The organism is Bacillus sp. SA1-12, from assembly GCF_000981385.1.
Taxonomy (GTDB): Bacteria; Bacillota; Bacilli; order Bacillales; family Bacillaceae; genus Metabacillus.
The window spans coordinates 114,000-154,918 of the sequence record NZ_LATZ01000007.1; the positions used below are offsets into that span (position 1 = coordinate 114,000).

General features: G+C 38.2%; 40 protein-coding genes, 1 tRNA gene, 1 other RNA gene and 1 pseudogene (1 of these 43 only partly in view). 38 read left to right on the top strand and 5 right to left on the bottom strand.

Annotated elements, in window-relative coordinates; all coding sequences use genetic code 11:
* From WQ54_RS07035 to WQ54_RS07105, 17 genes and pseudogenes are all read left to right on the top strand, one after another.
* Positions 1 to 162 carry the 3' portion of a helix-turn-helix transcriptional regulator gene (locus WQ54_RS07035; RefSeq protein WP_046514039.1) on the top strand. The gene continues 54 nt to the left of window position 1, outside the view, so 162 of the gene's 216 nt are visible here — the last part of the coding sequence; its start codon lies beyond the left edge, outside the window; the stop codon is at positions 160 to 162.
* Positions 159 to 548, top strand: a complete 390-nt coding sequence (locus tag WQ54_RS07040) for a hypothetical protein (RefSeq protein ID WP_046514042.1) — start codon at positions 159 to 161, stop codon at positions 546 to 548. Before WQ54_RS07035 ends, WQ54_RS07040 begins: the two co-directional genes overlap by 4 nt.
* Before the next feature lie 44 nt (positions 549 to 592).
* A pseudogene (locus WQ54_RS34225) lies at positions 593 to 986 on the top strand (hypothetical protein).
* Positions 987 to 1,043: 57 nt separating this feature from the next.
* Positions 1,044 to 1,454 (top strand): nuclear transport factor 2 family protein, encoded by a 411-nt coding sequence (locus tag WQ54_RS07045; RefSeq protein WP_046514045.1) that lies wholly within the window; start codon positions 1,044 to 1,046, stop codon positions 1,452 to 1,454.
* 418 nt (positions 1,455 to 1,872) lie between these two features.
* The gene (locus WQ54_RS07050) at positions 1,873 to 3,198 is read left to right on the top strand and encodes an MFS transporter (RefSeq protein WP_046514047.1); all 1,326 of its coding nucleotides are present in this window, start codon (positions 1,873 to 1,875) and stop codon (positions 3,196 to 3,198) included.
* A 167-nt stretch (positions 3,199 to 3,365) separates the two neighbouring features.
* Entirely contained in the window at positions 3,366 to 3,500 is a 135-nt protein-coding gene (locus WQ54_RS07055; RefSeq protein ID WP_046514050.1) for a GapA-binding peptide SR1P, read from the top strand.
* Between the two features lie 381 nt (positions 3,501 to 3,881).
* On the top strand, positions 3,882 to 4,592 hold the full coding sequence (locus WQ54_RS07060) for a FadR/GntR family transcriptional regulator (RefSeq protein WP_046514173.1): 711 nt from the start codon (positions 3,882 to 3,884) through the stop codon (positions 4,590 to 4,592).
* Between the two features lie 406 nt (positions 4,593 to 4,998).
* Complete coding sequence (locus WQ54_RS07065) at positions 4,999 to 5,328, top strand: helix-turn-helix transcriptional regulator (protein WP_046514052.1); 330 nt, start codon at positions 4,999 to 5,001, stop codon at positions 5,326 to 5,328.
* Positions 5,329 to 5,429: 101 nt separating this feature from the next.
* Positions 5,430 to 5,960 (top strand): SRPBCC domain-containing protein, encoded by a 531-nt coding sequence (locus WQ54_RS07070; protein ID WP_197089559.1) that lies wholly within the window; start codon positions 5,430 to 5,432, stop codon positions 5,958 to 5,960.
* Positions 5,961 to 6,153: 193 nt separating this feature from the next.
* The gene (locus WQ54_RS07075) at positions 6,154 to 7,605 is read left to right on the top strand and encodes a lipopolysaccharide assembly protein LapB (protein ID WP_046514054.1); all 1,452 of its coding nucleotides are present in this window, start codon (positions 6,154 to 6,156) and stop codon (positions 7,603 to 7,605) included.
* Between the two features lie 13 nt (positions 7,606 to 7,618).
* The gene (locus WQ54_RS35220; protein ID WP_269431554.1) at positions 7,619 to 7,747 is read left to right on the top strand and encodes a hypothetical protein; all 129 of its coding nucleotides are present in this window, start codon (positions 7,619 to 7,621) and stop codon (positions 7,745 to 7,747) included.
* A 375-nt stretch (positions 7,748 to 8,122) separates the two neighbouring features.
* Entirely contained in the window at positions 8,123 to 9,073 is a 951-nt protein-coding gene (trxB, locus tag WQ54_RS07080) for a thioredoxin-disulfide reductase (RefSeq protein ID WP_046514057.1), read from the top strand.
* A gap of 506 nt (positions 9,074 to 9,579) precedes the next feature.
* Entirely contained in the window at positions 9,580 to 10,038 is a 459-nt protein-coding gene (locus tag WQ54_RS07085; protein ID WP_046514059.1) for an 8-oxo-dGTP diphosphatase, read from the top strand.
* A gap of 73 nt (positions 10,039 to 10,111) precedes the next feature.
* A complete protein-coding gene (gene rapZ, locus WQ54_RS07090) occupies positions 10,112 to 11,020 on the top strand; it encodes an RNase adapter RapZ (RefSeq protein WP_046514062.1) in 909 nt (302 codons plus the stop codon).
* A gap of 3 nt (positions 11,021 to 11,023) precedes the next feature.
* Positions 11,024 to 11,992, top strand: coding sequence for a YvcK family protein (gene yvcK, locus WQ54_RS07095; RefSeq protein WP_046514065.1), 969 nt, complete (start codon positions 11,024 to 11,026; stop codon positions 11,990 to 11,992).
* A gap of 29 nt (positions 11,993 to 12,021) precedes the next feature.
* Positions 12,022 to 12,972, top strand: coding sequence for a DNA-binding protein WhiA (gene whiA, locus WQ54_RS07100; RefSeq protein ID WP_046514068.1), 951 nt, complete (start codon positions 12,022 to 12,024; stop codon positions 12,970 to 12,972).
* 28 nt (positions 12,973 to 13,000) lie between these two features.
* Complete coding sequence (locus tag WQ54_RS07105; protein WP_046514071.1) at positions 13,001 to 13,258, top strand: HPr family phosphocarrier protein; 258 nt, start codon at positions 13,001 to 13,003, stop codon at positions 13,256 to 13,258.
* Positions 13,259 to 13,804: 546 nt separating this feature from the next.
* Here the strand turns inward: WQ54_RS07105 and clpP are convergent.
* Complete coding sequence (gene clpP / locus WQ54_RS07110) at positions 13,805 to 14,401, bottom strand: ATP-dependent Clp endopeptidase proteolytic subunit ClpP (RefSeq protein WP_046514074.1); 597 nt, start codon at positions 14,399 to 14,401, stop codon at positions 13,805 to 13,807.
* Between the two features lie 364 nt (positions 14,402 to 14,765).
* Between clpP and WQ54_RS07115 the strand changes: the two genes are divergently transcribed.
* A tRNA-Arg gene (locus WQ54_RS07115) sits at positions 14,766 to 14,841 on the top strand.
* A gap of 37 nt (positions 14,842 to 14,878) precedes the next feature.
* Here the strand turns inward: WQ54_RS07115 and WQ54_RS07120 are convergent.
* A complete protein-coding gene (locus WQ54_RS07120) occupies positions 14,879 to 15,049 on the bottom strand; it encodes a hypothetical protein (protein ID WP_046514076.1) in 171 nt (56 codons plus the stop codon).
* An 893-nt stretch (positions 15,050 to 15,942) separates the two neighbouring features.
* Here WQ54_RS07120 and rpoN point away from each other — a divergent pair.
* The 13 genes from rpoN (at position 15,943) to ssrA (ending at position 30,516) form a co-directional block, all read left to right on the top strand.
* On the top strand, positions 15,943 to 17,232 hold the full coding sequence (gene rpoN, locus WQ54_RS07125) for an RNA polymerase factor sigma-54 (protein ID WP_046514079.1): 1,290 nt from the start codon (positions 15,943 to 15,945) through the stop codon (positions 17,230 to 17,232).
* A 156-nt stretch (positions 17,233 to 17,388) separates the two neighbouring features.
* Entirely contained in the window at positions 17,389 to 17,622 is a 234-nt protein-coding gene (locus WQ54_RS07130; protein ID WP_046514082.1) for a glutaredoxin family protein, read from the top strand.
* Between the two features lie 143 nt (positions 17,623 to 17,765).
* Positions 17,766 to 18,785, top strand: a complete 1,020-nt coding sequence (locus tag WQ54_RS07135; protein ID WP_046514086.1) for a sugar-binding transcriptional regulator — start codon at positions 17,766 to 17,768, stop codon at positions 18,783 to 18,785.
* A gap of 110 nt (positions 18,786 to 18,895) precedes the next feature.
* On the top strand, positions 18,896 to 19,903 hold the full coding sequence (gene gap, locus WQ54_RS07140) for a type I glyceraldehyde-3-phosphate dehydrogenase (RefSeq protein ID WP_046514089.1): 1,008 nt from the start codon (positions 18,896 to 18,898) through the stop codon (positions 19,901 to 19,903).
* 271 nt (positions 19,904 to 20,174) lie between these two features.
* Positions 20,175 to 21,359: a phosphoglycerate kinase gene (gene pgk / locus WQ54_RS07145; protein WP_046514091.1), complete on the top strand. Its 1,185-nt coding sequence runs from the start codon at positions 20,175 to 20,177 to the stop codon at positions 21,357 to 21,359.
* Positions 21,360 to 21,456: 97 nt separating this feature from the next.
* A complete protein-coding gene (tpiA, locus tag WQ54_RS07150; RefSeq protein WP_046514094.1) occupies positions 21,457 to 22,218 on the top strand; it encodes a triose-phosphate isomerase in 762 nt (253 codons plus the stop codon).
* The gene (gene gpmI, locus WQ54_RS07155; RefSeq protein ID WP_046514097.1) at positions 22,211 to 23,746 is read left to right on the top strand and encodes a 2,3-bisphosphoglycerate-independent phosphoglycerate mutase; all 1,536 of its coding nucleotides are present in this window, start codon (positions 22,211 to 22,213) and stop codon (positions 23,744 to 23,746) included. Before tpiA ends, gpmI begins: the two co-directional genes overlap by 8 nt.
* A gap of 136 nt (positions 23,747 to 23,882) precedes the next feature.
* Positions 23,883 to 25,175, top strand: coding sequence for a phosphopyruvate hydratase (gene eno, locus WQ54_RS07160; protein ID WP_046514100.1), 1,293 nt, complete (start codon positions 23,883 to 23,885; stop codon positions 25,173 to 25,175).
* A 408-nt stretch (positions 25,176 to 25,583) separates the two neighbouring features.
* Positions 25,584 to 25,817, top strand: coding sequence for a preprotein translocase subunit SecG (gene secG, locus WQ54_RS07165; protein ID WP_046514102.1), 234 nt, complete (start codon positions 25,584 to 25,586; stop codon positions 25,815 to 25,817).
* A gap of 318 nt (positions 25,818 to 26,135) precedes the next feature.
* Positions 26,136 to 26,876, top strand: a complete 741-nt coding sequence (locus tag WQ54_RS07170) for a carboxylesterase (RefSeq protein WP_046514105.1) — start codon at positions 26,136 to 26,138, stop codon at positions 26,874 to 26,876.
* Positions 26,877 to 26,891: 15 nt separating this feature from the next.
* Positions 26,892 to 29,228 (top strand): ribonuclease R, encoded by a 2,337-nt coding sequence (gene rnr / locus WQ54_RS07175; RefSeq protein ID WP_046514107.1) that lies wholly within the window; start codon positions 26,892 to 26,894, stop codon positions 29,226 to 29,228.
* Positions 29,229 to 29,568: 340 nt separating this feature from the next.
* Positions 29,569 to 30,036, top strand: coding sequence for an SsrA-binding protein SmpB (gene smpB, locus WQ54_RS07180; protein WP_046514110.1), 468 nt, complete (start codon positions 29,569 to 29,571; stop codon positions 30,034 to 30,036).
* Positions 30,037 to 30,176: 140 nt separating this feature from the next.
* Positions 30,177 to 30,516, top strand: a transfer-messenger RNA (tmRNA) gene (gene ssrA / locus WQ54_RS32470).
* A gap of 465 nt (positions 30,517 to 30,981) precedes the next feature.
* On the opposite strand, the gene WQ54_RS07185 is transcribed toward ssrA, so the two are convergent.
* Together WQ54_RS07185 and WQ54_RS07190 are read right to left on the bottom strand one after the other, a co-directional pair.
* Entirely contained in the window at positions 30,982 to 31,305 is a 324-nt protein-coding gene (locus WQ54_RS07185) for an LAGLIDADG family homing endonuclease (RefSeq protein ID WP_046514112.1), read from the bottom strand.
* A 192-nt stretch (positions 31,306 to 31,497) separates the two neighbouring features.
* Positions 31,498 to 31,920 (bottom strand): GNAT family N-acetyltransferase, encoded by a 423-nt coding sequence (locus WQ54_RS07190; protein ID WP_046514114.1) that lies wholly within the window; start codon positions 31,918 to 31,920, stop codon positions 31,498 to 31,500.
* 252 nt (positions 31,921 to 32,172) lie between these two features.
* Between WQ54_RS07190 and WQ54_RS07195 the strand changes: the two genes are divergently transcribed.
* On the top strand, positions 32,173 to 33,036 hold the full coding sequence (locus WQ54_RS07195) for a GNAT family N-acetyltransferase (protein ID WP_231597465.1): 864 nt from the start codon (positions 32,173 to 32,175) through the stop codon (positions 33,034 to 33,036).
* Positions 33,037 to 33,066: 30 nt separating this feature from the next.
* The gene (locus WQ54_RS07200) at positions 33,067 to 33,870 is read left to right on the top strand and encodes an aminoglycoside adenylyltransferase domain-containing protein (RefSeq protein ID WP_046514117.1); all 804 of its coding nucleotides are present in this window, start codon (positions 33,067 to 33,069) and stop codon (positions 33,868 to 33,870) included.
* 107 nt (positions 33,871 to 33,977) lie between these two features.
* Here the strand turns inward: WQ54_RS07200 and WQ54_RS07205 are convergent, their stop codons facing one another.
* Positions 33,978 to 34,259 carry a DUF2188 domain-containing protein gene (locus WQ54_RS07205; protein ID WP_046514119.1) on the bottom strand — a complete coding sequence of 94 codons (282 nt, stop codon included), beginning with the start codon at positions 34,257 to 34,259 and terminating at the stop codon, positions 33,978 to 33,980.
* Positions 34,260 to 34,732: 473 nt separating this feature from the next.
* Between WQ54_RS07205 and WQ54_RS07210 the strand changes: the two genes are divergently transcribed.
* The 5 genes from WQ54_RS07210 (at position 34,733) to WQ54_RS07230 (ending at position 40,757) form a co-directional block, all read left to right on the top strand.
* Entirely contained in the window at positions 34,733 to 35,743 is a 1,011-nt protein-coding gene (locus tag WQ54_RS07210; protein WP_046514122.1) for a LacI family DNA-binding transcriptional regulator, read from the top strand.
* 164 nt (positions 35,744 to 35,907) lie between these two features.
* Positions 35,908 to 37,146 (top strand): ABC transporter substrate-binding protein, encoded by a 1,239-nt coding sequence (locus tag WQ54_RS07215; RefSeq protein WP_046514124.1) that lies wholly within the window; start codon positions 35,908 to 35,910, stop codon positions 37,144 to 37,146.
* A 171-nt stretch (positions 37,147 to 37,317) separates the two neighbouring features.
* A complete protein-coding gene (locus WQ54_RS07220) occupies positions 37,318 to 38,181 on the top strand; it encodes a carbohydrate ABC transporter permease (protein WP_046514127.1) in 864 nt (287 codons plus the stop codon).
* A gap of 2 nt (positions 38,182 to 38,183) precedes the next feature.
* Complete coding sequence (locus WQ54_RS07225; protein ID WP_046514181.1) at positions 38,184 to 39,002, top strand: carbohydrate ABC transporter permease; 819 nt, start codon at positions 38,184 to 38,186, stop codon at positions 39,000 to 39,002.
* A 72-nt stretch (positions 39,003 to 39,074) separates the two neighbouring features.
* On the top strand, positions 39,075 to 40,757 hold the full coding sequence (locus WQ54_RS07230; RefSeq protein ID WP_046514130.1) for an alpha-glucosidase: 1,683 nt from the start codon (positions 39,075 to 39,077) through the stop codon (positions 40,755 to 40,757).
* Positions 40,758 to 40,919 lie beyond the last annotated feature (162 nt).

Consider the following 40,919-nt stretch of genomic DNA (forward strand, 5'->3'; position numbering starts at 1 on the left):
ACACAGGATCATTTAGCTGAACTTATTGAAGTAACGAGACAAACCATTATTGCAATAGAAAAGCAACGATATGAACCGTCCATTGGAACAGCCATTAAATTGGCAGCTGTACTAGGTTGTCCGGTTGAAACATTATTTTGGATTGAAGGAGATGTATTATGATGAATATGAAGTATAAAACATATTTTATTTTTCAGTCGATGATTCCCTTGATATTGTTTGGTGTCTACTTTATAAATTCTAGATCAAATTTAACATTAATCATTGCGATCTTAGCTGTTGTCCGGTTAATTTCTCTAGGGGTTAACATACATAAAGAAAACTTGTGGAACTCCATAAATCGCCAGCATGATCAACGAACTCGTTCAAATGCCTATTTTGCTGGCTATATCTCATTCTGGAGTATGTTGATTTGTTTACTTATTGGAGCTATTCTTATTAAAAACTCAATCATTGTATATGATTATTTACAATTAATTGTTTTTACCTTTATGCTTGGGATCATGATGATGCTGGTTGTAAGAGATTATATGAATTTAAGGGAGTAGAAGGGAACAACCAAAAAAGTAAAGTGGAATAGGGGAATTTATACATGAAGATGCTACGTGTAATTTCGGCATTGCCAATGAGAAATTTACAGGAAAGTATTTCGTGTAAAGCTTGGTCTTACTCTCGGGTACTAGGAGGAAGGTTTTGCTGTTCTGTTTTTTTAAGAGTACCGGCTACTTCATCTTTGGGGAGCCAATGATAAAAGCTGGAGAACGCGAGTAACAAAGAGGAGCCGGTCTGTTCAGGTACCGAATCGTTTATAGCTGGAACAGCCAGCTGCCAAATTGAGGTGGAAGGCGTGATGCACTGTATCAACGTATTTAACCTAGGAATTTTACACCCGAATGCAAAGCTTAGAGACCAATGGTGGGGCTCTAAGCGAATTAGGGTTAACGGATCCTGACAATAACTTGATTGTATTTTATGATGATTTATAAAGTGATCGGGTACAATCATATATTTAATAAAGAATTTCGTTAAAGGAGTATAGCCCCTTGAAAAACACGAAGTCTGAACACAAAGATATTAAGATTGTCTGTCCGGAAGATTGCGGAAATGCCCCTAAAAAAATCGTTCTTAAGGATTTCATCATCGCTTTAGCAAAAAAAGATGTAAGCTTTATCTTTGAAAATCTTTCAGATGATGTTCAATGGAATAAAATTGGTCGTGAAAAAATCCAAGGGAAGGACCAATTTGCCGATTACCTGCAGCATATGAAAGATAGAGCTGTAAGGGAAGTGCAAATTAGCAACATCATCACCCATGGGCGGAACGGAGCTGTTAACGGTACGATTCTTTTAGAAGATAATAGAAGATTGGAATTCTGTGAGGTGTACATGTTCACAAGTGCAGGAAAAAATTCGAAAATAAAAGAAATCACATCGTATGTGATTGAAATAGAATAATGAGAATCTAGAACTTGAGACTTTATGGATAAGCGATTTACTAATGAAAAATCCACAGCATGTTTTTACCATGTTGTTTTTTTTTGAAAAAAATTCAATGCTAGAATGATATTGACAAACTATTATTTAGATTGTATATTAATTTATAAGTTAACTTAGTAGACAAGTAGTTAAGATTAAAAGATGATGAGAAGGACAGTAAACATTTCAATAACTAGATTTTTTAAAATGGAGAGATTAGTTTATCCAGAAAATTTGTTAAAGAAAATGAAAGCGCAAACAGGTTAATGGCTTTAAAAAAGAAATAATGAAGAGTCAGGTAATAGGTAAAAGGTTTTCGAAAATTCAGAAACCAATTTCAAGTGAAATGTAAAGGGTTTCTAGAACGTTTATTAAATGGCAATAAGGAGGAATTACGTTGGATTATATTGCATTAGAGCAGTCCACGACTAAAAAAGTTACATTAAGATTGATTCCATTTCTTTTTCTATGTTTTACAATATCGATATTAGATAGAGTAAATATTGGTTTTGCTGCCCTAAGTATGAATGAGGATTTAGGCTTTTCTAATGCTGTTTATGGGTTTGGAGCAGGGATTTTCTTTCTCGGTTACTTTTTGTTAGAAGTGCCGGGAAGTGCGATGATGACAAAAATTGGGGCAAGGAAATGGATCAGCCGAATCATGGTTACATGGGCAATCATTGCGATCTTGATGGCATTTGTACAAAATCCAATTCAATTTTATGTTGCACGCTTTCTATTAGGTGTTGCTGAGGCAAGCTTTTATCCGTGTATGATTTATTATTTAAGCGGTTTCTATCAAACGAAACATCATGCAAAGGCGATTGCAGGTTTTATGTTAGCGATACCCGGAGCTAATGCTATAGGTGCCCCGCTTTCCACTTTCTTGCTGGAAATTGACTGGTTAGGAATGGCTGGTTGGCAATGGTTATTTATTTTGCAAGCGATTCCAGCTGTAATATTAGGGGTAATCTGTTATTTTTATCTTGATGATAAACTTGAAGATTTAAAATGGTTGACCAAGGAAGAAAAAGAATGGTTAATTAACGTTACAACAAAAGAAAGACTTGAAAAACAACAAGTAAAACATTACACATTCTTTCAGGCTTTAAAGGACCGTGACGTCTTAGTTTTATCTTTAGGCTATTTTTGTTGGATGATGGGTTACTATGGAATAAATATGTTTTTACCAACGATTTCACAAGGTTTATCAGAGACGACATCTCTTAGCACTCAAGGAATGGGATGGATTTTAGGGCTTATGTATGTTTGTGCAATGGTAACCATGATTTTTGTTGGTAATCACTCCGATAAAAAGAATGAAAGACGCTGGCATGTTGCAATCTGTTTAGCAACAAGTGCCATTGCGATGATTATTAGCAGCTATGTATCAAATACAAGCATTGTCTTATCATTTATCTTTTTAACTATTTCATTATGCGGTGCATTTGGAGCATATTCTCCATTTTGGGCTATTCCGCCATCCTTCTTAACGGGAGCTGCAGCAGGAGGAGCGATTGCGCTGATCAACAGTATCGGAAATCTAGGTGGGTTTTTTGGACCATATATAGTGGGGTATATTAAGGATATGACAGGCTCGTTTACGATCAGTATGATTTTCTTAGGTATCAGTATGATTATAAGTTCTAGCATTATCGTTTTCTTTGTAAAACAGACGGGAAAGGCTGTAATACAGAAGGATGTATTTAAGAAGACTAGTTAAGAAAAGCGAAAAGAGTTCCAGCCCTTTCGTTTAAAAAAACGTTGGAACTTCTTTGTTTTAATTCATTGAATTTAATGGATAGAGTTCTTATTAGTACTAAATTAGACAATATTTTCTCACTTAACTTGGTAGACAAGTACGTAAGTGTACAATAAGGAGGTAGACAGATGGGTACATTAATTTGCAAGGATTGTAACTCAACATTTGACTATTTTGAAGACGATAAGGTAACGGTTCTATATTCGAAGTGTGAGTGCTGTGAAAATAAGGGAGAGAATGGCGGGGAAAATGCTTCAAAGTAAAAAACTTTTAGTGCCTAAGCTCAATATGGCTGTCAAATATAGCATTTTTGGCATCAGATGGGAAGAAATTGACATAAATGGCGGTTCACATTTGGCTTAATATGAACTCTTCTTGTTTTAAAGGCAAACCGTATTAGGTTTGCCTTTCTATTATTTTTTAGATAATTTGATTAGACCATTAATTTGTTATATCTCTCACCCTAGCTTCAGATCAGAGATTGGAAGATCAAAAAATTTTTACATGAAAAACAAATATGTTTGTAGCAAGCTTTTGAATTCTAGCAGCTTTTCTAGCCGGTTTATTGCCTTTTTAATTGGAAAAGTTTATAATAAAATGTGTTTTACATAGTTTGGTTTTATAAAGAATAATTGTTGAGAGAAGTGATTATTATCAGCTTTAATCGAGTTTCCAGTAATAAATTATACATACAAATTTATAATCAAATTCTTTCAGAAATCCAGTCAGGTTCCTTTAAGGTTGGCGATAAATTACCTGCAGAAAGAGAGCTTTGCGAACAGTTCGGGGTCAGCCGGGCTCCCGTTAGACAAGCTTTAAGTGCTCTTGAACTGAATGGGGTTATTTATTCGCGTCAAGGGGAAGGGGTATATGTTAAAAATACTCAAGTCACGACTAGCCATTCTCAATCAGCTATAATAATGGATTCAATCTCACCTGAGGATATTGTTGAAGCTAGAATGAATATAGAGCCTTTAATCATTAAATATGCTGCTGTAAGAGCTACTGAAGAAGATATTCAGGAACTTCGCTCGACAATTAAAAAAATGGAAGAGGAAACAAATGCTGGCATCTATGTTCCTGAAACAGATGAAGAACTTCACAGAGGTATCGCTAAGGCTACACATAATGATTTATTTATTAAAATGATGGAAGCTATAAGTAACGCGATGAAACAACAGGAAATGTGGCAATTTATTCGTGATCGTACAGTGACTCGACCAGATTATAGAGAAGTCAATTTTAAAGAACATAAATTGATTATTAAGGCTATAGAAGAACATAATGAGAAAGAAGCTGTGGAAAGAATGACTTCCCACATGCAAAATTTATATGATAGATATTGGAAAGAATAACAGAGATAGCTTTTATGCGTGATTCCCTCGATTCTGAGGCTTTCACTATAATGGTAAAAAAAGATGGAATTTATGGGGATGTGGATACCTTGGTAAATTCCTTTTTATTTTGGTGAAAAATAAGGAACTAAGAAGAATGTAAGAATAGTAATAAAAACTTTTCCTGTTAAGTGTGTATAAATTGTTAGCCTACAAGTGATCAAGATCTTGATTAAGAAATGGAATTTTGTTTTGCTTTCAAAGTGTTAAAGATGAGAATTAAAGGCTTCAATATGAACCAATAAATCATCATTATTTTACTTCTTTAATGCGGTGAATTATGAGCTTATTAATGTAGGTAGAAAATAATCATTTTTATTTTAAATATTCCTTGACTGGAATATTCCGCTTGAGGTATATTAAACACATGGAAAAAATATTGAGTGCTCTTGCCGAAACGAACCGCTTACACATTATGGAACTCTTGCGTGATGGCCCACTTACAGTTGGGGAAATCGCCGATAAACTTCGGCTTCGCCAGCCTCAAGTTTCCAAGCATCTCCGCGTTCTTAGTGAAGCTGACTTAGTCGAGGTACATCCTGTTGCTAATCGGCGAATCTACCAGCTTAAGACACAACCACTCAGAGAGCTTGATATATGGCTGAATTCATTCCGACAATTATGGGATGATCGATTCGATCGATTAGATGACTATCTTCTGCAGCTCCAAAGAAATGAAATGAATGATGACGTATAAATGGTCGTCCTTTGGAGTAGTTGCGGTCCAGTTCCAAACCTTATGGAGGAGGCTGTTTTGTTTTACTTCAATTAAAGAAAAGTAAACTGGGAGGAATGAAAATGTCCATGAACAATGCAACAAACAGTGTGACAAAGAAGGTAGAAGGACAGGATCTTATCATCGAGAGAATCTTCAATGCACCGCGAGATCTTGTTTTTAAAGCATTCTCGGAATCTGAACATTTAGAGAACTGGTGGGGCCCTAAAGGGTGGAAAACAGAAAATCGAACATTTGAGTTTAAGCCCAACGGTGTTTGGCATTATTGCATGACATGCATCGATCCAAATCAAGGTGATTTTTATGGCCAGGAATCCTGGGGCAAAGCTGTTTACCGTGAAATAATTGTACCTGAGAAGATCGTTTATACAGATTGGTTTGCAGATAAAGAAGGAAATATTGCCGAAGGAATGCCGGGGATGCTGATTACCGTAGATTTTGTGGAGCAAGAAGGAAATACAAAGGTTATCACGCGTTCGCAGTTTGAGTCAGAGGCATCACTTCAGAAAGTATTGGAAATGGGTGTAGTCGAAGGCGTTTCGTCACAATATGAATGCCTTGATGAGCATTTAGAAAACCTTCAACAAGGGTAACGGTTCTAACCCCTATAGTAAGAGGCTGATTTCTCAGAGAAAATCGGGATCAGCCTCTTGTATTATTCTAATTTCTAACTCCTTCTCTCCAAAACCAAAATCTCCCCGTCCTCAATCTGCATTCCTACTATTGTTCCCGGCTGATCTTGTGGTATACTTACCTACGGTGAAATGAATGAAATGGAGGATTTCAGTGGGAAAACAATTGAGCAAACAACAACAAAAAGCACAGGTTGTCCCGTTTCTCCAAGATGGACAATATTATTATCATAAAGGCCTAAAGGCATATCGAGAACAAAACCTTCAAAAAGCAAGCAAATATTTGGAAAAGGCAATTGAGTTAGATCCAAAGGACTCTGTTAAGCTATCCCAGCTCGCAACTATTTATACAGATATGGGAAAGTACAGCCAATCAAATGAATTGCTTTCCTATATACTTGATGAAGTTGATAAAGACATGAATGAGTGTCACTACTTTATGGCAAACAATTACGCACATCTTGGATTATTTCAGGAAGCATACAAGTGTGCAACTGAATATGCAAATAAGGAACCATTTGGTGAATTTACAATAGAAAATGAGGATCTCATTGAGCTTCTTACAATGGAAGATGATGATGAAGATCCATTCTTAAAAGATCCTGATGATTTAATTTTAAAACAGGATGCAGCAAAGTCACTCCTCGAAAGCAGCCAATTTGAAGAGGCAATTTTATTGCTTGAAGAAATTGTCGCAGAATACCCTGAATTTTGGTCTGCCCATAATAATTTATCGCTGGCCTATTTTTATGTTGGAGAGGTTGATAAGGCGAAGGAATATTTACAAACAGTCCTGCAGCGCAATCCTGGTAATCTTCATGCCTACTGCAATTTATTAGTTTTTTATTATTATGAACGCCAGGATGATAAAGTGGATGAGCTTGCAAATGTGCTGTCCTCAGTCCATCCGCTGTTATATGAGCACCGCTATAAGCTTGGTGCAACCTTCGCATTAGTTGGGTATTATCCTCTCGCATATAAATGGCTTCGATCCCTCTATAAGCAAGGCTTTGAAGGGGATGATACCTTTTATTATTGGCTGTCCTATGCCGCTTATTTTACCGGTCATATTACGTTTGCAGAGCAAATGTGGGAACGGGTTCTTAAAGAAAATAAGAGCAAGGCCGGGTCTGAGCCGTGGAACCATCAAGGGGAACATAGTGAACAGCGTATGAAAAGTTTGACACTTGAAGAAAGACTATATGCTGTATTCCTTGCTGTGCAAACAAATAATGAAGACCAAATTCTTGGCTATAAAAAAGCGAATGTTCCTCAATCTCAATTGGAAAAGGAATTTATTGAGATGGCATTGTCAAAGGATTATGCTTCCTATGATAACATAGCCTCAATTTATCATATCGCAAATGAATTATTTGTTCATGAAGAGGATGATGAGCTCTTCTTATTTGTTTTTCGTACTCTTGTCAGAGCGTTTAAAAAAGGATATTCATTGAAAAATCGTCCAGGCTGGGCCGCAGCACTGTATTATAACTGGAGACACAAGCAGAACCAATCTGTTAGCCAAACCAATGTTGCAGATATGTATCGAGTTTCAACTTCAACGATTGGGAAATATATAAAATATGTGAGAGAGTTAGCGGATTAAGGAGCTTGGGCTTTTGGTGTTTTTAGAAACGATAAAAATGCTCGGTACTGAGTATAAGCGCTTCGACATCCAGCTGCAGCGCCTAGCTCCTCGAGTCATAAGCCAATTTAGAATTGAAGGAAAAAAACGCCTTCTATTCTAAATCGTCTTATGCTTGTCGGAGCTGTTCGAGGCGCTTCCGCTTTTCTTAAATGTTAAGAAAGATAAAATTTGAACTTAGTGTCGGTTTCTAGCTCCAGGCACCATCGGCTCGAGTCATAAGTCAAATAGGAATTGAAGGTAAAGAACACCTTCTATTCCTATTCGCCTTATGCTTGTCGCCGATAAGCGGGCGCCTTCCGCTTTTAGTTTGAGCAAAAAAATGGCAAGATTCGTTTTAATTTTATAGGATGTTTGTAGGGTAAACTAAAAGAAGACGAAGTACGAATGATGGTGCCGATTTGAAGATGAGTTTGATTGATGTCTTCTTAATATAACAGGTAACTTTAACAAAACAACGTATGAGGAGTGAGCATTCGTGTCTGAAGAAAAAATTTATGACGTAATCATCGCAGGTGCAGGTCCAGCTGGTATGACGGCAGCTGTTTATACATCACGTGCCAACCTTTCTACGCTTATGATTGAGCGCGGGGTGCCAGGGGGACAAATGGCCAATACAGAAGAGGTTGAGAACTATCCAGGATTTGATCATATTTTAGGACCTGAGCTATCAACTAAAATGTTTGATCATGCGAAGAAATTTGGTGCGGAATATGCTTATGGCGACATTCAAGAGATCGTTGATGGTGAAGAGTACAAAATTGTAAAAGCAGGTAAAAAAGAATACAAAGCACGTGCTGTTATTATCACAACGGGTGCAGAATATAAAAAGATTGGCGTGCCAGGTGAAAAAGAACTGGGCGGCCGCGGTGTATCATATTGTGCGGTATGTGATGGTGCATTCTTTAAAGGAAGAGAGCTTTTAGTAGTCGGCGGCGGAGACTCAGCGGTTGAAGAGGGAGTTTATTTAACACGCTTTGCTTCTAAAGTAACGATTGTACATCGCCGTGATGAATTAAGAGCACAAAAAATCCTTCAGCAACGTGCATTTGATAATGAAAAAGTGGAATTCATCTGGAACCATACAGTCAAAGAAATTCATGACCAAGATGGAAAAGTTGGCAGCGTAACCCTTGTGAATACAATTAATGGGGAAGAGAAAGAATTTAAAACAGATGGTGTTTTCATTTACATCGGAATGGTGCCATTATCTAAGCCGTTTAAAAGCCTTGGAATCACAAATGAAAATGGCTATATTGAAACAAATGACCGCATGGAAACAAAGGTACCAGGAATCTTCGCAGCTGGAGATATCCGTGAAAAAATGCTGCGCCAAATTGTCACAGCTACTGGTGATGGAAGTATAGCAGCTCAAAGCGCTCAGCATTATATTGAAGAACTAGCTGAAAAGCTAAAAGCAGTTAAGTAAGAATGATTATGAAGCTTGTTTAACGAATTCGTAATTCTGTTTTAACTTACCTGTAACATGGGTGAAACAATTATAGGTTATTATATAATTAGTAATTGACCCCCTTTTATAAATAGACTTATTTTAGAGCATGGGCGCCCTTTCCCATGCTCCCTTTTTTTGTCCCCAAAGCTGTTTTATTTTTATTTGTCCATGTATTAGTACAGGTTATCTACATAGGTCTCTTTTTTAAAACAATTTTTTTAAAATTAATGAAACTGTTTTATACTTCAAACGTATATACATATAGAAAAACAACTATGATGTGTTTCGTTGTTAAGACACAATTAAAATAGTATAATAAATGAAAGAAAGTGAAGAACGTAACAAATGTTTCTAAAATGAAATGAATGTCAGCCGTTAGAAGGGAATATGAATCACCCAGTCCGTGTGTTTTAGCGGTTTTCTGACAGAAGATAAAAACTCCATTACGTTTTTGATTTCATGTGAAAATTGAGGTGAAGAAGTTGCAGCGAGTGACAAATTGCGTCTTAGTAGAAGAAAACAAAGTACTTCTCCTGCAAAAACCAAAAAGAGGCTGGTGGGTAGCTCCTGGAGGGAAAATGGAGTTAGGTGAGTCAATCAAGGATACAGTCACCCGTGAATACCGTGAAGAAACAGGCATATACATTAAAAATCCTCAGTTGAAGGGAGTATTCACCTTCATCATTCAGGATGGAAAAGAGATCGTTTCTGAATGGATGATGTTTACGTTCCTGGCTACAGATTATCAAGGAACAAATGTCTTGGAATCTGAGGAAGGAACGATTAAGTGGCATGAAAAGGAAGACATTCAGCATTTGCCGATGGCTCCTGGCGACCACCATATATTAGATTATGTCATTAAAGGGACGGGCATGCTATATGGAACCTTTACATATACACCTGATTATCATTTGATTTCCTATCGTTTGGATCCGCAATAATGACCGAGCTTGCGAAGATTTCACTTTATACTAATAAAAGAGCTAGGGTATCAGTAGAGAGGAGGAATAAACGATGACAAATGAAAAAAATGAGCAGCAAACAACTACTCCAAATGATGTACAAATGGTCATCATTACGGGTATGTCAGGTGCGGGTAAAACCGTTGCCATTCAAAGCTTTGAGGACCTGGGATATTTTTGTGTTGATAACTTGCCTCCCACACTGCTGCCTAAATTTTTAGAATTGATGAAGGAATCAGGAGCAAAAATGAATAAGGTTGCTTTAGTCATGGACCTCCGCGGAAGAGAGTTCTTTGATCATCTTTTCCAAGCTCTTGATGATTTAGCGGAAAGCACCTGGCTCACTCCGCAGATCCTTTTTCTTGATGCAAAAGATGCAACACTTGTTACACGATATAAAGAAACGCGACGGTCACACCCATTAGCATCAAAAGGTCTTCCTTTAGAGGGAATTGGATTAGAACGCGATCTTCTTGAGGAGTTAAAAGGCAGGGCACAGCTTATTTATGATACGTCGGACCTGAAGCCAAGAGATCTAAGAGAAAAAATTCTTAAGCAATTTTCATCAAGTGTTGAACATACATTCACCGTGAATGTTACTTCATTTGGTTTTAAATATGGTATCCCAATTGATGCAGACCTTGTATTTGATGTTCGATTCTTGCCTAATCCGCATTATATTGAGCATATGAGGCCAAAAACTGGTTTACAGGAGGAAGTGTCCTCCTATGTGCTGAAATGGAATGAAACACAAAAGTTTTTAGAAAAACTCATTGATTTGCTGACATTTATGCTTCCTTATTATAAGCGGGAAGGGAAAAGCCAGCTTGTTGTTGCGATCGGTTGTACAGGAGGACAGCATCGCTCAGTTACACTTGCCGAATACATTGCAAACTATTATAAGGATGACTATCATACTCAAGTGTCTCACCGGGATATTGAGAAGAGGAAGCATCGTTAATTAATGGGACAGGAACAAATGCAAAAGGTTGTCATCATAGGCGGCGGAACTGGTTTATCCGTTCTTTTGAGGGGATTAAAGCAGTTTCCGCTTGATATAACAGCTATTGTTACAGTCGCTGATGATGGCGGGAGCTCCGGCAGGCTCCGCGATGAATTGAACATCCCACCTCCTGGTGATATTCGCAATGTATTGGCCGCTTTATCCGATGTTGAACCTCTTGTTGAGGAACTTTTTCAGCATCGTTTTAATAAAGGAAATAACTTAATAGGACATTCACTAGGCAACCTCATCCTGGCAGCGATGACAAACATTACAGGTGATTTTGTCCATGCAATAAAAGAAATGAGTACGGTCTTAAATGTACGCGGCAGAGTATTGCCTGCTGCTAATACGAGCGTGATTTTACATGCGGAAATGGAAGATGGCACGTTCGTTTCCGGTGAGTCCAAAATTCCGTTCTCAGGTAAGAAAATTAAACGGGTCTTTTTAAGTCCTGATGATATTGAACCATTGCCTGAAACACTTGATGCGATTCAGGAAGCGGATTTAATCATCATTGGACCGGGAAGTCTGTACACAAGTATTTTACCAAACCTTCTTGTTCCGAAAATAGGGGAAGAGGTTTGCAAGGCGAAGGCTAAAAAGGTATACATTTGCAATGTGATGACACAGGCAGGAGAAACATTAAACTATTCTGCCAGTGATCATGTCAAAGCGTTATATGATCATATGAAGTGCACATTTATGGATACAATTCTTGTTAATAAAGAGGAAATTCCCGATCATATTAAAGCATTATATGAAGAGGAACTTGCCAAGCCAGTCAATTATGACATTGAAAAACTAAAGGCATTGGGACTTCAAGTCATAACAGATAAAATTGTAAGTTATGAAAATAATGTGATTAGGCATGATACGAATAAAGTGGCTAAACTTCTATATGGTATTCTTCAGCAGGAATTAACATAAGTGCATGTCTTAGAATGGGGGTGCAGTGGTTGTCATTTGCATCTGAAACGAAAAAAGAACTAACGAACTTAGAACTAAAGCCTTGTTGTATTAAAGCTGAGCTGTCTGCACTCATTAGAATGAATGGATCCCTTTTCTTTTCTAATCGAACGATTATGGTGGATATTCAAACGGAAAATGCTGCAATCGCAAGGCGTATCTATACGTTATTAAAAAAACAATATGAAGTTTCGGTCGAACTGCTCGTTCGGAAAAAAATGAGATTGAAAAAGAACAATGTTTATATTGTCCGCCTTGTTGAAAAGGCTAGAAGTATTTTAGAGGATTTACAAATCCTAGAGGAAGATTTTTCCTTGATAAGGAGTATATCGCCATCACTTGTGAAGAAAAAGTGTTGCAAGCGCTCTTATATCCGCGGCGCATTTCTTGCAGGCGGTTCCGTAAACAATCCAGAAACTTCCTCTTATCATCTCGAAATTTTCTCGCTATATAAAGAGCACAATGATTCTCTTTGCGAGTTAATGAATACATTTGATTTAAATAGTAAAACGCTAGAAAGAAAAAAAGGCTTTATCACTTATTTAAAAGAAGCTGAAAAAATTACTGAGTTTCTGAATATTATTGGCGCACACCAAGCCTTATTGCGCTTTGAAGATGTAAGAATTGTCCGCGATATGAGAAATTCAGTTAATCGCCTTGTCAATTGCGAAACAGCCAATTTAAACAAAACAATTGGTGCTGCACTAAGACAGGTAGAAAATATTCGATTCATCGACGATAAAATCGGCTTGGATGCACTTCCCGATAAGCTTAGGGAAATCGCCAAGCTGCGCGTCGAGTATCAAGATGTAACCTTAAAAGAACTTGGAGAAATGGTATCAAGCGGAACAATTAGCAAATCTGGTATAAACCATCGCTTACGAAAATTAGACCAAATTGCTGACCAACTTAGATCAGGACAACCGCTATCATTAAAATAAAAATACAAAAAGAGAAGAGGAGATATTTATGGTTGAAAAACAAGTTGAAGTTCACCTGAAAACTGGCTTGCAAGCTCGTCCAGCTGCTTTATTTGTTCAAGAGGCAAACCGTTTTGCATCAGATATCTTTTTAGAAAAAGACGGCAAAAAGGTAAATGCCAAAAGTATCATGGGGCTCATGAGCTTAGCAATCAGCTCAGGCTCTAACATTACCCTAATTGCTGAAGGCAATGACGAGCAAGACGCCGTTGAAACCTTAGCAAAATATGTCCAGCAAGAAGGATAAAGAGGAAAGCACACCGTTTAGGAAATTGGCGGTGTGCTATTTTTATATTTATTTTACAAACAAAAGTTTCCTAATAAAGCTCAAACTGGTAAGTTAACAAGAAAAGAGTTATATACACATTTTTAAAAGATAAAATATGTGGTGGAAGGAAAGGGAAAGTTCTTCATAATGCCTATGAAGCCCCAAACAAGTGGAGGAAGGGGAGGAAAAGACCTTCATAATGCCTATGAGGGACAAAACAGGTAGAGGAAGCAAAGAAAAAGTTCTTCATAATGCCTATGAAGACCAAAACAGGTGGAGGAAGCAAAGATAAAGTCCTTCATAATGCCTATGAAAACCAAAACAGGTAGAGGAAGCAAAGAAAAAGTCCTTCATATTGCCTATGAAGGCCAAAACAGGTGGTGGAAGCAGAGAAAAAGTCCTTCATAATGCCAATGAATGCTAAAACAGGTAGAAGAAGCAAAGAAAAAGTCCTTCACACCCCTCATCAAGGCCCATATCAAATAAAAAGCCCTTCATCAATAAGATGAAGGGCTTCCCTAAAAATTACTTTTCTCCAAGAATATTACGCTCTAACACTTTATCAATTAAACCGTATTCAAGGGCACGCTCTGCAGTCATGAAGTTATCGCGCTCTGTATCGCGTTCGATTACTTCAAGCGGCTGGCCAGTACGGTCAGATAGGATTCTGTTTAATTTATCACGCAAGAATAGGATTCGTTTTGCAGCGATTTCGATTTCAGTTGCTTGACCTTGGGCTCCTCCAAGTGGTTGGTGAATCATAACTTCACTGTTAGGAAGGGCAAAGCGTTTGCCTTTTTCACCAGCAGCAAGCAAGAATGCACCCATAGAAGCTGCCATCCCAATACAAATCGTTGAAACGCTTGGTCTAATATATTGAATTGTGTCATAGATCGCCATACCAGCAGTGATAGATCCGCCTGGTGAGTTAATATAGATGGAAATATCCTTTTCTGGATCTTCTGCTTCTAAGAATAATAGCTGTGATACAATTGAATTTGCGACATTATCATCAATACCGCTGCCAAGCATAATAATACGGTCTTTTAATAGACGAGAATAAATGTCATACGCACGTTCACCACGATTTGTTTGTTCAATAACTGTAGGGATTAAATTCATTCTTCCATTCCTCCTTTAAAAGTAAGAAAGATTGTACTAAAGGAAAATCAGTCTTATGTAATCCTTTAGAACATAATTCTGTAACACCAATTGTATTGCTTTATGTAATTCCATCATACAACTATGGTCAATAAAGGTCAAACAAAAAGACTATAAAAACCTTTTTTAACCATGTTTATCCTATAATATGTACAGCATAATCATAACATGTAATCATGTTTCCCACATTTAAAGCATTTCAAACGAAATATATAATGAAAATCCGGGTTTAGCCATTTAACGAATTTTTTTGTTATTTTACTATAAAAAGACAGTTGAAATTCTCAGCAGTTTCCCGTATAATTTTCCTTACTGACAACATTATGCGCTCGTAGCTCAGTTGGATAGAGCGGTGGTTTCCGGTACCACGTCTGCCGGGGGTTCGAATCCCTCCGAGCGCGTCGTAAATAGCAAGGGTTGAGATTAGCTCAACTCTTGCTATTTTTTATTATGGAAACAATCTTCACAAATAAAGTTTCCTTCATTTTTTAAATAGGCTTTTATTTCAGTCATCCCTTTCCGCTTTGGGTAACGCATTTTTACATAAACAAGATCATCCCCTTCGATTGTCTTGCCGCATGCAGAGTAATTTGGTTCGTCTTTACGCATTTTCTACCACCTCGTACTATATTTAGTTCATTAATAATACGATGATTTTTTTAAAAAGTTTCTATAACCTCATAGATCTTTTACAATCTAACTATAAGGGGGCCGAACGGACGCCTTTTTTTCATGTTTTAAGGGTTTTTGTAGCTTAATGGAACAGATTGTATGATACTAAAATCATGTGATGATAAGTAGAATCAATTTAGTCATTTTTGTTATTTAAGTAATAAACAGATTTTGGAGACACTAATTTGTAAGACACTGCTAAATTGTAAACAGGCAGTCCAAGAGTACCCCTGAAGCTTGAGCCTGCTTGATGTCTTCATTCTCTTTTTGAATATGAGTTTCATTTAAATCGTGCAAAAATTATCAATGCGCTTTAAACCATGTTAAAAATAAATGGACCCTATGACATATTGAGGTGTGTGAACTTGATATACCTGAATTTCTAAAATTTCAACCTGGTGCTTTTCTTTCCATCATGTATTTTAGCTTTCTTCTCCTTTTATACATGCTTTGAGATCAATTAGCTTAAAAGACGAAGAAAAGGAAGAAAGCACGGGGCTGGACCTTAAGGCAGTCCCATTATTTTGTTTTGAGTGGAGTAAAAAACAAATATTATCCTCGTTTTAGCGTTTATTCTTCTAATTTCAGCATTTTTTTATGACAAAAACATAAGCATGTAGTAGGATAACTATTAATGGGCAGTAAGGATGGGGTTAGAAGTGTTAATAGTTAAAGTTAATTGTAAGCGTTTTACTGTTGGTATCTAGGCTCAAATGACTAGGTCTTTTCACAGATTTTCCGGTTCGGATGTCGATTACCAAGGTGATCACGCTTTACGAAGTACGATTTTTCCTAATTTCGAGTAGAATGTAGTATAGGAGGAAGTTAATATGAAAATTGGGTTAATTCAAGAACAAACGTTAAAATTAAAGATGACTCAAGAACTGCAGCAGGCTATTACGCTTTTGCAGTATTCCTCAGCGGATCTCCTTTCATATGTCCAGGAACTCACAATCGAAAATCCCCTTATTGAAGTGAAAGAAACCTATAGCTCACGCTTTCGAAAGCGAAGTGCCAAATCTAATAAACAATCCTTTATCGAGAATACTATTAAAGAGAAAACGAGTTTACGAGACCACTTGCGTAATCAACTGATTGATTTTTCGTTGGATAAGACTGAACGTGCATGTCTTGATTTATTAATTGATGCGCTAGATGCAAATGGGTATTTAAAAGATGACCTTACGGATCTGGCACCTGTCCTTAATGTTCAGGAAGAATTATTAGAAAGCAAGCTGTATTTTCTCCAAAGCTTGGAACCGGCTGGTATTGGGGCCCGTTCACTTCAAGAATGTATTTTATTACAGCTAAGGAGACTGCCCGTCAGGAACACACTTGCTGAAACGATCATTACGGACCATTTTCGCTCGTTTGCAGAAAAATCATGGAAAGAACTTGCGAAGAAGGTTCATGTCTCAATCAGTGACATCCAAGAAATTCAGGATTTGATTAAAAAGCTTGAACCGCGGCCGGGATTAAAGTATGAAAGTGAAGAGGAAGGGTATGTGACACCTGATATTATTGTGAAAAGGGCAAAAAATAAGCTGCAGATTATCTTTAATGATGAACTTCTTCCCCAAGTAATTGTAAGTGAGCCGTTAGATCCATCGAATCCTGTATTGGATTTGGAAACGAAAGACTATTATTCTAAAAAGCTATCACAGGGGAAATGGCTGCAAAGAGCAATCGAACAGCGGAAAGAAACCATGATGAATGTGATGAAGGTTATTGCCCAAAAGCAGAAGGAGTTTTTCGTTCACGGAAAAACGGTCCTTAGGCCGTTAACACTTAAAGATGTAGCAGATGTTTTAGAAATTCATGAATCGACGGTCAGCAGAACGGTCAAGGATAAATTTGTTCAAACCCCACAGGGCCTATTAAGTATGAAATCATTCTTTTCCAATAAGCTTGATGAAGATAGCGGGGAAATTTCAACTGCATCAGTTAAAATGAAACTGCAGGACTTAATTCAATCTGAAGATAAAAAGAAGCCATTATCAGATCAAAAAATTGCAAATGAACTAAAAACCAGGTATGGTATAACTATTTCAAGAAGGACGGTTACAAAATACCGCGAGCAGCTGAATATTCCTACTTCTGCTATAAGAAGGCAGTATTAGAATAGCTGGAAAGGTGAGACCTCTCAAGGTGCACGGTTGAGAAGTCTCCCATACTCAACCTAAAAGCAAGCGACTGAAACAGAAAACCAGCAGAAAAGTTTTACAGAGTTTTCATTTTTAATAGGAGATATAAAATCAGAAGGGCAAGGAGTTAACATGAAAAACGTCATTTTTTACTCAAAAGAAAACTGCTCCTTATGTGATAAGGGTTTGGCAATTTTACAAGACATTCAAAAAGACATCCCCTTTGAGTATGAAATTGTAGACATTTACCAGGATGATCAGCTTTTAGAGCTTTATCAAATTATGATTCCAGTTGTAAAAATTGATAATGAGGTTGTTTCATACGGGATTTTGGAAAAAGATGCTATTAGAAAACGCTTACTTTAAAAAGTCGAGAAACAATTCTTGAAACTGCGATTTTACCCTGTTAAAATAAAATTGTAGCAGGGAGATTTTTTTTTGAGTGAGCGGGACATAATAAGTCATAGCGGGACGATATCAGTCCAACTCGACTCAGAAAGGGATAGCAAATGAAATCATTAATAGAAGTACAAAAAAAATTATTGCCTGACCTTTTAGAGGTTATGCAAAAACGCTATCAAGTTCTGCAATACATTCGATTAATGCAGCCGATTGGACGCAGAAGCCTCTCAACTAGCCTTGGGTTAAGTGAACGAATACTAAGAAGTGAAGTTCAATTTCTAAAAGATCAGAATTTGGTTGATATTCACACTTCAGGTATGAGCTTAACAAAGGAAGGAAAATCTCTTTTGTCTGATCTTGAAGAAATGATGAAGGACGTTTTAGGATTAACTCTTTTGGAAAATAAATTAAAAGAGAAATTTAATCTTAACAGGGTGATCGTCGTTTCTGGAGATAGTGATCAATCCCCATGGGTAAAAAAAGAAATGGGAAGAGCATGTGTTTCATGTATAAAAAAACGATTAGACGGGAAAAATATCGTCGCTGTTACTGGAGGAACCACACTTGCTGCTGTTGCCGAAATGATGACTCCTGACAGTAAAAATCGTGAAATTCTTTTTGTCCCTGCACGAGGCGGGCTGGGAGAGACAGTGGAGAATCAAGCGAACACAATCTGTGCAAAGATGGCTGAACGTGCTAGCGGGAATTACCGGCTTTTGCATGTCCCAGACCAGCTAAGCAAGGAAGCTTACCAATCCATTATTGAGGAACCCTCAATCAAAGAGCTTCTTACGACAATGAAATCCCCAAGTATGGTCATTCATGGAATAGGAGACGCTAAGACAATGGCAGAGCGCCGGAGAACTTCTGAAAAGGATATGCTGAAAATCATAAACGGAAATGCTGTTGCAGAAGCGTTTGGTTATTATTTTGACCAAGAGGGTGAAATTGTACATAAGGTGCAAACGGTTGGGATTCAGCTTGATGACATTGGTGAAGTACCACATGTTATTGCAGTTGCCGGCGGTGCATCTAAAGCAAAGGCGATAAAAGCCTACATGAAACAAGCATTAGATTCTGTTCTTGTTACAGATGAAGGTGCTGCAAATGAGTTAATAAGGGATTAATAATCCCTAATTATATATGTTTTATTCCTTATAAGGGATCAAACAACCAATTTTGTATTTAACGTTCAAAGGTTCTGGCCTTAGAACATAATTAAAGGAGGAAATTTATCATGGCAGTAAAAATCGGTATTAATGGTTTTGGTCGTATTGGTCGTAATGTATTCCGTGCAGCTTTAAAAAATCCTAACGTTGACGTAGTTGCTGTTAACGATTTAACAGATGCTAACATGTTAGCTCATCTTTTAAAATATGATTCTGTTCACGGAAAATTAGATGCTGAGGTTTCTGTTGACGGTAATAACCTTGTTGTTGACGGAGTAACTATCCAAGTTACAGCTGAGCGTGACCCTGCAAAATTATCTTGGGGTGAGCAAGGTGTTGAAATCGTTGTTGAATCTACTGGATTCTTCACAAAACGTGCTGACGCTGCGAAACACTTAGAAGCAGGTGCTAAAAAAGTTATCATTTCTGCTCCGGCAAGCGATGAAGACATTACAATCGTTATGGGCGTTAACGAAGACAAATACGATGCAGCTAGCCACGATGTAATCTCTAACGCTTCTTGTACAACTAACTGTTTAGCTCCATTTGCTAAAGTTTTAAATGATAAATTCGGTATCAATCGCGGAATGATGACTACTATTCACTCATACACAAATGACCAACAAATCTTAGATTTACCACATAAAGACTACCGTCGTGCTCGTGCAGCAGCTGAGAACATGATTCCAACTTCAACTGGTGCAGCTAAAGCGGTATCTCTAGTATTACCTGAATTAAAAGGTAAATTAAACGGTGGAGCAGTTCGTGTTCCAACTCCAAACGTTTCTTTAGTTGACTTAGTTGCTGAGTTAAATAAAGAAGTAACTGTTGAAGAAGTAAATGCAGCTCTTAAAGAAGCAGCAGAAGGCGATCTTCAAGGCGTTCTTGGTTACAGCGAAGAGCCGCTAGTATCTGGCGACTACAATGGTAACACAAACTCTTCTACAATCGATGCATTATCTACAATGGTTATGGAAGGTAAAATGGTAAAAGTTATCTCTTGGTATGATAACGAAACTGGTTACTCTAACCGTGTAGTTGACCTTGCTGATTACATCGCATCTAAAGGTCTTTAATCCTTAAGAAGAAATTCTTGTTTTAAGAATGAACTAAATAAGGGTATAATCATAAACGGGGAAAGGGGTTCATCCCCTTTCCCCTTTCTGTTTTGAGAGTGAGTTTTTGACATTGAAGCTTTTCAAGAAGTTTCGGTGTCCAGCTTCAGTGCCTAGCCTCGAAAGTCTAGCCACCCATGAATTGAAGGCAAAGAACGCCTTCTATTCATGTGCGACTTAATTGCCCGAGGCTGAACAGGCGCTTCAGCATTTCAGATTAGGAGGGCTTTTCATGAACAAGAAGTCAGTAAAAGACATTGATGTTAAAGGGAAAGTCGTCTTTTGTCGTGTTGATTTCAACGTACCGATGAAGGATGGACAAGTTACAGATGACACACGGATCCGCGCTGCTTTGCCAACGATTCAGTATCTTACTGAACAAGGTGCAAAGGTTGTTTTGGCTAGCCATTTAGGCCGTCCAAAAGGACAAGTGGTGGAAGAGCTTCGCTTAAATGCAGTTGCTGAAAGACTACAAGAGCTATTTGGCAAAAATGTTGTCAAAACAGATGAAGCTTACGGTGAAACAGTGAAAGCTGAAATTGCTAAATTAGAAGAAGGCGGCGTTTTATTATTAGAAAATGTGCGCTTCTATCCAGGCGAAGAAAAGAACGATCCAGAATTAGCGAAGGCTTTTGCAGCATTAGCTGATGTTTATGTAAATGACGCATTTGGTGCAGCACACCGTGCCCATGCATCAACTGAAGGTATTGCAAAGCATATACCAGCTGTTGCAGGCTTCTTAATGGAAAAAGAGCTTGAAGTATTAGGAAAAGCTCTATCAAATCCTGATCGTCCATTTACAGCTATTATCGGTGGTGCAAAGGTTAAAGATAAAATCGGTGTTATCCAAAATCTGCTTGATAAAGTGGACAACCTGATTATCGGCGGAGGATTGGCTTATACATTTATTAAAGCATTAGGTCATGATGTCGGTAAGTCACTTTTAGAAGAAGATAAGATTGATTTAGCAAAATCTTTCCTTGATCAAGCGAAAGAAAAAGGCGTTAATTTCTATATGCCGGTTGATGTTGTTGTAGCAGATGATTTCTCAAATGACGCAAATACTCAAGTCGTTTCAATCGACAGCATTCCAAGCGATTGGGAAGGTCTTGATGCAGGTCCGAAAACACGCGAAATTTATGCGGATGTTATTAAAAAATCCAAATTAGTTATTTGGAACGGACCAATGGGTGTATTTGAATTAGATGCGTTTGCTAATGGTACAAGAGCAGTAGCAGAAGCACTTGCTGAAGCAAATGATACATATTCGGTCATTGGAGGAGGAGATTCGGCTGCAGCTGTAGAAAAGTTTGACTTGGCTGATAAAATGAGCCATATATCTACAGGCGGCGGAGCTTCTCTAGAATTTATGGAAGGTAAAGAACTTCCAGGCGTTGTAGCATTGAATGACAAATAATAACATACAAAAATAATGGTGAAATACGTTCAAGATTTGTCGCGACATCTTGATTGCTTTTTTACGCATTTTTGTATGCCATAAGGACGGTGTAAACATGAGAAAACCAATTATCGCAGGTAACTGGAAAATGAATAAGGTTTCCTCTGAAGCAAGAAGCTTTGTTGAGGAAGTAAAAGGTTTAGTACCTAACGCAGAAAAAGTTGACTCAGTAGTTTGTGCTCCAGCTCTATTTTTAGAAAGCCTAGTTAACTTAACTGAAGGCAGTGAGCTAAAAGTAGGTGCACAAAACATGCACTTTGAAGAAAGCGGAGCATTTACTGGAGAAGTTAGCCCAGTAGCACTTAAAGATTTAGGTGTAAGCTACGTGATTCTAGGTCACTCTGAAAGAAGAGAAATGTTTGCTGAAACAGATGAGTCAGTTAACAAAAAGACATTAGCTGCATTCAAGCATCGCTTAACTCCAATTGTTTGCTGCGGTGAAACATTGGAAGAACGTGAAGCTGGCAAAACAAACGATCTTGTTGGAGATCAAGTGAAAAAAGCTTTAGAAGGTTTATCAGAAGACCAAGTAAAACAAACGGTTATTGCATATGAGCCAATCTGGGCAATTGGAACAGGTAAATCTTCATCTGCTCAAGATGCAAACGAAGTTTGTGCTCATATCCGCCAAGTAGTGGCAGAGCAATTCTCACAAGATGCTGCACAAGCGGTTCGTATTCAATATGGCGGCAGCGTTAAGCCTGAGAATATTAAAGAATATATGGCACAATCTGATATCGATGGTGCATTAGTAGGCGGAGCAAGCCTTGAACCACAATCCTTCCTTCAGCTTCTGGAGGCAAGTAACAATGAGTAAAGCACCTGTTGCATTAATTATTCTTGACGGATTTGCTTGCCGTGAAGAAACAAAGGGAAATGCAGTAGCCCAATCTAAAAAGCCAAACTTCGACCGTTTCTGGAACCAATATCCACATTCAACCTTGATTGCTTCGGGTGAGGCTGTCGGTCTTCCAGAAGGGCAAATGGGTAACTCTGAAGTAGGTCATTTAAATATTGGTGCTGGACGTATTGTTTACCAAAGCTTAACACGTGTAAATGTAGCGATTCGTGAAGGGGAATTTGAAAAAAATGAAACGTTCACTGCTGCGCTTAACCATGTAAAGCAAAATGGAACAAATTTGCATCTTTTTGGTCTTTTATCTGACGGCGGAGTTCACAGCCATATTCATCATTTATATGCGCTTTTAAGACTTGCCGCAAAAGAAGGCGTTAAAAATGTGTACATCCATGGCTTCCTTGATGGACGTGATGTTGGTCCGCAAACAGCTAAAACATACTTAAATGAATTGCAAGAAAAATTCACAGAATACGGTGTTGGGGAAATTGCGACATTATCTGGACGCTACTACTCAATGGACCGTGATAAGCGTTGGGACCGTGTTGAAAAATCCTACCGTTCCATGGTATATGGAGAAGGACCAACCTACAGCACACCAATGCAATGTATTGAAGATTCGTATAACAACGGAATCTTTGATGAGTTCGTGCTTCCATCTGTGATCACTAAAGAGGACGGTTCGCCAGTTGCAACGATTAAGGACAACGATGCGGTTATTTTCTATAATTTCCGTCCAGACCGTGCGATTCAAATTTCAAATACCTTCACAAATGAGGATTTTCGTTCATTTGATCGAGGTGAAAAGCATCCAAAGAACTTGCACTTTGTCTGCTTAACACATTTTAGTGAAACAGTTGACGGATATGTTGCATTTAAGCCAACAAACCTAGATAATACAATTGGTGAAGTATTATCGCAAAACAATTTAAAACAGCTTCGCATTGCGGAAACAGAAAAGTATCCTCATGTTACCTTCTTTATGAGCGGCGGACGTGAAGAGAAGTTTCCTGGCGAAGAACGCCTTTTAATTGATTCACCAAAGGTTGCAACTTATGACCTTAAGCCTGAAATGAGTGCATACGAAGTGACGGACGCGTTGCTTGCCGAAATTGAGGCTGACAAATTTGATGCAATCATCTTAAACTTTGCCAACCCGGATATGGTTGGACATTCCGGTATGCTTGAGCCTACCATTAAAGCAATTGAAACAGTTGATGAGTGTTTAGGAAAAGTGGTTGACGCGATCATCGCAAAAGGCGGAAAAGCGATCATCACAGCTGACCATGGAAATTCTGATGAGGTTGTAACCTTAGAAGGCCAGCCAATGACTGCTCATACAACAAATCCAGTTCCGGTTATTATAACTGAAAACGGCATTACTCTCCGCGAAGGCGGAATCTTAGGAGACCTGGCACCAACTATGCTGGACCTTCTAAAAGTCGAAAAACCAGCCGAAATGACAGGCACTTCACTAATTCAAAAATAATTGTTTAAAAAAGGCAATCGGTAATCGCCTATTGCATCAAATCCGGTCTCTTGCCTCGACATCAAAATGAAAATTGGAGTACAGGGCAAGAGTAAAATTCAAACAAAAATTTCTTATTGAAAAGGAGACGAATTAAATGCCATACATTGTAGACGTATATGCACGCGAAGTATTAGACTCACGCGGAAATCCAACAATTGAAGTAGAAGTACACACAGAATCAGGTGCGTTTGGACGCGCAATGGTACCAAGTGGTGCTTCAACTGGTGAATACGAAGCAGTTGAGCTTCGTGATGGTGATAAAGAGCGTTATTTAGGAAAAGGTGTTTTAACAGCTGTTAAAAACGTAAATGAATTAATCGCTCCAGAATTACTAGGTTTCGAAGTAACTGAGCAAGTTGCGATTGACCAAGCTTTAATCGAACTAGATGGAACAGAAAACAAAGGTAAATTAGGTGCGAACGCGATCCTTGGCGTATCCATGGCTGTAGCTCGTGCGGCTGCTGACTACCTTCAAGTACCTTTATACCAATACCTTGGCGGATTCAGTGCGAAAACATTACCAGTACCAATGATGAACATCGTTAACGGTGGTGAGCACGCTGATAACAATGTTGATATTCAAGAATTCATGGTTATGCCTGTAGGTGCTGAAAACTTCCGTGAAGCACTTCGCATGGGAGCAGAAATCTTCCATAGCTTAAAATCAGTTCTTCATGGTAAAGGTCTTAACACTGCTGTAGGTGATGAAGGTGGATTCGCTCCAAACTTAGGTTCAAACGAAGAAGCTCTTCAAACAATTATCGAAGCAATCGAAAAAGCTGGTTACAAACCAGGTGAGCAAGTAATGCTTGCTATGGATGCTGCTTCTTCTGAGTTCTACAACAAAGAAGACGGTAAATACCATCTTTCAGGTGAAGGTGTTGTTAAAACATCTGCTGAAATGGTTGACTGGTATGAAGAAATGTCTTCTAAATACCCAATCATCTCAATCGAAGATGGTTTAGATGAAAACGACTGGGAAGGTCATAAATTATTAACTGAGCGTCTTGGCGGTAAAGTTCAACTTGTTGGTGATGATTTATTCGTTACAAACACGAAGAAGCTAGCTGAAGGTATCGAAAAAGGAATTGGTAACTCAATCCTTATCAAAGTGAACCAAATCGGTACGTTAACTGAAACATTTGAAGCAATCGAAATGGCGAAACGCGCTGGTTACACTGCAGTAATTTCCCATCGTTCTGGTGAAACAGAAGATACTACAATTGCTGACATCGCTGTAGCAACTAACGCTGGCCAAATCAAAACTGGTGCTCCATCACGTACAGACCGTGTAGCAAAATACAACCAGCTTCTTCGCATCGAAGATCAACTTCAAGATGCTGCAAAATATGATGGAATTAAAACATTCTACAACTTAAAGAAATAAGGTATAAACGAAAGAGGAACTGCCCTGAGATAGGGTGGTTCCTCTTTGTATTTATTGAAGTTTTGGGAATTGGCGATGACTCTCTCATACTTTTTTAGAATATCGTCCTTGGTAAGCAGACAGGGAGCCGTTGGTTATAAATTCAATTCACTGATAAAATTGAAAACCCGCTAAAAACCGTTCATATAAAAGGAATTCACCGAAAAAATCGGAAACTCGCTGATAAAGATGCAAATACCGCCGAAAAAATTAGAAACTCTCTAATGTATGTTTCCATTTTGGAAGACCAATAATGGATCTAATTAGTATTTAGTAAAACTAGAACTATGAAAACTCGTATTGTGAAGATCATCCAATTATGGTACAGTTAATGTATCTATTTGTGCGCATATCAGGAGGTGTCATTTCATGCATACAGCATTAATTATCCTACTTGTTTTAGTATCAATCGCGTTAATCACTGTTGTTTTATTACAATCCGGTAAAAGCGCAGGTTTATCAGGTGCAATTTCTGGCGGTGCCGAGCAGCTTTTTGGAAAGCAAAAGGCACGCGGACTTGATTTAATTCTGCACCGAGCAACAATTGTGTTATCCGTTCTATTTTTTATTTTGACAATCTTGGTAGCATATATAGTTGAGTAATGGTAAGCAAAGGGTCTGGATTCAGGCTCTTTTTTTAGTAGGATCAAACAGAACACTACATTCGGGTGTCTGGCCTCAACGCCTGGCTCCTCGAGTCATAATCCAATCCTGGCTGAAAAGAAACGCCATTCCTGCAGGCTTGTCTTATACTTGTCGGAGCTTAGAAAGGCGCTTCCGATTTTCTTCTAAGCAAACAGTTTGGTAATCCATTCAAGGATTGTTTAAATAAAAGAGTCTACCTAAAATGGTCAGTACTATAGCAAAATATTTAGGTTAAACTAACAAAAAGAACTTGTCGTTAAAAAGGAGTTACTAAGAATGAAAATAGTATTACCAAAGCCATTTACTTTTGAAGGCGGAGATAAAGCCGTTTTATTATTACATGGATTTACCGGAAATACCGCAGACGTGCGGATGCTTGCACGTTTCCTAAGTGAAAGAGGGTATACATGTCATGCACCTCAATATAAAGGACATGGCGTTCCTCCTGAGGAGCTTGTTCATACTGGTCCGGATGATTGGTGGCAGGATGTCCAGCGTGGCTATGAGCACTTAAAAAACATGGGTTTTGAAGATATTGCGGTTGGGGGATTATCGCTGGGCGGAGTGTTTTCGCTTAAATTAGGTTACACTGTACCTGTAAAGGGTATTGTCACCATGTGTGCCCCAATGTACATAAAAAGTGAAGAGGTTATGTATCAAGGGATTCTTGACTATGCTAGAAATTATAAGAAGTTTGAGGGAAAAGGACCTGAGGAAATTGAAAAGGAAATGGCGGAGTTTGAGAAGACACCGATGAATACGTTAAAAGCCTTGCAGGATCTTATCGCAGATGTTCGGAACAATGTTGATATGATTTATTCTCCAACATTTGTCGCACAAGCAAGACATGATCACATGATCAACGCAGATAGTGCGAATATTATTTATAACGAGGTAGAAAATGATCACAAGAAAATAAAATGGTATGAGGAGTCAGGTCATGTTATTACGCTGGATAAGGAGCGTGATCAACTGCACGAAGATGTCTACCAATTTTTAGAGAGCCTTAATTGGTAAAAAGGAGGATGTTAGATGGAGCAAGAAATTCAAGTACATATTGATAAGCTGCTTGCTTTCATGAAGGAAGAGGCTTACAAGCCGCTTACAGTTCAAGAGCTTGAAGAAGCCTTTGGAATAGAGGATTCAACTGAATTTAAAGATTTTGTAAAAGCTTTGGTCGCTATGGAGGATCAGGGGCTGATTGTAAGAACACGGAGCAATCGATATGGCTTGCCGGAAAAAATGAATTTAATAAAAGGAAAGCTGATTGGTCATGCAAAGGGTTTTGCATTTGTTGATCCAGAGGATGCAAGCTTAGACGATGTATTCATCCCGCCTACCGAGCTTAAAACAGCGATGCACGGGGATATTGTTTTAGTTCGCGTTAGCCCAAAATCGTCCGGCACAAGGCAGGAAGGTACGATCATACGGATTTTAGACCGAGGTGTGAAAGAGGTCGTCGGAACCTATACAGAAAGCAAAAATTTTGGTTTTGTCATTCCAGACGATAAAAAAATCGCTAACGATATTTTCATTCCGAAAAATGCGTCCAACGGGGCAATTGAGGGCCATAAGGTTGTTGTTAAGCTTACGACTTATCCTGAAGGCCGTATGAGTGCTGAAGGGGAAGTTGTGACGATTTTAGGGCATAAAAATGATCCAGGTGTCGACATTTTATCTGTGATCCATAAGCATGGACTGCCAGGTCCGTTTCCTGAAGAGGCACTTAGACAAGCAAATGATGTGCCTGATTCGATTAACGAAGAGGATATAAAGGACCGTCGTGACCTGCGAAATGAAACCATTGTAACCATTGATGGAGCAGATGCAAAGGACTTAGATGATGCGGTTACCGTGCAAAAACTAGAGAATGGAAACTACAAGCTTGGCGTCCATATTGCTGATGTCAGCCATTATGTAACAGAGCAATCGCCAATTGACCGTGAAGCGTTGGACAGGGGGACAAGTGTCTATCTTGTAGACCGGGTGATTCCGATGATACCGCATCGGCTTTCAAATGGGATCTGTTCTTTAAATCCGAAAGTGGACAGATTAACACTGTCCTGTGAAATGGAAGTGGATGAATCCGGCACTGTCGTGAAGCATGAAATTTTCCAAAGTGTAATTAAAACAACAGAGCGGATGACTTATTCAGATGTGAATAAAATCCTTGAAGACCGTGATGAAAAGCTGATCCAAAAATATAACGAGCTTGTGCCAATGTTCGAGCTGATGGGCGAGCTTGCGCAAATTTTGCGGACAAAACGAATGAACCGCGGCGCGATTGACTTTGATTTTAAAGAAGCAAAAGTACTTGTCGATAAAGAGGGGAACCCGACGGAGGTTGTGCTGCGCGAGCGTTCTGTAGCAGAACGCTTAATTGAGGAGTTCATGCTTCTTGCAAATGAAACGGTAGCTGAGCACTTCCACTGGATGAATGTTCCGTTTATTTATCGTATCCATGAGGATCCAAACGCTGAAAAGCTGCAGCGATTCTTAGAGTTCATTACGAACTTCGGGTATACGGTTAAAGGAAAGTCAAACGAAATTCACCCGCGTGCCCTGCAAAGTATTTTAGAAGAAGTACAGGGGACACCAGAGGAAACGGTTATTTCTACAGTCATGCTTCGCTCCATGAAGCAAGCAAAATATGACCCGGAAAGCCTCGGGCACTTTGGATTAGCAACAGAATATTATACACATTTCACTTCACCAATCCGCCGTTATCCGGATTTGATTGTACACCGACTAATCAGAACCTATTTAATAGAAGGCAAGGTTAATGAAGAAACGCGTACCAAATGGGCAGAAAGCTTGCCAGTTATTGCTGAGCAGTCTTCCAATATGGAGCGCAGAGCGGTTGAAGCAGAGCGTGAAACAGATGAATTGAAAAAGGCTGAATACATGCTTGATAAAATTGGTGAAGAATATGACGGAATTATTAGCTCTGTCACTAACTTTGGAATGTTTGTCGAGCTGCCAAATACAATTGAAGGTCTTGTTCATGTCAGCTATATGACAGATGATTATTACCGCTATGATGAACGTCATTATGCGATGATCGGCGAGCGTACAGGCAATGTTTACCGGATTGGCGATGAAATTACTGTCCGTGTTGTAAATGTCAATAAAGAAGAACGCTCCATTGACTTTGAGATTGTCGGCATGAAGGGAACAAGAAGACGACCGGCCAAGGAAACGCCGAAGATAATATTAACTGGTCAGAGCCGAAAAAAATCAGACAAGAAGAATGACCAAGGCAAACGAGATGGTGACGAGGAATGGTCAACACGTCCGCCGCGGAAGAAGAAGAAAAAGCATTATGAAAATGCACCAAAAGCAAAGCGGAAAAAGAAGAAAAAACGATGACTTTAAACAGCGAGGGGCTGGCACACTCTTTGTGTCTGGCCCTCGTTTCTTTATATATTGGACGAACTATAAAAGTTGCAAAATTACCGAAGAAAGCTGCAAAATAAATGGCTAAAGTTGCAAGATTAACAAGAAAAGCTGCAAAAAAATAGCTAAAAGTTGCAAAATAAACAATTGAACTTGTTAGAAAATGAACAATCAGCTGCAAATATAAAGAAGAAGCAGGCCAGCCTCACTTGTTTTATCGTTCAAATACGCATAATTATTGAGAAGAAGTCCAATTTTTGCTAAAATAGAAGTTATCTCTACACGTAATAGCAATTGAAGGGAGGCTAATGCAATGCCAAAAGGAATGGGAAAAACAGTCGCTCAAAACAAAAAAGCAAATCATGATTACACAATTGAAGAAACATATGAAGCAGGCATTGTCCTTCAAGGTACTGAAATCAAATCGGTTCGAAATGGCCGTGTCCAATTAAAGGATTCCTTCGCTCGTGTTGAACGCGGTGAAGTATTCTTGCACAATATGCATATTAGTCCATACGAACAGGGAAACCGATACAACCACGATCCGCTGCGGACAAGAAAGCTCCTTTTGCATAAGCGGGAAATCGTTAAACTGATTGGGGCTGCAAAAGAGGAAGGCTACGCCCTTGTACCCTTGAAAATGTATTTAAAAAATGGCTATGCCAAAGTTTTAATTGGTCTTGGAAAGGGTAAAAAGAAATATGATAAGCGTGAGGATCTGAAGAAAAAAGAAGCGAAACGTGACATTGAACGCGCCTTTAGAGAACGCCAAAAGATCTAACAGGTAAAACCTTACAATTGCAATCTCGTCCAATTTTGTTATAATAGATTTTGTAAGACATCACAACACAATTTCATAAGCAATTAAGCTTATCTTCCCGTATTCCCAAAGATGGCATATACGGCTTATCATGGGGACGTTACGGATTCGACAGGGGTAGATCGAGCTTAGGTTGCGGGCCGAAGGGATCGTCTTCGTTAAAACGTCACGCCAATAATAACTGGCAAAACTAACAATAACTTAGCTGTAGCAGCTTAATAACTGCTTAGCTGTTCCTCCCTCCATCGTCCATGTGGTAGGGTAAGGGACTCACTCTTAGTGGACTACGCCTAATTCCTCCGTCTGGGGATGATGGAAGAGACCAATCAGACTAGCTGCTCTGACGCCTGTCGATAGGCATAGGAGTTAGCGAAGCCGCAAATATATCGACTACGCTCGTAGATGCTTAAGTGGCGATATTTCTGGACGTGGGTTCGATTAATTATTAGTCGCCTTATGTGGCAACACATAAGTGAAAATTCGGCTTTATCGGTGAAACCTAAGTCACAGATAACTGTGATAAGGCAATGCCGAGCGGTATGTGGAGCAATCCAACAGCCGTGTATCGACTTATAGGCTGCCATCACTCGTGGTAGTACTAGGATACGAAAAATCTGCCTAAGCTTATAGGTAAATCTACTTTTCGTATAAGACGCCGAAGGACCTGACAAGCAGGTTCAAGATATAGTCAGTGCCATGACGAAAGCATGGAATAGCACGTCCCACCGTCTCCACCAAATACATAATTTGGTGGTTTTTGTTTTTTTAAGGCTTTTTTCATAAGTATGCTGCTTTTATATGTCTTTTCTTCTCTTATGATCATTAAATGTTAAAAAATGACTCCTCAAAAAATAGTTTCTTCTTTAATTGTTCTTTATTGTATTTTCCATTCCTTAGTGTCACTTTTTAGTAAAGCTTAAGTATCCAAAAGGCACGATTTCTCTTCTTGTCCACTCTTAAATAATGAGTAATATAATTTAACAGTAATAAAACATCATCTTTTTTCTTTATGTATAAAGTATAAGAATCCTTATGCTTTTCAGGATTATAATTCTTTTTATTAATTATGGACCCTCCAGTTAAGGTTTGGACATAGGTTAATAGTTCTTTGTCAGTTGATGCAATTGAAATACATGGGCGACGATGTTCACTTTCATGCATTCTAGTTAATGTGATTGAGCCTTCTCCATCTATAATTCCAGCTATATAAGCGGCTTCCCAAGCCTCCATTTTATTATCCTCCTTGAGAATAAGAAAATATTTTTATCAAATGAACTTAGAATATATGTTCTATAAATTTATTTTAAATAATAAGATTATTATTTTCAATTTAAAAGTTATACATTTTTTCACTATTAAAGAGCAAAAGCATAGCATTCAAAAAACCTCACTTATAAAAAGGTGAGGTTTTTTAAAAGGGTCCTAAATAAATCTAAAGATAAATGTCCCATCAGCATCACTATAAACAGGGACAAACCCCCATTTCCTAAAAACCTTGAAAGCAGGGTTAGAACTTAATACATATCCGGAAACACCTGTCATTCCTTGACTTTTTATATAATTTATTACACGGGGCATCATCGTTTTTGCAACTCCTCTACCACGGTATTGTTTGTCAAGAACTGCATACTGGACATGGCAAATGTTGCGAAGGGTTCTGTTATAACAAATAAATCCCATTATATTGTTTTGTTTATCGCAAACAACCAATGTTTTATCTGATTTTCTAATGACTTGTCTAATGACACTACTATCTACATGAAATGCTTTTCTTGCAATAGAAATTAAATGTTGATCATCTCGAATAGGAACTCTCTCTCTAATATAAATTGTATTCACCTTCATTTCTTTTAATCTATTTCATATTTAAGATATGAATTCTATAATAAATGGTTTGTACATTAGCTCAATTCTAGAAGTAAATAGGACTTAAATAGATTTAATATCAGAAGAAATGATAACTAGTTAGTGATGGCTTGATTGCTGTTATGATGGGGAGTATTCGTGGTTAATAATTAAGTCTCATGTAAAGTAATAGTGTGCGTTTTAGAAGAAGGAGAATCCCATTGTTAAAGAGTATTTATAAGAGGACAAATTATGGCAAAAGGGATGAGAGCTTTGATAAAACTTAAAATGTATAATGATCTTTCACTATTTAAAAAAGATGTGATGTCATTTTTACAACAAAATGAGGCTGAAAATAATTTACCATTAGGGGTCTTGCATACTTTAAGTGAAATAGATGAACTGCCAATTTTAATGGCTGCAGTTATGAAAGACAACGATATAGTATTGACTTTACTTCAAACACAGCCCCGTCAAATTATTCTATCAAAGGCTGTGTCTTTGACAACTAAAGATATACGCGAAATCGGTGATAAATTGAATGACACATTTCAAGAAATACCTGGCCTTATAGGGGAAAAGAATTTCACGTTGGAATTGGCCGGACATCTTGCCAAAATTAGAGGGGAACAAGCACGTGTTCAAATGGATCAAAGAATCTATAAGCTTGAGCAAGTTAGGAGAAAAGCAACGGCAAAAGGAAAACTCCGAAAAATTGAAGAAAAAGAAAACCATAAGATCACAGAGTGGGTATATGAGTTTTGCAAGGAAATTAACCTGCCTATTAGCCATGAGGAGGCAGATAAAAAAGCAAAAGTTATGATTGATAAAGGAAGTGCAATGGGGTGGGAAGTGAATGGAGAGTTGGTTTCAATGGCTAATGCTACCCGTCCGGCCAAAACTAATATAACTATTAACTATGTTTACACGCCAATGAATGAAAGAAAAAAGGGATATGCCTCTGATTGTGTGTCAGCTCTCACTCAATTAATGCTAGATAATGGTTATAAAACAACGAGTTTATACACAGATCTTAGAAATCCTACTTCCAATAAGATTTACATGGAAATTGGCTATGAAGCAGTAATGGATTCAATTGTTATTGTTTTTAATTAAGTTAGGCACACTTTGGAGGAATGAAATTTTATGAACCTGCCGTATTTTCGAACTGCAAGCAGTTGCCTACATAACAATGTAATAGAGATACTTGAAACCTTATTGGACGGTATTCACGAATTATTAAAAGAAGATGTCATTGGTGTTTATCTGCGTGGTTCACTCGCATTAGGTGATTTTGACCCGGAAACAAGTGACATAGATTATTTAGCGGTCATGAAAAATGCAATGACAGATGAAAGATTTACATTACTTAAAGGCTTTCATTCTCAACTTGCAAATTTGCATAATCCATATGCTAAACATTTAGAGGGGGCCTACATTGATCTTAATTCACTGAAGCGTTTCCAGACGGGAAAATATCATCCGACGATCTATAGAGGTGAGGATCTGAAGTGGAGTGAACATCATATGAACTGGATAATAGAACGCTGGACTATTCGCGAGCATGGAATTACCCTCATTGGTCCAGATCCTAAAAAACTCATTGACCGAATTTCAGTGGAGGAAATTCAGTCTGCCGTCTTAGAGCGTTTGCGTGATTGGGTAAATTGGGCAAATCAGTCAGATGATCCTGAATGGCATCTTCCTCTTAGTCATAAAGCGTATGTAGTTGAAACAATGTGTCGAATCATGTTTACATTAAGCTGTGGAAATATATGCAGTAAAAAACATGCAGTTGTTTGGGCACTTGAAATCTTTCCTGAGCCATGGCGTTCCTTGGTTGAAAAGTCAATGGCCTGGCGTACGAAACATATGACTTCACCAGATGCAGATACAATATCCAAGGTTATGAGTTTCGTGCATTGGGTTGCTTTTAAGGCAGGGCTCTAAAATGCTTGTCCCACAAAGAAAAAGCGGTGACAACTACCGCTTTTTGTTTCATTAAAAAACCAAGATTTCATCAGTGACTAATTTTTTTTCTGATTTGTTTATTGATATTATGACTGATAGTTATGCTGTTCCTCAATCTTTCCGTCATCGCCATGGATAATGGCCATCGTACCCGCTTCTTCTGCCATTCGTTTAGCTTCCTTCACTGCTTTGGACTTTGAGCCCGTCGTATAATCAGGCTTGTCCTCACCTTCTGTTTTCACAGCCCAACCTTCCTCGTCATGAGGCACAACATGAAATCTTGCTTCGTCTGTCCCAGCTCTGTCTTTAAAATATTGTTCACGTTCACTATTTTCTCCATTGGCATTATTTTTATCGTTCTTTGACATGTGAATCACTCCTTTTTTATTGATTGCACTATCACTTTACCCGAACCATCAGCATCAAAACATTGAAACTCCCGAAATCTGCTATTGCTCTCTGAAAGAAAGCCAGTAACATATCAGCGGTTTTCTGCTTGAATGCAGCTTTACCCAATCTCCTTTAGGGCAGCAGAGATATACTGCTGCATGGTTACAATAGATTCGTTAAAAAAAAGAGTCCTTATGGAAAATGAAGAAATATTATAATGACATTTTAATCAGAACATTTGATATGAAAAGGAGAGAAACATGACACCCAATTCCCGAAATATATGCTCCTCTGCAAAATATTTTTAATAATATTCGCAGGTGTTTATTTATAAACGCATCTTTTTTATAACTAAAGCCATAATATTCGACAAAAAAATTGTTGAAAAGTTTTTAACAAGGTAGTAAAATGATCACGTAAACGTTTTCTCTGTTTTGAAAGTAGGTGGATTATGTCTTGTACCATCAAAGATGTTGCTAGGCATGCAAATGTGTCAATTGCAACTGTATCAAGAATCATAAATAATCAGGTTGGATATTCGGAAAAAACGAAGAAGAAGGTTCTTGATGCTATAGAAGAATTAGGTTATCAACCAAATGCTGTTGCTAGAGGTTTGATAAGTAAGCGCACACATACAATTGGGGTGCTTTTCCCTAAGCTATCAAGTACATTAGTAACAGACCTCTTAAGCGGTATAGAAAAAGCGACACATGAGGCTGGATCAAGTGTTATTGTTTGCCACACAGAATCAAATGGTGAGAAGACCATGAAATACTTGAAGCTATTAAATGAAAAGCGAATTGATGGGATTATCTTCACCAGTGCCCCTTTATTAGGCGAATACTATGACTATATAAAGAAAATGAATGTTCCTATGGTTCTGTTATCGACCGAAACATATGCTTATCCGGTCCCTTACGTAAAAGTAAATGACCGCCATGCAGCCTATACAGCTGCACAATTTTTGATTAATAAGGGCCATAAAAAAATCGGGATGCTATGCGGAAATATTGAAGATGCTATTTCCGGAAAACCAAGGTTTGATGGTTTTAAAAGCGCTTTACAAGATCACAGTATACCATTCGATAACAGTCATGTTGTATTTAATAGGGGCTTTACCTTTTCTGACGGAATGGACGGTTTAAGAACCTTATTACAACAAGTTCCAGACCTTACAGCAGTGTTTGCAGCAAGTGATGAAATGGCAATGGGAGCAATTTCTTCAGCTTATGAGCTGGGGATTAAGGTGCCTGATGATCTATCGATTATTGGCTATGATAACTTGAGTATTGCCAACATGTCGATTCCGCCGTTAACAACTGTTGCACAACCTTTAACAGAAATGGGAGAAATGGCTGCAAAAATGCTATTTGAGCTGCTAGATTCTGAAAAAACAGTTGAAAGCAGAATCATGCCGCATAAAATTGTTGAAAGGAAAAGTGTTATCGCAAAGGAGGGATAATCTTTTTTTGCCGTTTAACGTAAACGTTTACTCATATATTAAAAAAGCTGTGGGGATTTAACGGAAATATTTTTTTTAATACAATGAGTAAACGTTTACTCTATATCATTCATTAAATGTAAATGTTTGCACAACATAAAACGAACTTTTAGGGGGAACCAACAATGATAAAAAAAGTAACTGCAAGTATCCTGAGCCTTGCGATAGGAACTTCGATCTTAGCAGGATGTGGCGGAAATGAAGGCGGAGGTGCTGGTGGAAAGGTAACATTAGAGCTTTTCTCAAATAAAGCCGAAAGCATTGATACTTACAAAGGGATTATTGAAGAATTTGAAAAGCAAAATCCTGATATCGACATAAAACTTGATGCCCCTCCAGAGGCTGAAACGGTATTAAAAACAAGATTAACGAAAAATGACTTACCAGACATCATGTCAATTGGCGGTAATGCAACATATGGAGAATTAGGAAGAGCTGGAGTATTACATGATTTTTCTGATTCTGAATTAGTAAAGGGCATTCAACCTTCTTATGTTGATATGATTGGCCGCTTAGTTGGAGCGGAAGAAGAAGGGGTATTCGGCCTTCCATATACGACAAATGCGAACACGGTTATTTACAACAAGCAAAAGTTTGAGGAGCTAGGTTTAGAGGTTCCAAAAACTTGGGATGAGTTTCTTGCTGTTCTTGAAAAAGCGAAAGCAGCTGGAGAAATTCCGCTTTACTTCACTTTAAAAGATGCATGGACAGGAATGATTTCTTGGAACTCACTTGCAGCAAATATTGCTGGTGAGGATTTTGCGGAAAAGAAAAATGCCGGTGAAACGACATTTGTGAAGAGCTATGATGAAGTAGCTGATAAAATCCTAACCCTTACAAAGTACGGTCATAAAGACAATCTCGGTGTGGCATACGGTGATGGAAATAATGCGTTTGCGAGCGGGAAAGGTGTCATGTATATCCAAGGAAACTGGGCAATTCCTGAAATCCTAAAAGCCAACCCTGATATTGAATTAGGTACCTTTGCAATGCCGGTTACAAATGATCCTGCACAAAATAAGCTTGTCTCTGGTGTAGATGTTTTATTAGCGATAAATGAAGAAACAGAGCATAAGGAAGAAGCATTGAAATTCGTTGAATTTATGATGAACAATGAAACTTCGAAACGCTATATCGACGAACAAAAAGCATTCTCTGCTATTGAAGGTGTATTCCAAGAGGATCCTGTATTTGAAGGCATAAAAACAAACTTCGAAACAGGCGCGATTACAAGCTTCCCTGACCATTACTATCCATCAGGCATGGGTGCAGAAAACCTTGTACAAGAGTTTTTAATTAAACAGAAGAAAGAAGCTTTCTTAAAGAAATTAGATAGCGAATGGGAAAAAGTACAAAATCGTTAAAAAAAGAATAAGGGCATCACTTGTTGATGCCCGCATATTCTCTTAGCTCTAAATGTATAAGCCACTCCTTAATAAAAGGTTTGGAAGTGAGCTACCTTTTATTAAGGAGCGTCTTATGTGTGAGAGCTAAAAACTGCCTTATTACATGTATTTGATAAAGGAGAGGTAATGATGAAAAAGAAAAATTACGTGTATATGTTGATCGCAATTCCAGCGTTTGTCCTTTTCTTCATCTTCCATACATATCCTGCCCTTCAAGGGATTTTCTACAGCTTTACTGATTGGAAAGGATATGGGGATTGGAATTTTGTAGGATTGAAAAATTACTTCAATGTTTTTAAAGATGAACGTGCATTAGATGCATATGGCTTTACCTTTAAATTTGCGATTATCTCTACGATTCTCGTAAATATATTTAGTTTACTAGTAGCGATGGGGCTCAATGCGAAGATTAAATTTCAAAAGACTCTTCGTGCCATTTATTTTTTACCCTATATTTTAAGTATTTTAATAGTAGGCTTTATTTTCAACTTTATTTTCACTCATTTCCTTCCTGGAATTGGAGAGAGTTTAGGAATTGAATTTCTAGCGAAAAATATATTGGGAGATCCAAAACTAGCTTGGTTAGGAATCGTTCTCGTTGCGGTTTGGCAATCGGTTGCCTTTAATACGATTCTCTATCTAGCGGGTCTGGTAACAATTTCAGAAGATTTATATGAAGCGGCAAGTATTGATGGAGCTGGAGTTTGGAGAAAGTTCTGGAGTATTACTTTCCCGCTTATTGCCCCTTTCTTCACCATTAATATGGTTTTAGCTATGAAAAACTTTTTAATGGTATTTGATCAAATTATGGCGCTTACCGGCGGAGGTCCTGGAACGTCAACAGAATCGATTTCATTATTGATTTATCGCGGCGGTTTTGAAGGCGGAGAATTTGCGTATCAATCAGCAAATGCTGTTATTTACTTTGTTGTCATTGTCGTTATTTCAATCATCCAATTAAAATTCCTAGAGAAAAGAGAGGCGGAAAGCTAATGATTAACAAAAGAACAAACTGGCCTGTGACTACTCTCTTAATTATTGGTACATTACTCATCTTACTGCCTTTGTATTTAACCATAACGATTGCTTTTAAAACACCGAAGGAGATGGCCGGGAATTTATTAGCCCTGCCAAAATCCTGGTCGTTTGATAACTTTACACAAGCCATTGAGATGACAAATTTCTTTAATGCCCTTGGAAATACTGTGTTTGTAACCGTGTTTGTCGTCATTTTTACTGTGTTAACAAACTCGTTAGTGGCGTATGCGATCGCGCGAAATATGCACAAAAAAGCTTATAAATTCCTATTTTACTATTTTGTTAGTGCGATGTTTATTCCCTTCCCAATTATCATGCTGCCGATCGTTAAGCAAACTGCTGCATGGGGGATGGATAACCTGGTTGGTTTAATTATTTTATACGTTGTGTTCAATTTATCATTTAATACGTTTATTTATGTAGGATATATTCGCTCGATTCCAAAAGAGTTGGAAGAAGCAGCAATTATCGATGGAGCAAGCACATGGGGCGTTTTCTGGAAAGTAATTTTCCCATTATTAGCGCCAATGAATGCAACCGTCGCTATTATTACATGTTTAGGTGCATGGAACGACTTTATGCTTCCGCTCGTTATGCTAAGTGACAGGGAAATGGCAACATTGCCGTTAGTCCAGTACATTTTCCAATCCCAATTTAGTACTGACTATAATCTAGCATTTGCCTCCTATCTAATGGCGCTGGCACCAATGATTGTTGTCTATATCTTCGCACAAAAATGGATTATTAGCGGCGTAATGAAAGGTTCGATTAAGTAATAATAGGGGACAAAGTTTGGAGGACACTCCTCAAGTTGTTGGGAGTATCCTTCGAAAAAAGGAGTGTACGTTTTGGAAAAAGCATGGTGGAAAGAAAGTGTTATATATCAAATTTATCCGAGAAGTTTTAATGATAGCAATGGTGATGGGATTGGTGATTTAAAGGGGATTACCCAGAAGCTTGATTATTTAAAAGATCTGGGCATTGATGTGATTTGGCTTTCTCCTGTCTATAAGTCACCTAATGATGATAACGGATATGATATTAGTGATTACCAAGATATCATGGATGAGTTCGGTACAATGCAAGATTGGGAGGAACTTCTACATGAGGTTCACCAGCGCGGAATGAAGCTGATCATGGATTTGGTTGTCAATCATTCTTCAGATGAGCATGCTTGGTTTGTTGAATCAAAAACATCTAAAGATAATCCGTATCGTGATTACTATATTTGGCGTCCTGGAAAAGAAGGAGGTGAACCAAATAATTGGGAATCCGTCTTTAGCGGGTCTGCATGGCAGTATGATGAAGCAACAGATGAGTATTATTTGCATCTTTTTAGCAAAAAACAGCCTGACCTCAATTGGGAGAATGAGAAACTTCGTGATGAAGTGTACAAGATGATGACATGGTGGCTTGATAAAGGCATTGATGGGTTCCGTATGGATGTGATCAATTTTATCTCAAAAGTACCTGGACTCCCAGATGCTCCAAATCCTGAAGGGAAGAAATATGCTTCAGGAGGCCAATTTTTTATCAACGGACCGAGAATGCATGAATTTCTACAAGAAATGAATCAACAGGTGCTGTCAAAGTATGACATCATCACGGTTGGTGAAATGCCTGGGGCATCTGTTGATGATGCGAAGCTGTATACAGGGCATGACCGTGATGAATTAAACATGGTTTTCACCTTTGAACATATGGATCTTGATTCAGGTCCAAACGGAAAATGGGATTTAAAAGAGCTTAACTTACTTGATTTGAAAGAGAATATTTCTAAATGGCAAAATGGCCTTAACGGCGTAGGCTGGAACAGCTTGTACTTAAACAATCATGACCAACCGCGAATGGTTTCCCGATTTGGCAATGATAAAGAATACCGTGCTGAATCAGCCAAAATGCTCGCAACCTTTCTCCATATGCTGCAAGGAACACCATATGTGTATCAAGGCGAAGAAATTGGAATGACGAACGTCCGCTTTGATTCCATTGATGAGTATAAAGATATTGAGATCCTAAATATGTACAATGAAAAAGTGATCCAAGGGAATGAGGATCCAGCAAAGGTCATGCAGTCAATCTATGTAAAGGGCCGCGACAATGCCAGAACACCTTTTCAATGGGATGATAGCGAAAACGCAGGCTTTACAACTGGGGAGCCTTGGATAAAAGTAAATCCGAATTACAAAGAAATCAATGCAAAACAAGCTGTAAATGATCCGAATTCGATTTATCATTATTACAAAAGAATCATTGCATTACGGAAAGAACATGACATTATGGTCTATGGTGACTATGAATTAATCTCGCCTGAACATGAATCCATTTTTGCCTATACACGGACATACGGAAGTGAAAAGCTAATAGTCATAACAAATTTCAGCAGTGAACACGTTCCATTTACACTGCCGGAAAATTTGAAACTCACTTCTTCAGAGCTGCTTATAAGTAATTACAATGTTGATAAAAATGAAGATGTTTCCTCCTTTACTTTAAAGCCATATGAGGCAAGGGTCTATATTGGTAAATAGTAAGGAAAGTCGCAGACCAAGTCATTTGGTCTGCGACTTTTTTAAGTGCGCCCAGCATGGGTGTAATCTATAGGGTGAAAGTCCCGAACTGTGAAGACAGAAGTAACAGTTAGCCTAACACAAGGGTGTCTATGGTGACATGGAATCTGAAGGAAGTGAGCG

Excerpts from the sequence above, each read along its gene's own strand:
- WQ54_RS07040 (WP_046514042.1), top strand. The coding sequence starts at position 159 with ATGATGAATATGAAGTATAAAACATATTTTATTTTTCAGTCGATGATT.
- WQ54_RS07055 (WP_046514050.1), top strand. The coding sequence starts at position 3,366 with ATGGGTACATTAATTTGCAAGGATTGTAACTCAACATTTGACTATTTT.
- WQ54_RS07065 (WP_046514052.1), top strand. The coding sequence starts at position 4,999 with ATGGAAAAAATATTGAGTGCTCTTGCCGAAACGAACCGCTTACACATT.
- WQ54_RS07070 (WP_197089559.1), top strand. The coding sequence starts at position 5,430 with ATGTCCATGAACAATGCAACAAACAGTGTGACAAAGAAGGTAGAAGGA.
- rapZ (WP_046514062.1), top strand. The coding sequence starts at position 10,112 with ATGACAAATGAAAAAAATGAGCAGCAAACAACTACTCCAAATGATGTA.
- yvcK (WP_046514065.1), top strand. The coding sequence starts at position 11,024 with ATGGGACAGGAACAAATGCAAAAGGTTGTCATCATAGGCGGCGGAACT.
- WQ54_RS07105 (WP_046514071.1), top strand. The coding sequence starts at position 13,001 with ATGGTTGAAAAACAAGTTGAAGTTCACCTGAAAACTGGCTTGCAAGCT.
- clpP (WP_046514074.1), bottom strand. The coding sequence starts at position 14,401 with ATGAATTTAATCCCTACAGTTATTGAACAAACAAATCGTGGTGAACGT.
- WQ54_RS07120 (WP_046514076.1), bottom strand. The coding sequence starts at position 15,049 with ATGCGTAAAGACGAACCAAATTACTCTGCATGCGGCAAGACAATCGAA.
- rpoN (WP_046514079.1), top strand. The coding sequence starts at position 15,943 with ATGAAAATTGGGTTAATTCAAGAACAAACGTTAAAATTAAAGATGACT.
- WQ54_RS07130 (WP_046514082.1), top strand. The coding sequence starts at position 17,389 with ATGAAAAACGTCATTTTTTACTCAAAAGAAAACTGCTCCTTATGTGAT.
- WQ54_RS07135 (WP_046514086.1), top strand. The coding sequence starts at position 17,766 with ATGAAATCATTAATAGAAGTACAAAAAAAATTATTGCCTGACCTTTTA.
- gap (WP_046514089.1), top strand. The coding sequence starts at position 18,896 with ATGGCAGTAAAAATCGGTATTAATGGTTTTGGTCGTATTGGTCGTAAT.
- pgk (WP_046514091.1), top strand. The coding sequence starts at position 20,175 with ATGAACAAGAAGTCAGTAAAAGACATTGATGTTAAAGGGAAAGTCGTC.
- tpiA (WP_046514094.1), top strand. The coding sequence starts at position 21,457 with ATGAGAAAACCAATTATCGCAGGTAACTGGAAAATGAATAAGGTTTCC.
- gpmI (WP_046514097.1), top strand. The coding sequence starts at position 22,211 with ATGAGTAAAGCACCTGTTGCATTAATTATTCTTGACGGATTTGCTTGC.
- eno (WP_046514100.1), top strand. The coding sequence starts at position 23,883 with ATGCCATACATTGTAGACGTATATGCACGCGAAGTATTAGACTCACGC.
- secG (WP_046514102.1), top strand. The coding sequence starts at position 25,584 with ATGCATACAGCATTAATTATCCTACTTGTTTTAGTATCAATCGCGTTA.
- WQ54_RS07170 (WP_046514105.1), top strand. The coding sequence starts at position 26,136 with ATGAAAATAGTATTACCAAAGCCATTTACTTTTGAAGGCGGAGATAAA.
- rnr (WP_046514107.1), top strand. The coding sequence starts at position 26,892 with ATGGAGCAAGAAATTCAAGTACATATTGATAAGCTGCTTGCTTTCATG.
- smpB (WP_046514110.1), top strand. The coding sequence starts at position 29,569 with ATGCCAAAAGGAATGGGAAAAACAGTCGCTCAAAACAAAAAAGCAAAT.
- WQ54_RS07185 (WP_046514112.1), bottom strand. The coding sequence starts at position 31,305 with ATGGAGGCTTGGGAAGCCGCTTATATAGCTGGAATTATAGATGGAGAA.
- WQ54_RS07190 (WP_046514114.1), bottom strand. The coding sequence starts at position 31,920 with ATGAAGGTGAATACAATTTATATTAGAGAGAGAGTTCCTATTCGAGAT.
- WQ54_RS07195 (WP_231597465.1), top strand. The coding sequence starts at position 32,173 with ATGGCAAAAGGGATGAGAGCTTTGATAAAACTTAAAATGTATAATGAT.
- WQ54_RS07200 (WP_046514117.1), top strand. The coding sequence starts at position 33,067 with ATGAACCTGCCGTATTTTCGAACTGCAAGCAGTTGCCTACATAACAAT.
- WQ54_RS07205 (WP_046514119.1), bottom strand. The coding sequence starts at position 34,259 with ATGTCAAAGAACGATAAAAATAATGCCAATGGAGAAAATAGTGAACGT.
- WQ54_RS07210 (WP_046514122.1), top strand. The coding sequence starts at position 34,733 with ATGTCTTGTACCATCAAAGATGTTGCTAGGCATGCAAATGTGTCAATT.
- WQ54_RS07215 (WP_046514124.1), top strand. The coding sequence starts at position 35,908 with ATGATAAAAAAAGTAACTGCAAGTATCCTGAGCCTTGCGATAGGAACT.
- WQ54_RS07220 (WP_046514127.1), top strand. The coding sequence starts at position 37,318 with ATGAAAAAGAAAAATTACGTGTATATGTTGATCGCAATTCCAGCGTTT.